The sequence below is a fragment of the Pseudomonas caspiana genome (assembly GCF_002158995.1).
GTDB lineage: Bacteria > Pseudomonadota > Gammaproteobacteria > Pseudomonadales > Pseudomonadaceae > Aquipseudomonas > Aquipseudomonas caspiana.
The window spans coordinates 1-44,744 of sequence record NZ_LOHF01000033.1 but is presented as its reverse complement, the minus strand read 5'-3'; the positions used below and the strand labels follow the sequence as shown (position 1 = coordinate 44,744).

Sequence of the window (44,744 nt, the reverse complement as noted above, 5' to 3'; positions counted from 1 at the left end):
GGTTCTCCGCGATCCAGTGGGACCGAATTCATTAGGAAGGCAGGTACGACCCCTTAGAAGTAATTCGCTCTTATCAGGCAACGAATAACTATCTGACCTGGAGTGCTTTTCTGTAGGAGCGCACGAGCACCGCGAGGCCGCGATAGCGGTGTTGCAGGCAGGGCGCCTTCGCTGCCTCGCGGAGCTCGTGAGCTCCTACAGGTCAGTGTTTGCCGCAAGACCGAGCGGTGTCAGGGACATAGGGCGATCTTCTACGGGATTAAGCTTGCGGGCATGTCCATCCCATTACAAAATCCTGCCAAGCAATTACCGCCAATGCCCCAGCAAATTCCCTCCTCCACCCCCTCCGTTTTGCTTTAAGGTTCGGCTACAGTTTTTTCGCACCGAATTATCCAGCCAAGGAAGCATCCATGCCCGTTACAACCTCTCTCAGCGCCGGTTTCATGGTGGTTCATGGCAATCGCCTGGATGACCTGCGCAGTCTGGTTGTGTCCTGGATGCGTCGTTATCCGCTCTCACCTCTGGAAAACGAAATCGCCTTGGTGCAGAGCAACGGCATCGCCCAATGGCTGAAGCTGGCCCTGGCTGAAGATGCAGAAGACGACGATCTGGGCGGCTGCGGAATTGCGGCAGCCATCGACGTCCAACTGCCTGGCAGTTTCATGTGGCAGTTGTATCGATTGGTATTGGGTAAGGATGAAATTCCGGCCGCGTCACTATTGGACAAGGCGCCGCTGACCTGGCGCCTGATGCGCCTGCTGCCTGCCTTGATCGACCAGCCACACTTCGAGCCGTTACGGCGCTTCCTGACCAACGATACTGATCTGCGCAAGCGCTATCAGCTGTCTGAACGCCTGGCCGACCTGTTCGACCAGTATCAGGTGTACCGCGCTGACTGGCTGGAAGACTGGGCTGCAGGTCGTCACCAATTACGTAACGTCAGAGGCGAAGCCAAAGCGCTCACCCCGGCAAATTGCTGGCAGGCAGAATTGTGGCGTGCATTGCTCCTGGATGTCGGCACCGAAGGCATGGCCCAAAGCCGAGCGGGTGTGCACCAACGCTTTATAGAACGCATCACCCACATGAGTGAGGCCCCGGCGGATCTACCCGCGCGGGTCATCGTCTTCGGCATTTCTTCTCTGCCCGCTCAGGCACTGGAAGCATTGGCTGGTCTGGCCAGGTTCAGCCAGGTGCTGCTCTGTGTTCACAACCCCTGTCGCCACCACTGGGCCGACATCGTCGCCGACAAGGATTTGCTGCGGCATCAGTACAAACGTCAGGCCCGTAAAACTGGAATGCCTGTCGTACTCGATCCACAGGCTTTGCACCAACACGCTCATCCGCTACTGGCTGCGTGGGGTAAGCAAGGTCGCGATTACATCAATCTGCTCGACAGCCACGATGATCCCGGTAGCTATCGTTCTGCGTTCAAAGATGGGCGCATAGATCTGTTCAGCGAGAGTGATCCGCATACCATTCTCAACCAGCTACAGGACGATATTCTTGAGCTACGGCCGCTTGATGAAACCCGGGAAGTCTGGCCCGCTGTCGACCCGCTGCAAGACCGCTCAATCCGCTTTCACGTCGCCCACAGTGCCCAGCGTGAAGTCGAGATTCTGCACGACCAATTACTTGCACGCTTCAGCAAAGACCCGGATCTACGTCCTCGCGATGTGATCGTCATGGTCCCGGACATCGACAGCTACGCGCCGCACATTCGCGCTGTATTTGGTCAGATTGATCGCGAAGACCGCCGCTTTATCCCATTCACCCTTGCTGACCAGGGGCAGCGCGGTCGCGAGCCTTTGCTGATCGCCGTCGAGCACTTGCTGAAGATTCCGGACAGTCGTTTCCCGGTCAGCGAAATCCTCGATCTGCTGGATGTTCCTGCACTGCGCGCCCGTTTCAAAATCAAGGAACGCGACCTGCCGACCCTGCATCGCTGGATCGAAGGTGCCGGTGTCCGCTGGGGGCTGAATGCCGAGCAGCGGGAAGGGCTCGGCTTGCCCGCAGCATTGGAGCAGAACAGCTGGCATTTCGGATTACGCCGTATGTTGCTCGGCTATGCGGTCGGTGCCGGATCGGCTTGTGACGGCATCGAGCCCTATGACGAAATCGGTGGTCTGGACGCGGCTTTGATCGGTCCGTTAGTGGCGTTGATCGACGCGCTGCAGGTTGCCCACAACGAGCTGTCCTCGCCTGCGGTTGCAACAGAGTGGGGCATCCGCCTGCAAGCGCTGATACAGCTATTCTTTCAGGCTGACAGCGAGCATGACGATTACCTGCTCGCTCAACTGGAGCAACTGCGCGAGACCTGGCTGGAGACGTGTGAGTCGGTTGGTCTGCAAGACGAACTGCCACTGACCGTAGTACGCGAAGCATGGCTGGCCGGACTGGACCAAGGCCGTTTGTCCCAACGTTTTCTCGCTGGCTCGGTCAACTTCTGCACCCTGATGCCCATGCGCGCCATTCCATTCAAGCTGGTTTGTCTGCTCGGCATGAACGACGGCGATTACCCCCGGGCACAGCCACCGTTGGACTTTGACTTGATGGGCAGCGATTACCGCCCAGGTGATCGTTCACGCCGAGAAGACGACCGTTATCTCTTGCTCGAAGCACTGCTTTCGGCACGAGATCAGCTGTACATCAGTTGGGTGGGCCGTAGCATTCGTGACAACAGTGAGCGACCACCTTCCGTATTGATCGGCCAACTGCGTGATCACTTGGCCGCAGGCTGGACGCTCCAAAACGCCGAAGCCCCCATGGACAGCAAAAAGCGCGATCCTGGCCAGCAGCTTCTCCACGCAATGACCCTCGAACATCCACTTCAGCCGTTCAGCGCGCAGTACTTTCACGAGAACACCGGCTTCTTCAGCTTCGCCCGTGAATGGCAGGTCCTGCACGAAACCAATGTCGCCGTGCCGATAGCAACGCCACTCTCTGCTCACGAGCAAGATGAACCCCTGAATCTGGCTCAACTTCAGGACTTCCTCCGAAACCCGGTCAAACACTTCTTCAGCCAGCGCTTGAAGATCTACTTCGAAGTGGCCGAAGCCCCTTTGGCTGACGAGGAGCCGTTTGTGCTCGACGCCCTTGAGCGCTACAGCCTGAGCGACAGCCTGCTTAACGCCGCGCTTACTGGCTCGCAAGACATTGACGAAGCGCTGCAGGCACAAGCGTTAAAACTGCAGGGCAGCGGCCTGTTACCCATGGCGGGTTTCGGCACCAGCTTGCGAGAAGAGCTGATCGAGCCACTGCCGGATTTGCTACAGCGCTATCAGAGCCTGCTGCATAAATGGCCTGAAGCGCTGAGCAGTGCGCTGCCGGTCAGCTACGCCCATCAAGGCGTGCGACTGGAAGGCTGGCTGGGTGGTTTGCATGCCAACGCTCAAGGCGAGTACTTGCTGATCACGGCTATTCCCAACTCCATTGGGTCGAAGAAAAACCGCAAATGGCATCGGTTGATTCGTCCGTGGGTTCTGCATCTGGTGGGCTGCGCTTGTGGGCTGCCGCTCAGCACTGCATTGGTGGCCAGTGATGAAACCTTGTTGCTGGATCCGCTGGACAAAACTCTCGCCGCCAACTCACTGAATGACCTGCTCACCGCTTGGCTAACCGGCATGCAGCGTCCATTGCCGGTGGCCGTTAAAACCGCTTTCGCCTGGCTCGCTCAGAGCGACGAAAGCAAAGCCGAAGCCGCAGCACGCAAAGCCTACGAAGGCGACGGACAAACTACTGATGGCGAGCGACGTGAAAGCACTGCGCTGGCTCGACAGTTTCCGGATTTCGACGCCTTGATCGACAGCGAAGAGTTCGTGGGCTGGTGCGATGCGCTCTACAAACCGATTTTCGACGCGCCTTGGCAAAGTGAAGGAGCCAGCGCATGACTGACGCCCAACAGCACACCGCATCCCTGGCCCTGCGTTTCCCGCTGCGTGGCAGCCAACTGATTGAAGCCAGCGCCGGTACCGGAAAGACCTTCACCATTTCGGCGCTTTATGTGCGTCTGGTTCTCGGCCATGGGGGTGATGTCGCCGGCTTTGGCCGTGAACTGCTGCCGCCGCAAATCCTCGTCGTGACCTTCACCGATGCCGCGACCAAAGAACTGCGCGACCGGATTCGGATCCGGCTGGCCGAAGCGGCACGCTTCTTTCGCGAAGAAATAAGCGCACCTGATGAGCTGATCAACGAGCTGCGCGAGCAATTCACGCCCGAGCAATGGCAAGCCTGCGCCAGTCGTCTGGACATCGCTGCGCAATGGATGGACGAAGCTGCTGTATCCACGATCCACAGTTGGTGCCAGCGCATGCTCCGCGAACATGCTTTCGACAGCGGCAGCCTGTTCACCCAGACCCTGGAAACGGATCACAGCGATTTGCTTGGCGAAGTGCTGCGCGATTACTGGCGCCTGTTCTGCTACCCAATGAGTGGCGACGCCCTGAACTGGGTCCGCGCCAACTGGAGTGGCCCGGCCGCCTTATTGCCTCGGGTGCGCAGCCTGTTTGGCAGCGACCGGGCAATTCCAAACCAAGACCCTGCTGAGTTGATCGCTGCATCCTTGCAACAACGTCGCGAGGCGCTCAAGGCACTTAAATCACCATGGACTAACTGGGCTGCCGAGCTGCATGCCATCTGTATCGACGGCGTGGCGTGTAAGGTTGTCGATGGGCGCAAGATGCAGGAGCGCTATTTCCGGCCATGGTTTGAAAAACTCACCGCTTGGGCGGCTGATGAGGAACTGGAAGAACTTGATCTGGGCACCGGCTTTACCCGGCTGACCCCAGACGGTATCGCCGAAGCATGGAAGAGCAATCCGCCTTCGCATCCCGCTTTCGAGGCAATGGTCGAACTCAAAGTCGCCCTTGATACCTTGCCCACGCCCGATGCGGCAGTGCTCGAACATGCCGCACATTGGGTCGGCATGCGCTTCGAAGCCGAAAAGCGCCGCCGCGCCGAAATGGGCTTTGACGACATGCTGCTCAGGCTCGACGCCGCGCTGCAAAGCTCAGGCGGCGAGCGCTTGGCAACCTTGATTCGCGAACAGTTTCCGGTCGCCTTGATCGATGAGTTCCAGGACACAGACCCGGTGCAGTACCGGATTTTCGAGAGCATTTATCGCCTTGAAGAAAACGACAGCGAAACCGGACTGTTCCTGATCGGCGATCCCAAGCAAGCGATCTACGCGTTCCGTGGCGCCGACATCTACACCTACTTGCGTGCACGTCAGGCCACGTATGGTCGCTGGCATACGCTGGACACCAACTACCGTTCCAGCCACTCCATGGTCGAAGCGGTCAACCATGTGTTCCTGCGCGCCGAGCAGCGTCCAGAAGGGCGTGGTGCCTTCCTGTTCCGCGAAGGTGACAAGAATGACGTACCGTTTGCCGGTGCGCTTTCTCAAGGCCGCAAAGACTCGCTGCAAATCGATGGCACACCGCTGGCTGCTCTGAATGTCTGGCACCTGGCGAGCGAACAGCCTGTCTCCGGCGTCGCCTATCGCCAGCAACTCGCGGCCAGTTGCGCCAGTGAAATCGTTCGACTGCTCAACGCGGGGCAACAGGGTCGCGCCGGTTTTGCGGCTGCGGATAAAGACCTGAAAGGACTATTGCCTGCCGACATCGCGATTCTGGTGCGTGACGGCAAAGAAGCCCAGGCGGTGCGCGGCGAATTGTCGGCCCGTGGCGTGCGCAGTGTTTACCTGTCCGACAAGGACTCAGTGTTCGCCGCCCAGGAAGCTCACGATGTATTGGCCTGGCTCAAGGCCTGCGCCGAGCCCGATTCCGAACGCACCCTGCGCGCTGCGTTGGCGTGCATCACGCTGGCATTGCCGCTGACAGAACTGGAGCGCCTCAATCAGGACGAATTGGCGTGGGAAGCGCGGGTCATGCAGTTCCGCGGTTATCACCTGATCTGGCGCAATCAGGGTGTGCTGCCGATGCTGCGTCGCTTGCTGCACGACTTCCATTTACCGCAGACCCTGATCACCCGCAGTGATGGTGAGCGTGTCCTGACCAACTTGCTGCACCTGTCCGAATTGCTGCAACAAGCCGCTGCCGAACTGGATGGCGAGCAGGCCTTGATCCGCCATCTGGGCGAGCATCTGGCGCTGTCTGGTCAGGCCGGTGAAGAACAGATTTTGCGTCTGGAAAGTGATGAGCAACTGGTCAAGGTCGTGACCATCCACAAGTCCAAAGGCTTGCAGTATCCGCTAGTGTTCCTGCCGTTCATTTGCTCCAGCAAACCGGTGGATGGCACACGCCTGCCCCTGCATTTCCATGATGAAAACGGTCGTGCGCAAGTCAGTCTCAAACCTACCGCTGCGCTGATCGAACAGTCTGATAACGAGCGTCTGGCCGAAGACCTGCGCTTGCTTTATGTAGCCCTGACCCGCGCCGAATATGCCTGCTGGCTGGGTGTCGCTGATCTCAAACGCGGTAATACCAGCAGCTCGATGTTGCACCGCTCGGCATTGGGTTATCTGTTGGGTGGCGGCATGCCGTTGGCCGAGTCGGCTGGCCTGGCCTCATGGCTGCGTGATCTGGGCGAAGGCTGCGACGGGATCAGCGTCGAAGACGTGCCTGCCGTGACTGCAGAAACCTTCAGCCCGCCACGCAACGAAGCCACGTTGCTCAAGCCGCGCATGCCTAAACGCCGCGCTGCCGAAAATTGGTGGATCGCCTCCTACAGCGCATTGCGCATCGGCGACACGATCACCGCGGGGAGCGACAGCGACGAATCACCGGACAGCCCACAAGCGCAAAAGCTGTTCGATGACGAACGTCTCGACCCCGAAGCGCCCCGTGAGGTGCTGGTCAGCGGCGGTGATATCCACCGTTTTCCACGCGGCCCTAATCCCGGCACCTTCCTCCATGGTTTGTTGGAATGGGCGGGCAATGAAAGTTTTGCCAAGGCTGTCAGCGACCCAAAACAGCTCAAGGATGCTGTGGCTCGGCGCTGTAACCGGCGCGGTTGGGAAGGCTGGATCGACACGCTGACCGGCTGGCTGACACAGGTTCTGAATCTACCGTTGTCGCTGGCCGGCGACAGTACGCCGATTTCTCTAGGGGCGATGGACCAGCCCAATCAGTACCGCATCGAAATGGAATTTTGGTTCGCCTGCCACAAGGTCAACGTCGCGCAGATGGACGCTCTGGTGCGTCGCTACACCCACGACAACGCGCCGCGTGCGGCAACTGAAACCGTGTCTCTCAATGGCATGTTCAAGGGTTTTATCGACCTGACGTTCGAACACGAAGGTCGCTATTACGTGGCGGATTACAAATCCAACTGGCTCGGTCCGGACGACGAAAGCTACACCCAGGACGCGATGACCAGCGCAATTCTGGACAACCGATACGACCTGCAATACGTGCTCTATTTGCTGGCTCTGCATCGTCAGCTCAAGGCGCGGCTCGCTGATTACGACTACGACCAGCACATGGGCGGCGCGCTGTATGTGTTCCTGCGCGGTGCTTTTTCGACCAGCCAAGGAGCCTGGTTTACCCGGCCGCCTCGCGAGCTGATTGAAGGGCTGGATCTACTGTTTCAAGGCAAGTCAGTGACTGAAGAGTTCGTCCTGACCGGAGAACCCGCATGAGTCGCTCATTCGCTGAACTGCTGCCCACCCCGCTGGATGCGCAAAGCCTGGCTGACCTCGCGCCGCTGTCCAACGTTCGCGATCTGCTGTTGCTACTTGAACGTTGGGTTGAGCGCGGTTGGTTGCGGGCGCTGGATAAGGCTTTCGTCGCGTTCCTCAGTGAGCTGGATCCGTCCGCCGATTCGCTGGTGCTGCTGGCCGCTGCATTGACCAGCCACCAACTCGGCCACGGCCATGTGTGCCTGGATCTGTACGAAACCCTCAAAGAACCGGACTTTGCCTTGTCATTGCCTCCTGAAGGGGATGTGCAAAGCGGCCCGATGCTGCTGCCGTCGCAGTTACTGGTGGCGCTGGATGGCGACGCATGGTGCCAGGCACTGCTGAACAGCACGCTGGTTGCCCGCGGGGATGACCACAGTGAAAGTGCGAGCAGCAAACCGTTGGTGTTGTCTGATCGGCGTTTGTACTTGCGCCGCTACTGGACGTACGAACGGCGCATCGGCGCGATATTGCGTCAGCGGCTGGCACAGCAGGAGGCCGTTTCCGACGACCTCGCCCAGCGTTTGAACGCGCTGTTCCCGCCGAGCAGTACGCCGGATGCGCTGATCGACTGGCAGAAACTGGCGTGTGCGCTGGCGACTCGTGGTGCATTCAGCATCATTACCGGCGGGCCGGGCACCGGCAAAACCACCACGGTTGTGCGCTTGCTCGCGTTGTTGCAGGCCCCGGCTGTACAGGCCGGTCAGCCGTTGCGGATTCGTCTGGCTGCACCCACCGGTAAAGCGGCGGCGCGTTTGACTGAGTCCATCAGTCAGCAAGTGCAGAGCCTGACGGTCAGTGACGACGTGCGGCAGAAAATCCCTGCTGAAGTGACCACGGTCCATCGCCTGTTGGGCAGCCGTCCGGGCACGCGGCACTTTCGTCATCACGCTGGAAATCTACTGCCACTGGATGTGTTGGTGGTGGACGAAGCGTCGATGATCGACCTGGAAATGATGGCCAATCTTTTGGAAGCCCTGCCGCCGCATGCGCGCATGGTGCTGCTGGGTGACAAGGATCAGTTGGCCTCCGTTGAGGCGGGCGCGGTGCTGGGTGATTTGTGCCGTGATGCTGAAGCCGGCTTGTACAGCCCGCAAACCCAGCGCTGGCTGGAAGCAATCAGCGGCGAAGACTTGAATCGTGCCGGTTTGCAGCAAGGCGATGAGCAACAGCATCCGCTGGCTCAGCAAGTGGCGATGTTGCGTTACTCGCGGCGCTTTGGTGAAGGCAGTGGTATCGGGCAACTGGCGCGGCTAGTCAATCAGCAGCAGTCCACCGAAGCCCGGGCTTTATTGGCCGCTCGCAGCCACGCTGATTTGCACGCATTGGCCCTCAAGAATGAGCAGGACCGTTCACTGGAACGTCTGCTGCTCGAAGGGCTCGGCCAGGGCCCGAAAGGTCCGCAGGGCTATCGGCACTATCTGGGCGTGATGGTTGCGCAGCGTCCGCCACAGGATGCCACGCTGGAAGACGAGCGTTGGGGCCATTGGGCGCGGGCGGTGCTGGATGCATTCGATGCGTTTCAGTTGTTGTGCGCTGTGCGCAAAGGGCCTTGGGGTGTTGAGGGGCTGAACCGGCGTATTACCAGCGCGCTGTACGAAGCCCGGCTGATTGAAAGCGATCAGCATTGGTACGAAGGTCGTCCGGTGTTGATGACCCGCAATGATTACGGGCTTGGCTTGATGAACGGCGACATCGGCATCGCCTTGCGCCTGCCCGAGCGCGACGGTCCGGAAGCGGGCAAACAGGTATTGCGCGTGGCCTTCCCGCGTAACGACGGTAGCGGTGGGGTGCGCTTCGTTTTGCCGAGTCGGCTTAACGACGTGGAAACGGTGTATGCCATGACCGTACACAAATCCCAAGGCTCGGAGTTCGCCCATACTGCGCTGATCCTGCCTGAAGCGTTGAACCCGGTGCTCACCAAAGAGCTGATCTACACCGGCATTACCCGCGCCAAAAACTGGTTCAGTTTGATCGAGCCCCGCAAGGGCGTGTTCGAAGAAGCATTGCGACGCAAGGTGAAGCGTCTGAGTGGGTTGATGCTGGAGCTTTAAAAAACCATAAAAACCTGGCGCAATGATGACGTGAGACCGGCTTCAGCCGGGAATAGATCCTCACAGTCACTAGATATGTGTCGTGAGAAATATCGCTTTCCCGGCTAAAGCCGGTCCCACGTCTGATATCAGTTTGCAGGCAGGGATGTATTACTCATTCAGAGCACCAATAACGCTCAAAAAAGCCAAAATGTTGCACCCAAGCTTTGCGCCTAAAGCAATGAAATGTTCTGAAATGCATAATTGTGGGAAAGGTGCTGCGCCCCTACCATCACGTCAAAGGTCAGCCACCTCGTCAGGGGGACAGACCCATTCTTTGACGAGTTGGAGAACCATGCATGACAACTGCGCACGCAGCGGCCCAGTCCCCCGCGACACCGTCGATGTCCAGGGGCAAGCTTTACAAACTGGTGATTGCTTCGTCGATTGGCAATGCTCTGGAATGGTTCGATCTGGTCGTTTATGGCTTCTTCGCCATCACCATCTCCAAACTGTTTTTCCCCGCCGCTGACGAGACGGTCTCGTTACTGTTGGCGCTCGGCACGTTTGCAATCTCCTACATGATTCGCCCCTTGGGCGCAGCGGTGTTGGGCTCCTACGCAGACCGTGTCGGACGCAAGTCGGCGATGCTCGTGTCGATCTGGCTGATGATGCTCGGTACGCTGCTGATTGCGATCATGCCGACCTACGCGGCTATCGGTATCTGGGCACCCATCGGGATATTCCTGGCGCGCCTGATTCAAGGGTTTTCTGCGGGCGGTGAGTTCGGCAGTGCTACGGCCTTGCTGGTGGAGCATGCCCCGGAGCGCAAAGGGCTGCTTTCCAGCTTCATGTTTGCCAGCCAGGGCATCAGTGGTTTGCTCGCTTCAGGCTTCGGCTTGTTGCTCACTACGACGTTGACGGTGGACCAGCTCGAATCCTGGGGCTGGCGCATTCCATTTCTGTTCGGCTTGATGATCGGTCCGGTCGGCCTGTACATCCGCCGTCACATCGAAGAGGCCGGGGAGTTCAAGGAAAGCGAGCGCAGTCATGCGCCTGTGGGCGAGCTGTTCAAGGCGCACAAGTACCGCATGCTGCTCGCCGTAGGCGCGCTGGTGCTGTCGACGTCGGCCACCTACGTGATCATTTATATGCCGACCTATGCCGTCAAACAGCTGGGCCTGAGCGCATCCATCGGTTTCGCGGGCACGCTGCTCAGCGGGCTGGTGCTGACCATCCTGACACCGTTCATTGGTCATCTGTCCGACGTGTTTGGTCGTACCCGGATCATGCTCGGCGCATCGGTGATCTTCATCCTCAGCATCTATCCGGCGTTTTCCTGGCTGGCAGCCAACCCGACGTTGCTGGTTTTGTTGGCGGTACTGTTCTGGATGAGCATTCTCAAGGCGATCTACTTCGGTGGCCTGCCTGCCTTGATGTCCGAGTTGTTTCCTACCCAGGTCCGCGCCACCGGCATGGCCCTGAGCTACAACATCGGTACCACGGTGTTCGGCAGCTTCACGCCCTTCATCATCGCGTGGCTGATCAGTGCCAGCGGCAACAACCTTGCGCCGAGTTACTACCTGCTCGTCACCGGTGTGCTCAGCCTGGTCACCCTGTTGGCAATCCGTCGACAGCTGAAACTGGCCTGATCACGGCCGCCGAGGGAGCGCACGAGCGCCGCGAGGCCACGATGGCGATGTATCAGGTAAAGCGCCATCGCAGCTTCGTAGTACTCGTGCGCTCTAGGACGACGCTTCACCCCATCTAGAAACATGCCAGACATGTTCGTGCTTTGCCCGATCTGGCGATGAACTGTGCCAGATCCATTTGTTTGACTGCCAGTCACGGCCACGAGGCCAATAACTACAGTTTTACCGGAGCGGGCTATGTTGGATTTGCGAATGAAGTGGGCAGTGGCTGCGACCGTAAGCGTCTGTGCAATCGGTACGGCGCAGGCTGATTTCGTTGATGACAGTCACCTCACGCTGGGGCTGCGCAACTTTTATGTGGATCGCGATTTCAAGCAGGAAAATGCGCCCAAGTCGCGTACTGGCAGTTGGTCACAGGGTTTTGATTTACAGTTCAAGTCTGGCTATACCGATGGCCCGGTGCAGTTCGGGCTGGATGTCGGCAGCCAATTCGCCTATCGCATCGACGGCAGTAAGGACCGTTCGCCGGACGGGGTGTTACCGGTGCAAACCGATGGTAGTCCGGTTCACGATTACAGCCGGGCGAACGCGACGGCGAAAATTCGCTACTCGAACACCGAACTGCGTATTGGCGAGCAACGTCCCAATTTACCGGTGGTTTCCTACGACCCGACGCGGCAACTGGTGACCTCTTATCAGGGGGCGCTGCTGGAGTCCAAAGAGATCAAGGATCTGACCCTCACGGCCGGACATTTCTGGAGCATTGCCGGGCGCGAATCCTCCAACACTGAAGACCTTTACCTATGGGGCGACACGCCGAATCAAAGCAGTGACGGTTTGAACTTCGCCGGTGCCAGCTATGCCTTCACGCCGAATCTGACCGGCACTTATTTCTACGCTCAGCTTGAAGACATCTACCGTCAGCATTATGTGGGCGTCGCTCACAAAATGCCGTTGGGCGACGGTTATGCACTCAAGACGGATGTGCGTTACTACAACAGCAAAGAAGAAGGGCAGGCGCTATCGGGGCGTGTCGATAACCGCACCTATGGCGCGATGTTCAGCCTGCTCAAGGGTGGGCATACCTTTGGCGCGGGTTATCAGCGCATGCTGGGGCTGGATACGTTCCCGACCTTTAACAGCTACGCGCCTGCGCCGTATCTGATCAACTGGTCGGCGCTCGGCTTCGTCAAACCGGATGAGCGTTCCTGGCAAGTGCGCTACGACTACGATTTCGCCGCAATGGGAGTGCCTGGCCTGAAGTGGATGGCGCGCTGGATGGAAGGCAACGGCATCAATCTGGGTCAGCAAAGCCACGAGACTGAGCGCACTTCGATACTCAGCTATGTCGTCCAGGACGGCCCGCTCAAAGGCTTCGGCGCGACCTGGATGAATATCGGCGTAAACGTTCGCGACACGTCGCAATACGAAGAAAACCGGATGATTCTCACGTACACCGTCAGCCTTTGGTAATGGTGCTCGCCGTCACCAACTGTTCTTCCAGAAAGCTCAGAAAGTAACGGACCAACACTGGCAGTTTGCGCCCGGCCATGATCTGCACTTGCAGGCTGCGCTGGCGTAACTGCGGGTCGCTCATAGGCACCAGCACCAGATTGTCACGAGCGGTGGAGCCACTGACGGTGACGGTGCCGCACAGCGCAATCACATCCTGTGAGTAGCGCACCACGCTATAGATCGTGCCCAACGATTGACTGGTGTAGGCGGGCACGATGTTGATGCCCTGCAAGTGACAGGCGATATCGAACAGATAGCGCAGGGTCGAGCCTGTATAGGGCAGGGCCAGTGGACAATCTCGCAGGTCCTTCACTTCAAGGGACTCACGGGCGGCGAGCGGGTGGCTGGCAGGCATGAGAGCGCTGATAGGGGAGTCGCAGCTCAAGGAGATTTCCACGCCTTGGGTCGATGTCAGGCTGAAGGTCAGGGCGATGTCCACCGAACCTTCCTTGACCAGTTGCGATGCGCGGGCTGCGTCTACCACGTGCACATCGAAACTCGCGCCAGGGTGGAAGTTACGAAACTCTGCGGTGACCCTCGGTAAAAATTCCCACGCCATCCCTTCCGGGCAGGCGAGCACAATCCGGTGCTGCTGCAAGGTGTTTACGCCGCGCATTTCGGCGATCACGTTTTTCACTTCCAGCATGTTGCGCGTGGCATAGGCCAGCAGCAGTTCACCCGGCTCGGTCAGTTGCATGCCGCGTGGCTTGCGTTCGAACAACTGCAAACCGAGGGTTTCTTCAAGGTTGCTGATCTGGCGGCTGACCGCAGACACCGCAACGTGAAGTTCTTCGGCCGCTGCCGATAACGAACCGGTCCGGGCCACACTGTGGAAATAACGCAGCGGCAGATCATGCATATCAGCTCCCCATTCCTGCCTCATCGCTGTGCAGATCTGGTTTGTTCTAAAGGCAAGGATAGCTTGCAAACTTGATAATTGTTGCAAGTCAGGCGGCAACGTTACCCTTGATTTCATTGCTGGTCGAGCTGCTTTTAGCGCGACTCAAAGGCCCCGTGAAAGGTAATCCTGATGTCTTCAACCTCCCTGCATACCCGAGAGCACGCCATTGAGCTGGCCGTTCACAACCTGAATTCCGGCGCGTTTACTCAGACCCTGAGCCGCCGCGTCGCGCAACGTACCGAGAGCCAGAACCCTGAGTGCGCGCAACCGCTGCGTGACTATTTACTGGTCGAGCTGCAACCGTTGCTGGTTCGGCTGGGTTTCACCTGCCGCTTTGTCGAAAACCCCCACAGCGGCAAACCACCGTTGATGTTCGCCCAGCGAATCGAGGACCCGGCATTGCTGACCTTGCTGACTTACGGCCATGGCGACGTCACCAGCGGCCAGGATGAGCTCTGGCAGGAAGGCACTGCCCCTTGGCAATTGAGCATCAAGGACGGGCGCATTTATGGTCGCGGTACAGCAGACAACAAGGGCCAGCACAGTATCAACCTGGCCGCGTTCGAAGCGGTGTTGCAGGCGCGCGAAGGCAAACTCGGCTACAACCTGAAAATCATTTTCGAGATGAGTGAAGAGGTCGGTTCGCCGGGTCTTGAACAAGCCTGCCGTGACAACGCAGAAGAGCTGGCCGCCGACCTGTTTCTGGCCTCCGATGGCCCGCGAATCAGGCACGATCTGCCGACGTTGTTCCTCGGCTCTCGTGGCGTCTGCCAGTTCCGCCTGACGCTGGACACCGGCAACGGCAGCCGCCATTCGGGCAATTGGGGCGGGATTATTACTAACCCGGCCATCGTGCTGGGTCATGCCTTGTCATCGCTGGTTTCTGCTCAGGGCGAACTACTCGCGCAATGCCTGCGTCCGGCACCCATGCCGGAATACGTGTCGGCGCTGATTCGTGATCTGCCAGTGGGTGGCGAAAGCTTTGACCCGCAGCTCAATCCGAACTGGGGAGAGCCGGGCCTGACCACGGGCGAAAAACTGTTCGGCTGCAACACGCTGGAAATAGTAGGTTTGTCATCCGGCAGCACGGTCAAGGTGATCGGTGCGATTCCAGGGCGGGCCGAAGCGGTGTGCCAGTTACGCTTTGTCGACGGCACTGACTGGCAATCGCTGGAAAGCAACCTGCGCCAGCATCTGAATCAGCATGGCTTTGAAGACGTGCAGATCAACGTCGAGGGCGGCTATGCCGCGACGCGTCTTGATCCGCGTCATCCGTGGGTTGGCTTTGTGCAGCAGTCGGTGAGTCAGAGTCTGGGTGAACCGGTGAGCATTTTGCCGAACCTGGGCGGGACGATTCCCAACCACTGTTTCGCTGATGTATTGGGCTTGCCGACGGTCTGGCTGCCGCACTCCTATCCATCCTGCAAACAGCACGCGCCGGATGAACATCTGCTCGAGAGTGTTGTGGAGCAAGGCTTGAAAGCCGCGACCGGGTTGTTCTGGGATCTGGGCGAGGCGCCCGCGAAGATGCTGAAGGTCTGACAGACACTCTTTATTTGCACGGGCGCACGAAGCCCTTGTGGGAGCCGGGCTTGCCCGCGATACAGGCGACGCGGTTCTGTTGTGGACCGCGTCGGCCTTATCGCGGGCAAGCCCAGCTCCCACAAGGGGGCGTGTATTAACGATCCAGCCCCATAAACTGCATCACCCGTTCCCCTGCCTGACCGGCGCGAATGGTCTGCGGTCCGGCATCGGCCTGGACCACGCCGTTCTCCATGAAAATCACCCGGTCTGAAATGGACATGGCGAAGTCCATTTCATGGGTAACGATCAGCATGGTCATGCCTTCCTTTGCCAGGTCGCTGATGACCTTCAACACATCCCCCACCAGCTCAGGGTCGAGTGCCGAAGTCGGTTCGTCGAACAGCATGATCTGCGGATCCATTGCCAGGGCGCGGGCGATGGCGACGCGCTGTTGCTGACCGCCGGACAACTGGTGCGGATACTTGTGTGCATGAGCTAGCAGGCCGACCTTGTCCAGCAATGCGTAAGCGCGCTGTTCGCTGATCACCCGGTCCCGGTCGTGATAACGCGGAGCGAGGGTGACGTTGTCGAGGATCGTCCGGTGCGGGAACAGGTTGAAGTTCTGGAACACCATACCGATGCGCTGCACCCCGCGCCGAATCTGCGGATTGTTCGGCTTGTCGCCTGCGTGAATGAAGCTCTCGCCGAACAGAATGATCTCGCCGTCATCAATGCTTTCCAGGCCGTTGACGGTGCGAATCAACGAAGTCTTGCCCGAGCCTGACGGGCCAATGATGGAAATCACCTGACCCACAGCCACGTCCAGATTGATGCCCTTGAGCACTTCATGTTTGCCGTAACTTTTATGAATCGTGTGCAGTTGCAGCGCTGGCGCAAGACCACTTTCAACAGGGGCAGCCGTTTTCGAAACGGCGGCCGGGAGACTGGCGCGCAGTTGTTGCACGCTGGCGTCGTCCAGGGTTTGCGGCTTGCGGTTGTTCAGTTCCAGATGCTGTTCCAGCCAGTGAAAAAGCCAACCGAACACGGTGACGATCATCACGTAATACACGGCCACGGCTGACAGCGTTTCCATGACCAGAAAGTTTTGCGCGTACAGGCGTTGTCCCACGGTCAGCAGTTCGGTCAGGGAAATGACCGAGATGATCGAAGTGAGTTTGACCACGGTAATGTATTCGTTGATCAGCGTTGGCAGCGAGATACGGAATGCCTGCGGAATCACGATCAAACGCTGCATGCCCAGCACACCAATACCCAGCGCGCGCCCGGCTTCCTTCTGACCTTTGGCCACGGAAATCAGCCCGCCGCGATGGATCTCCGCCATGTACGCCGCTTCCGTGACCACCAGCGCAAACAGGCCTGAATAGAACGGGTCGGAGAACAGGTCGCGAGTAAACGGCAGCATCTGCGGCAGGTTGTAGATGAACACCACCAGCACCAACAGCGGGACGCTGCGGAAGAACCAGATATAAATCGACGCCGGAATACGGATCCAGCGCGACGCCGACAGCTTGGCCGAAGCCAGCAGAAATCCCAGCAGCATGCCGATAAACCAGCCCAGAGCACTGAGCTGAATAACGGTGATGCAGGACTTCCAGAAGTCCACCATCGAGAACAGAGAAAAAAAGTAAGCCCATTCGAATTGCATGTACACCGCATCCTGATTAGCGCAGATCGCTGTGGGAGATTCTATGTTTGCCTGCAAGCTGACGTGGGACCGGCTTTAGCCGGGAAAGCGGCATTCCTGACGATGCAGATGTCTTGAATGTACTGGCCTCTCCCGGCTAAAGCCGGTCCCACGTCATCGCTCCCCCAGGGTTATGCTGTGAATTAATTACCCGGCGCTTCCAGGTTGTATTTCTTCAGCAGCGCGTCGTATTCACCGGATTTTTTGGTCTCGTCGAAGGCTTTGAGCAGCGCTTGATACAGCTCCTCGTTACCCTTCTTCACGTAGATGCCCAGGGTCTGCTGATAGATCGAATGCTCAGTGCTGACCACCACGCGGCCTTTGGTGCGTTCGGCGATCATGCCGGCTGCGCCGTCAATTTCCACTTGTGCCTGGACATTGCCCGACAGCAGCGCCTGAGTCACTTCAGGGGCCGACGGGAACTCGCTGACCGAGATCGCGCCTTTGTTGTTCGGCACGCAGTAATCCACTGACAGCTTGTTGAACTGGGCAACCCAGGTCGTGCCTTTTTCCAATCCGACTTTCAGGCCGCAGAGGTCTTCCGGCACCTTAGGTTTAACTTTGCTGTCCTTGAGGACCATGATCGCTGCGCCGGTTTTGGCATAGGCAATGGTTTGTGCCTGAGTCTGACGTTCTGGCGTGATGTACATGCCCGAGATGATCGCGTCGTAGTGACCCGAGTTCAAGCTGAGGATCAGGCTGGAGAACTTGGTGTCGACGAAGTCCGCCTTGAGGTTCATGTGCTTGGCGAGCATGTGCGCCAGCTCTGGATCGGAGCCAACGACGTTTTTCTTCTCGTCATAAGACTCGAACGGTGGATAGGTGATCTCCATCCCCACTTTGAACACGCCCGGTGTCACGGTAGTGGCGGCGTGTGCCAGCGTCGCGCCGAACACGGCGGCGGCAAGCACGGTCAAGCGGACAGCAATGTTCTTTTTATTGCGCATCGTCGAGGACTCCAAAGTAGAGAAAGGTAAGGCACGTCAGGGTTGGGAAAAGGGTATTCGGGCTAGTCAGAGCGGTTCTGACGCCTGGTTTTTCAAATGGCCAAAACTCGAAGGCTTGCGGGCTTTTTCATAAAGCTTCAGTTCGCCGTTCTCCACTTTTTTACGCAGGTACTGATAGGTTTGCAGTGCCTGGCCGAACATATGTTCGCCGATGGTGATCTCCTCGTAATCCTGTGCGCCGGCCTTGGCGAACTGCGGCAACGGTTTGATTTGCGTATGAAAATCGCAGGCGTAGAACAGTGGAAACGAATAGCGTTCTTCGCTGACGGTTCTGACCCGATGGGCCGTTGCAACGAACGTACCAGCGGTCATCACCTCCAGCATGTCGCCGATATTCACCACAAACGCATCATCCACAGGCGGCGCGTCGATCCATTGGCCCAGATCGTTCATTACTTCCAGGCCGGGTTTGTCGGCCAGCAAGATCGTGAAGCACTCATAATCGGTATGCGCACCAATACCGGGCGCGTCTTGTGCAGCGTCGTCGAAGGGGTAGTGAATCAGGCGTAGCTTGGAAGGCGGCCGAGTGACCATCGCGTCGAAGTAACCCTCTTCCAGTCCGAGTGCCAGGGCGAAGCCATCGAACAGCCGCCGACCCAAGGCGAACACGGCAGCGTAATAGGCTTGCACGGCAGGCTTGAAGCCCGGCAGGTCCGGCCATTCGTTGGCGCCGATCAGCGGGGTTTTAGCGATCACCAACGGGTCTTCATCACCCACTTCAAAGCCGATATCGAAGGCTTCTTTATGGTCCGGTTTGCCTTTGGCATAAACCTCTTCGCCTTCCGGCACGAAGCCTTTATGGCTGCGCGACGTGCCGATGTAATGCTGCATCTTGTAATCCAGCGACTGGGCGAAAAGATCCTTGGCCGCCTGACGCAAGCCATCGATCAACTGCTGATCAATGCCGTGATTCTTGATGTACAGAAAACCGACTTCCCGCGCCGCTTTGCCGAGGTCTTCGGCCACCGCCTGACGCTGGGCAATATCGGGACTGAACAGACCAGCGATGTCCACCACCGGAATGCTGTTGAAGTTGGCGATGGCTTGAGAATGTTCCGGCATGACAACAGGCTCCATTAGCGGCGGTTGGATTGGGTGAAGCGCTGGAAGTGTTCGCGTTCGGTCTGGCCCATCCAGGTGTTCAACGACCACAAATCGGCCACCGGGACATTGGTGAAGGGCAGATGATGCAAGTAGCCATCGGCACCGAACTCTGGTGTTAGCGTGGTGACTTGATAGCCGCGCTCCTGCTGCGAGCGCCAGATCGCTTCCCAGTGTTGCTGATGGAAAGCCAGTTCTTTTGCGTATTCCGGTGCGGCGGGATGCGGTACTTGCGGGCCCTGGTCGTAGCCGACCCGGGCCTGAATGTGATGGACGCGCTCAACGAAAGCGCTCAGGTCGTCTTCCGGATCATTGAGCAGACGCTCGCAGGTCACGATCCAGTGGCTGATGTCGCTGGTAAAACGCAGGTCCGGCAACTGCCGAATCAGTTCAAGAGTTACCCACGGATTGAACAGCGAGCGCGAACGATGAGTTTCGAAGGTGCATAACTGGCCGTGCTTGCGCGCCAGTTCCATGGCCTGACCGAAGAACTCCACTTGTTGCGGCAACTGCCAGCGGTCATTACCGGCCAGTACGTTAACGAAGCGCGGCGACAGCTCACTGGCCCAGCCCAGTTTTTTGTCCAGATCCGTAAGGTGTTCGGTGACCGTGGCTGACTGTTCCGGCAGCACGTCGTAAGCGGTAAAGACCGTGCTGATATAACCCACCTGATTGGCCCGCAAGAAGGCCGCGAACTCAGCGCGTTCTGCCGCGCTCAAGGGCAGGCGAGCTTCCATGCCGTCGAACCCGGCTTCAAGCAGTTCTTCCAGAGCCTGGGTTTTGCTCGCGGTATAGCCCCAGAGGGTGCGGAATATTTCCAGCTTCATCGATCGACCTCAAAAGATTGCTCAAGCAAGTGGCGCGGCCTGATCTTAGGTGGGCGTGATGAGCGAGAAGAATAGGAAAGCTCAAATCGATAGTTCAGAGATTTGTGAAGTATCAGCGGCTCCCACAGGAATCACTGACGTGGGCGAGCATAGAATCTCTTACAGGATTCACTGATGACGTGGGACCGGCTTCAGCCGGGAAGAGGCCGGTACATTCAGTACATCTTCATCGTCAGAAATACCGCCTTCCCGGCTAAAGCCGGTCCCACGTCAGCTTGCGAATCGCCCACAAGCGATCACATTCAGGCCGGTTATCTTGAAATGCATGGAATCAGGCACGAACCCCGGAGTTCTAGGCATGTCGTCCTGTGCCAGCACAAGCGTACTATTCGCGCACGACCGTATTGCTGACGATCCTCGTCAAGGTATTGCGCAAATCACGCCGAAGAGCGTCTGCCATACCACCTTCTCTATTTTTTGTTTCTGCCAACCGGATTAATCGCTCCGGGATTGTCATAGGCACGCTACTTTTAAATCACTCGGCAACGTTCCGGGTGATCACAGAAAAAACGTACACAACCGAAACCGCTGTGGACCAGCGTCGCCAACCCGACGCATCAGCGGTTAACCGTGATGAATGCCAGGGGTTTTACGATGCAAACACTACTGATCAATGGCCAGGAGCATGAGCTGGATGTCGCTGAAGACATGCCACTGCTCTGGGTCCTGCGCGATGTGCTGGGCCTGACGGGTACCAAATATGGCTGCGGCATTGCCCAGTGTGGTGTGTGCACCGTGCATCTGGACGGTCAGGCGGTGCGCTCCTGCGTATTGCCGGTCAGCGCTGTGGCCGGTCGCAAAATCACCACCATTGAAGGTGTCGACCAATTGCCGGTCGGTCAGGAAGTACAAAAAGCCTGGCTCGCCCATGAAGTCGTGCAGTGCGGTTACTGCCAGCCGGGGCAGATCATGTCTGCCGTGGCGCTGCTGCAGGCGCATCCGGACGCCAACGAGGAGCAGATTACCGAGGCCATGGCCGGGAATCTGTGCCGTTGCGCGACCTACACTCGGATTCGTGCCGCCATCAAAAGCGTCAGTCAGGCCTGAAGGAAGACACCATGTCAGAAGTAAAAGGATCTGCTGCGACGGTGTCACGTCGCGGGCTGCTCAAGGGTGGCGCGCTTTCGCTGGGAGGGCTGGTCATCGGCACCTGGCTGCCACCGATGGCCACACGCAGCATGGCGGCCGAAGCGGTCAGCGCTGCCCGTCTGGGTGACAAAGCCTCGCCGGGTTTTGGTGCCTTTGTGCGCGTAGCCCTCGACGGTCAAGTCACCTTGATCTCGCCGAAAATCGAAATGGGTCAGGGTGTTCAGACCGGTATCGCGATGATGGTTGCCGAAGAGCTGGAAGTCCCGCTCAGCTCGGTCAGGATCGAAGAGTCGCCGCCCGACGCGGCGCTCTACACCGACAACATTCTGCAATTCCAGGCCACCGGCGGTTCGTCATCGACCCGTTACACCTGGGAGCCTCTGCGCAAAGCTGGCGCGACCGCGCGTGTTTTGCTGATCGAAGCCGCAGCCATTCGCTGGAACGTGGCGCCAAGCCTGTGCCGTGCCGAAAACGGCAAGGTACTGGGCCCGAACGGCAAGACGCTGGCCTATGGCGAACTGGTAGAAGCTGCCGCTGCGCTCCCGGTTCCCAAGGACGTGCCGCTCAAGGCTATCGCCGACTTCAAATTGCTGGGCACCTCGGCGCAGCGTCTGGACACGCCGCACAAGGTCAACGGTTCGGCGCAGTTCACCATCGACGTGAAAATCCCCGACATGCTGATCGCTTCGTCGCTGACTTGCCCGGTCCATGGCGGAAAGCTGCGCAGCGTGAAAGACGACGCTGCGCGCAAAGTCCCCGGTGTTCGCGACGTGATCCGTCTGGAGAATGCCGTCGCCGTCACTGCGACCAATTTCTGGTCTTGCCAGCAAGCGCTCAAGGCGCTGGAAATCGAATGGGACTTCGGTCCGCATGCCTCGATTGACTCTGCGCAACTGGACAAAGACCTGCTGGATGCCAGTTCCAAAGACGGCGTGTTCGCCAAGCAGACCGGTGATATCGGCGCGGCGCTGAAAAACGCTTCAAGTCAGTTCGAAGCCGTGTACCAGCAGCCGTTCCTGTCTCACTCGCCGCTGGAACCCATGACCTGTGTTGCCCATGTTCGCCCTGATATGTGCGAGCTTTGGGTGGGTTGTCAGGCCCCTGGCTTTGCGCAAATGGGCGCGGCCAAGGTCGCCGGTCTGCCTGTGGATAAAGTCGTTATACACAACCAGCTCATCGGCGGCGGCTTCGGTCGTCGTCTGGAGTCGGACTTTATCTTCCAGGCCGTGGACATCGCCCGGCAGCTCAGCTACCCGATCAAGTTGATCTGGAGCCGTGAAGAAGACATGACCCACGACAAGTACCGACCGCATTACGTGGACCGCATGAATGCGGCGCTGGGTAAGGATGGCAAGCCTGTCGGTTGGGAACATCGAATCGCAGGCGCTTCAGTGATGGCTGCCTACGTCGGCAAGTTGCCGGAAAGCGGGGTGGATGCTGACGCCGTCGAAGTGGCCATCGATCCGGTCTACAAACTCGACAGCCTGCAAGTGCGCTATATCCGCCAGGACCCGGACGTGATTCCGGTTTCGTGGTGGCGTGGCGTGGGCCCGTTGCGCAGCACTTACGCCGTTGAAAGCTTCATCGACGAGCTGGCGCACAACGCCAAAATTGATCCGGTTGAATACCGCCTGAGCCTGATGCAGGAGCAACCCCGCGCCCAGGCAGTGCTGAAGAAAGCTGCAGAGATCGCCGACTGGAAAACGCCGTTGCCCGCCGGCCACGGTCGTGGCGTTGCGGTCAGCGCGGTGTTTGGCAGCTTCGTGGCGACCATCGTCGAGCTGGAAGTGCAGGCTAACAAAGGCCTGCGGATCAAGCGTTTGATCACAGTCGTGGATTGCGGCTTTGCCACCAACCCACGGTCTGTCGAATCGCAGATGGAAGGCGGCACATTGTTCGGCCTGTCGGCTGCGCTGTTCAACGAAATCCTCATCGAGAAAGGCCAGGTGGTTCAGACCAACTTCCACGCCTATCGGCAGATCCGCATGAGTGATGCACCGCCTGTGGAGGTGCATGTGACCAAGAGTGAAGAAAGCCCCGGTGGTGTCGGTGAGACCGGCGCAGTGCCTGCTGCTGCAGCGCTGGTCAACGCTGTGTTCGCTGCGTCGAAAGTACGCGAGCGTCGTCTGCCACTGAGCCGCTTTGGCTATTTCACTCTTTGAGGAGCGCTGTTATGAAAACGTTGAATTATGCGCTCGCGGTGTTGGGTACAAGCTTTGCGCTGACGGCTCAGGCTGCTGATCAAAGCCTTATCAGCAAAGGCGAGTACCTGACTCGTGCGGCGGATTGCGTGGCGTGTCACGTCACCCCGGGCGGCAAACCCTATGCGGGCGGTCTGGAATTCAAGCTGCCGTTTGGCACGCTGTATTCGCCGAACATCACCCCCGATAAAGAAACCGGGATTGGTAACTGGACCGACGACGAGTTTGTCAGCGCTTTGCAAAAGGGTGTTGGCAAGGACGGCAAGCATTACTACCCGGCCTTCCCGTACACCTCTTACACGCTGATGCCGCGCGAGGACATTCTGGCGATCAAGGCTTATCTGTTCAGTCTTGAACCGATCAGCCAGAAGCCGAAGGAGAATGACCTCGCATTCCCGTTCAACCAGCGTTGGGGCATGTTCTTCTGGAACGCGATCTTCGCCGGTAACGAACGTTTTGTGCCGGACAGCAAACAGTCTGCCGAATGGAACCGTGGCGCGTATCTGGTGCAAGGCCCGGGGCACTGTGGCGAATGCCATACTCCGCGCAATATCTTCCAAGCCATGAGCAGCGGCAAATCCCTGGCCGGTGGTGAAATTGGCAACTGGCGTGCTTACAACATCAGCTCTGACCCGACACACGGGATCGGTGCCTGGCCGCAGGAAGCCTTGGTCAGCTATCTGTCCAAAGGTTATGCGCCGGGTTACGGCGGTGCTGGCGGGCCGATGGCGGATGCAGTCGAGCACAGCCTGCGCTACCTGACGCCGGAAGACGTCAACGCGATTGCTGTTTACCTCAAGTCCACGCCTGCTCGCAGCCAAGGTGTGCCGCGACCGGCTGTTGCGGTCAACGACAAAGCTGAGAAAGGCTTGGGCAGCAAGGTGTTTACCGATTCATGCGTGGGTTGCCACCGTCTGGACGGTACGGGTAATCAGTCGGCAATCGCGACCTTGATTGGCCTCAAAACAGTCAACGACCCGGCAGGCACTAACCTGATGGCAACGTTGCTGGAAGGCCACACCCAAGGCACGCTCCGCGCCGATCAACGCATGCCGGACTTCGCCCGCGCCTACAACGACACCGAGCTGGCAGCAGTCAGCACCTTCGTACTGCGTCGTTTTGGGCAGAGTAATGGGGAAGTGAAGGCAGAGGATGTAGCGAAATCGAGAGAGGCTTCGTTGCACTGATTGGCGGCGCTTATCGTTTAAATTGAAATGCTCTCCTCTGTGGGAGCTGGGCTTGCCCGCGATAAGGCTGGACGCGATCTAAAGAGAATCGCGCCAGCCTTATCGCGGGCAAGCCCAGCTCCCACAGAAATCTGCGCTTTTCCGTAGGACCGGCGTTAGCCGGGAGGGCGTCGGGACATTCACCAAATACTTTTCACCAGAAATACCGCTCTCCCGGCTAAAGCCGGTCCTACATGTTGAAGGCCGTTGATACGTGCATCAGCCTTCCAACATCCACCGCAACGTCTCTTTCAACGGCGGTGTCTGCCACTCTGGCACTAGCCCGCGCAGGCGTGAGTTATCCCCGCACAACGTCTTCACTTCGTTCTCCCGGACAAACGCCGGGTTCACTTCGGTGATGATTGGATGGCCGGTGATTTCGCTGCACATGTCGATGACTTCGCGAAGCGAGTGAGTGACGCCTGAGCTGACGTTGATGGTCTGCCCGATAGGGCGAGCCTCGAGCAAACCCCGATAAGCACTGACCACCGCGCGTACATCGCTGAAATCTCGCCATACATCAAGATTGCCCAGCTCGATGCGCTCGGCTTTGCGCAGAAAGTGAGAAACGATTTTGGGTAGCAGGAAGTTTTCGTCCTGACCAACGCCTGTGTAGTTGAACGGGCGAGTGATCACAATGGGTAATCGAGATTGCCAAAGATGCGCCATGTGTTCCATGGCCAGCTTGCTGACCGCGTAATCATTGGCGGGGGCGGCGGGGGTCTTTTCGTCCAGTAACCCTTCGGAGGCATTGCCGTAAACATTGGCGCTGCTGGCGATCAGTACGCATTCCGGCGTTTTCCCGCAAGCATCAATGGCTTGCAGCAGGTTGCGAGTGCCGATCAGGTTGACCTGATAAAACGCATCCGCCACGCCATGCCCGACGAATGCCACTGCGGCAAGGTGCACCACAATGTCGGGCTGGATTTCGGTCAGGCGCTTTTGCAGTTCTGTGGTGTTGGCCAGATCAACCTGGAGGTAACCGGCTTCGCTTGAAGGCTGGCGACCTATGCCGACGACTTCGCAGCCCTGGGCCGCCAGTTCGGCCGCCATGAAGCGCCCGGTGAACCCATGGATGCCCGTGATCAAAACGCGCTTGCCGGCAATACTCATCAGAAGCTGATGCCTCTTTCATTACGTAGCAGATCCGCTTCAACCATCATTCGGCATAGCTCCTCAAGCGTGGTTTTGGATTCCCAGCCGAGGATTTTCTTGGCTTTGGCCGGGTCACCGATGAGCAGTTCGACCTCGTTCGGGCGATAAAATTTCGGGTTGACCGTCACCAGCACCTTGCCCGTTGCGGTGTCGACTGCGTGTTCATCTTCGCCCGTTCCTTTCCACTCGATGTTCATGCCCACCGCCTTGAACGTCATGGTGACAAAGTCGCGCACGGTCTCCACGCGGTTGGTGGCGAGAATAAACGTGTCCGGTTCGTCAGCCTGAAGCATGCGCCACATGCCCTCGACGTATTCCTTGGAGTAACCCCAGTCACGCTTGGCGTCCATGTTGCCCAGAGAAAATGCGTCCAGCTGGCCGAGTTTGATCTTGGCCACAGAGTCGGTGATCTTGCGCGTCACAAACTCCAGCCCGCGCAGCGGCGACTCATGGTTGAACAGGATGCCGCTGGTGCCAAAAATACCGTACGACTCACGGTAGTTGATGGTCATCCAGTGCGCATAAAGCTTGGCGACGCCGTACGGGCTGCGCGGGTAAAACGGCGTGCTTTCAATCTGCGGGATTGCCTGCACCTTACCGAACATCTCGGAAGTGGAAGCCTGGTAGAAGCGAATCTTCGGGTTAACGATTCGAATGGCTTCAAGCAGATTGACCACGCCCACGCCGGTAATTTCTGCGGTGGTCAGTGGTTGCTCGAAGGACACCCCGACAAAGCTTTGTGCCGCCAGGTTATAGATCTCCGTGGCTTCGGTTTTCTGCAACAGGCGGATACTGGCCGACAGGTCGGTCAGGTCATATTCGATCAAGTGGAGATTGGGATGATTCTGGATTCCCAGCTCGTTTATGCGCCAGAAATTGACTGAGCTGGTGCGGCGGTAGGTGCCATAGACGGTGTAACCCTTTTCGAGCAACAACTCGCTCAGGTAAGCGCCATCCTGACCTGTGATGCCGGTAACGATTGCTTTCATACGGTGGCTTTCAACTCCGTTCAAGAGGATAGAGCGGTCGCCGGTTGGGATCCTCATGACCGCAACGCTATGGCTGGACCATCCTTGATACTGCGGGGGAGATGTTGCGCGAGACCCTTCACATGCTAGACGACACAACGGTCAAGTAAAGGGCGCGCGCAACATCTTGTAAAAAACACGCACACGAACAGAAAGTCTGCTTTATTCATTCATATGGGAGTAGGTCGCCGGCGTGAAGAGGACCCACTTCATGCATTTGGCGGTGCGTAGCGCAGTGCGTGAAATCTGACCAAGGGTCATTAAGCCCTTTTCACCACTTGCCGATAACCGAAATACTCAACACATCGATCGGTGGCGCAATGTTCAATACTCGCTTGAAAAAGGAATTACAGGCGCAACAAGCCGAGTTGGAAATGTACAGGCAGATGGAAGTCGGCATGAATGCGCAGATGCTTTCCATCACCCTTGATCCCAACTATCGAGTTACCCATATCAACGCCAACTTCCTCAAGTCGCTGGGTTACAGCGTTGAGCAGGTGCGTGGGCGCTCCATGGATGAACTTGTTCCTGCCTACGTTAAACAGCTCGATTGTTACCGCAATCTTAGAGCTGCCGTGGACGCCGGCGAATCGGTCATCGATAACTATCGTTTCCTCAAGGTGGATGGCAGCCTGGCCTGGGTCAGGGCGATCTGGTATCCGATCATGGGCGATGACGGCAAGCTGTCGCAGATCCGCTGTTTTGGTTCCGACATCACCGAAGCGATTGAGCAGGCCACTGAAAACGCCGGGTTTATCCAGGCGCTGCTGCGCTCTACGGCTGTCATCGAGTTTGATCTGGGTGGGCACGTGATTACCGCCAACGATCAGTTTTTGCGGGGCATGGGTTACAGCCTTTCGCAGATCAAGGGCAAGCATCACAGTATGTTTTGCGAGCCTGAGGAAACCTCTTCTTCCAAGTACAAGGAATTCTGGGCGACCTTGAATCGTGGCGAGTTTGTCGCCAGCCGGTTCAAACGGATTGATGCCAGTGGCCGTGTGGTATGGCTGGAAGCGACCTACAACCCGGTGCATGACGCTCAGGGCAAGCTCTACAAAGTGGTCAAGTTTGCCACGGTAATCACTGAGCAGGTTGAGCGCGAGGAGGAAGTCAGCGAGGCGGCGGGTATTGCTTTCGAGATTTCCCAGCGCACCGATTTGAGTGCTCAGCGCGGCGCGACGGTGGTTCAGGACACCGTGGACACCATGCGCAAAATTTCGGAAGAGATGCTGTCGGCGTCTGAGGGGATTGAAGCGCTGGGCAAGCAATCATTGCTGATCAGCTCCATTGTTCAGACCATTGGCGGCATCGCGCAGCAAACCAACCTTCTGGCCCTCAACGCGGCTATTGAGGCGGCACGGGCCGGCGAGCAGGGTCGGGGTTTTGCGGTGGTGGCGGACGAGGTCAGGCAGTTGGCGGGTCGCACCAGCACCGCCACCGAGGAAATCGTCAGCGTGGTGCAACAAAACCAGAACCTGGTGGATGCTGCCGTGCGCGGAATGGCCAACAGCCGGGGTCAGGCGGAGCAGGGGTTGGGGCTGGCGAACGATGCAGGCTCAGTGATCGTCGAAATCCAGGAAGGCGCCCGACAGGTGGTAGGCGCGGTGAGCCGGTTCGCCAATCAGTTGAAGTGAAACCTTCCGGCAATACGTCCCTGTAGGAGCTGCCGAAGGCTGCGATTAGCGGTGTGTCATGTAGGCCGCAATCGGCGCCGTCGTAACCTCCGACAACTCCTACAGGTTTCGCCCGGCTCACGCATTGAGTACCCTTGCGGCCCACACTGCTCCAAGGGAGCCCCGGTGCTCATGAACCTTTCTTTCACGCAATGGCGCAAAGGCCTGTGCTGGGCCGTGCCGTTGGCCATTCTGCTCGCCGGTTGCGATGGCGGAGACAAACAGCCAGCCCCGCCACCAGAACCACCGCCACCGCCGCATACCACTTATAACCAGGCGACCTGGGATGCCCTGCCTGCTGTGTCCGATGCAGACTTGCAAGCCGGTTTCGCCTCGTGGCGCAGCGCTTGTGTGCGACTCAAGGCCGATGCAGTCTGGGGCGCGACCTGTGCCGCGGCGGCTGCAATTCCGGCCAATGCAGCCGCGCCGCAGATTCGCAGCTTCCTGCAGGAAAACCTGCAGGTCTACAGCATGCGCTCGGCTACCGGCAGCGCTGACGGGTTGATCACCGGCTACTACGAACCGGTTTATCCCGGCAGCCTGACCAAGACGGCCAAAGCGTCAGTACCGATCTATGGCGTGCCCGACGACCTGATCATCGTCAACCTGGAAAGCATCTATCCGGAGCTCAAGGGCAAGCGCTTGCGCGGACGTCTCGAAGGCCGTGTGCTCAAGCCCTACGATGATGCTGCGACGATCAACGCCCAAGGCCTGAACGCGCCTGTTGTTGCCTGGCTGACCGACCCGATGGATCTGCAGTTCCTGCAAATCCAGGGTTCTGGCCGGGTTCGGCTGGAGAACGGCAAGCAGTTGCGTATCGCTTACGCCGACCAGAACGGCCGACCTTACCGCGCCATTGGCCGCTGGCTGGTTGAGCAAGGGGCGATCCCGAAGGAGGAGGTCACCATGGGCAGTATTGCTGCATGGGCCAAGGCTAATCCAACGCGTATCCCCGAGTTATTGGGCAGCAACCCCAGTTATGTGTTTTTCACACGTAATCCGGATAGCAATGAAGGGCCTCGTGGCTCGCTGAATGTGCCATTGACGGCCGGTTACAGCGTTGCGATCGACCGCAAAGTGATCCCGCTGGGCAGTTTGCTCTGGCTGTCCACGACCCGGCCGGACGGTACCGCGCTGGTGCGCCCGGTGGCGGCTCAGGACACGGGTGGCGCCATTGCCGGTGAAGTGCGGGCTGATTTGTTCTGGGGCACCGGCGACGATGCGGGGCATCTGGCTGGCGACATGAAACAGAAAGGCAATATCTGGCTGCTATGGCCCAAAGGCATGGCCTTGCCTGAGGGCTGATCACCAATCGCTCGACAGATCATGGCGCTAAAAGCGCCCTGGTCTGCGACTATCTCAAGGCAGCAGATGCGAGGCCTGCAGCGATTTCTACCAGCCGCTGCAATGGTTTGTAACGTTTTTTTATCGCCAAAAAAATGCCATCTTCTGACCGTTCGTCTGCTTATATAAAGCCCCTTTTCAAATTATTGACAGTGTCACTTTGATGGCACATCATGCGCGCCTCGACGGGCTGACTTTTCACCGCCATGGCTGGTTTGTTGGATGAATCAGATCGCGCGGTGGGGATGACTCGCATCATTAAAGTGCTCTGAGCACTCAGGCGACCGCGTATCAACGCGACGTCTTCGAGAGCCTTTCCCCCACAGTTTTGTTGTTGAAAGTTTTGGTAGTTCTGCACTGCTCAGCCGTTCAGGTCTGAGGGTTGCCTATGCATTCGGATTGATGGGGTAGAAAGTTGGGTCATGTCACGTTAGCCATCCGGCAGTTGCAGGATGAGAACATGTTGCTGCGCCAGGGTGGTTTGTATTGGATCGCCCTGGACCTGGCATCAGATGCGGACATGCTGGCTCGGCAGTTCTTGTCCAGCTTGACCGAACAGCACCTCGCCACCCTGGTGAGCACTGTGGGTGATCCTCAAGCCGTCATCGAGCCCATGGAGGCAGACTGCGGACCTTCGGCATTGCGTCTGTTCGCTGTTCCCGGCCAGGCCCTCGGGTACAAATTTCTAACTTCGCTGACGTCCGACCTGCACCGCGTCAACCTGGCTCGCGACAGCTATCTGGTATTGATGTTGTCCGCTGCCAGCCTTGCGCAGTTCACCGATCTGGCGGACCTGCAACGCTGGTGTGAGAGCACCCGTCAATGGCTGGTCAAGCGCAACTGTACGTTGCTGGTGCTGTGCAGTGATCAGGCGCCCCAGTTGCATGAAAAGTTACTGAGCCTCAATGAGCAGATTTCCGGTCTGGCGCAGTTATTCCGTCAGGATGGAGGTGTGCGTTATCAGCTGAATTTCTGGCACAGCGAGCTGGGTGTCTGTGCCGCGCAAGCATTCGACCTGAACGTGGCCGACGGAGCTTTTGCCTTGAGCAAGTCACAGCTGTCCGGCCCGGGGCAAGTGCGCACGGATGACCAGCGTATTTACCTCACGCAGCGTGTGGTCCTTGAGGGGGCTGCACCGTTGTCCGAGCAGTGGCGTCTGTTTGAAAAGCGCAGTGACTTGCTCGAACAGGCCGCTCACGCTCGTGCAGCCAGCGTCATTCTGGCGCTGGAAAGCAACAACGAAGTAGAGCCACTCGCACGCCAGTTGCATCAACTGCGTGAGCATTGCGGTGTGGCTCTCAAAATCATCGTCCGCGAGATGGAGCCTTGCCTGCGCTACCGGGACGAGCGTTTGCTGCTGGCGTGTGGTGCCAACCTGATTGTGCCCGCCAACACGCAACTGGCGAGCTTCATCAGCATGGTGGACAGTGTGCAGGGGCAGCTCTGGCAGTACCGCCAGGCGCCTGACTTTCAGTCGCTGTTCGAACGTCTGCGTCCTCCAGCCCAACGTGGGCTTCTGCCGCCGCGTGAATTCATCGCCTTGCTCGATCAAGTCTACAACGGCGCCTCCGGCGAGCTCGTACACCAGTTGCTGAGCTTGCGACCTCGGGGCGATTTAAAAATCGAGCAATACCTGAACCAGATCAGCTTGCGGCGTTTCGGCGATGTGGCTTGTGTGGTTAACGGAGTTTTCTACTTGTTCCTGTTCGCCTGCCGAGGTGACGGTCTGGAGCCGGCACTGGGGAACATTTGCCGCTTGCCCTGGCGAGACCTGTTCAGTGACTGCAAGACACTTTCAGCGGCAGACATGCTGCCACGTCAGGATTTTATCGACGCATCAGAGCTTCTGGAAACTTCGCGACTGGCGACTGAGCAGGTGACGGCAGACCTGAATCAGGCAATCACCCAGGTTGGCTTTACACCGCAACGCGTCAGACTGACCCTGTCGGAGCACTGCTCATGAACTTTACCGAGCTGCTGCAGGTAATTGCCGTCAGTTGCCTGTTGACCGTGGCGTTCATGCTGGCGCTGCACCGTTTCCAACAGAGCCTCAAGCTGTGGTTCCAGCGCTACTTGCCGCCACGCTATCTGAAGCCTCGTGGCGTACGTCGACGCGTGCCTGCTCCGGCCTCTGCGAGTGACGCTCATGACCCATCCTGAAAGCGTCAACGGCGCATCTGCGCACCCCCGTGATGTCTGGGTCTGGCCTGGGCTGGGTCTGTGGAACCTGTATTTCATCATCAAGCTGGCCTTGCTGTGGGGCGGTTATCTGAACTTGCAGATCCTGCCGAATCTGGTGTTCGCGGCGGTACTGCTGGTGCCGTTGCGTCACCGATATCTGGCGCTGCTGCGCACCTTGATCGCGATACCGCTGGGCGTGGCGTTGTTCTATCAGGATACGTGGCTGCCGCCTTTCAGCCGTTTGCTGGATCAACCGGGTGTCTTGAATTTCACCGGCGATTACCTGCTTGAGCTGGCTGGACGTTTCATTGACTGGAACCTGTGCGGCGCTTTGCTGGTGTTGGTTGTGGGGTATTTCTTTGTACGCCAATGGCTGCGCCTGACCACCCTGACGCTGGCCGGGTTTGCCTGGCTGGGTGGTTCGGGTCTGTTGGCGATGCATGCCCCCGTTCAGCAGCCAGTCAATCAGGTGGCCGGTGTTACGAGTACGACCAGCGCTGGCGAACCGGATAGCTCGACGCTGGATGCTTATCTGCAAAAGTTCTATAGCACCGAGGCAGGGCGTCAGGTTGCTTTTCTGCCCTCAGAGTCGGCAGCTCAACCCTTCGATCTGCTGCTGATCAATATCTGTTCGATGGCCTGGGATGATCTGGACGCCGTCGGCATGCGCGACAACAAATTGTTGCAGCAGATGGACGTGGTGTTCGACAACTTCAACTCGGCTACTTCCTACAGTGGCCCCGCCGCAATTCGACTACTGCGTGCCAGCTGCGGTCAGCAACCGCACAACAAATTGTATGGCGTGGCGCCCGAGCAATGCCTGTTGATGGATGACCTGCGCAAGCTGGGTTTCGACAGTGAAGTCATGCTCAATCACACCGGACAGTTCGAAGGTTTTATCGACGAGGTTCGCGCCCAGGGATCCTTGCCTGGTCCGGCCGTCAGTACCACCGGTTTGCAGCGTTCGCTGGTCGCCTTCGACGGTTCGCCGATCTGGCGTGACCGCGACGTACTGGATAAATGGTGGCAGCACCGTGAAGGGCAAAAAGACGCCCGCGTGGCGCTGTTTTACAACACCACGACACTGCATGACGGCAACCGGGCCCTGACTGCCGATGGCGGGACTAAAAGCGCCGAGTATAAGCCGCGTGCGCAGAACCTGGTCGATGACCTCAGCGCATTCCTCAAAGCGCTGGAAAAGAGCGGGCGGCGTGTTGCTGTCGTGATCGTGCCTGAGCACGGTGCAGCCCTGCACGGCGATCGTATGCAGATCGATGGAATGCGGGAAATCCCGAGCCCGTCGATTACCCATGTACCGGTGGGCATCAAGCTGATCGGTATGGGCAAAAACCCACGCTCGGAGCCGTTGCACATCGCCGAGCCGAGCAGCTATCTGGCGGTCTCGGAAATTATCTCGCGCTTGTATGCCGCCCCGCCTCAAGGGGACGGCCTGGCACCTGACTGGCAGGTCTTGCTGGCCAATTTGCCACAGACCCCAATGGTCTCGGAAAACTCTGGAACCGTGGTTCTCGACTACGCCGGCAAGCCTTACGTTCGGATCAAGGAGAAGGGCGCATGGCTGCCATACCCGCAAAGGTTCAAGTGAGAAATCAGGCGCTGTCGCGCAATGAACGTGCGGATGACATCGCTCGACTCAAAGTCGAGCTGAGTCTGCCGAGCCTTGAGTACATTGATATCTCGGCACAGCTGGAGCTGAGCCGCGCCCTGCAGCGTTGGCCATTGCTGGTTGATCTGGCGGCGGGCAGCGAGCTGTCGCAGGGCTTGCCGGTGAACCAGCCGATGCGCAAAAACAGGTTCGGAGCGCAATCGTGACAACGCTGAGCTTGCGCGGCGTGCGTGGCGGCGTGGGCGTCAGCTCGTTGCTGGCGGCCGTGGGCTACGCGCTGGAAAGTCTCGGCGAGCGGGTATTGATGATCGATATGTGCCCGGAAAACATGCTGCGCCTGCATTTCAATCTGCCTGCCGCAGAGTCCGCTGGCTGGGCTCGGGCCATGCTGGATGGCGAGGATTGGTCCGCGCAGGCCTGGAGCGTGACACCCTCCCTGCAGCTCTTGCCTTACGGGCAACTGACCCAAGACGAAAGCATGCTCATTGAGGCGCAACTGAGCGACGACCCGCTTATCTGGAGTCGACGTCAGGCGAGTCTGTCGGCGCATTACGACTGGCTTCTGTTCGATGTTCCGCAACGCCTGAGTGGGCACGCGACAATTGGCCCGTGCCTGTTCCCGATCCGGGTGGCTCAGGCGGATGCCGCCTGCCATGTACTGCTGCTCCAGCCATCTGCCGATACGACGCCAGTGCTGGTCAATCGCTACGATCCCGGCAGCCAGTTGCAGCGTGATTTGCTGTTGATCTGGCGTAAGCATCACGCGTCGCGTCTATTGCCGCTGACGGTGCATGCCGATGAAGCACTGAGCGAGTCGTTGGCGTGCAAGCAGCCCGTCGGCCAATACGCCCCTGACAGTCTTGCCGCGCAGGACGCGCTGAGCCTGGCGACCTGGTGTCTGACTCGCCGTGGTGAGCTGGAATGATCGCTCGTTACTTCCCCTACATGCGGCTGCGTCGCCAATACGACTGTTATCCCCCGACGGCGATGTTGCTGGCGTCGCTGATCTGTCTGGGCTGGCTTTTTTTGCGTCTGGAATCTCCGGTCTGGCAGCGGCTGCTGGAGCAGCGCCAACGCTGGTATCCGCATCTGGCTGGCCAGCCGCCGCGTGCCGGAGATCCTTTGCGTATTGCCTTGCAAAGCATCTGGCTGCTGGTGTTTCGACCCTGGCCGAGCTATCGCCGCCGAGCGGTGCCGCAATGGCTGCGCACCGGCGTACAGATCAACCGGAGCGTCTGGACACGTCTCGGGATGCTGTTTGATAGCTTGCCTGTCCGGCTGACGCAGAGTCGGTCTGTGCATGACAGTGCCAAATGGTGGCAAACCCTGAGTCCCCGGCAGCAGCGCTATTTGAGTTATATCTGCGCCTCCGTCGCCCTGCTTCTGGTGGTGGTGTGCATCACCGAACCCTTCAGCTACTTCTCGCAGATGTTGTTCGTGATTCTGCTGTGGGCGGTGGCAATGCTGATTCGACGCGTGCCGGGGCGTTTTCCGACCCTGCTGTTGATCATGCTGTCGATCATCGTTTCGTGCCGTTACCTGTGGTGGCGTTATACCGCGACTTTGAACTGGGACAGCCCGCTGGACCTGGCTTGCGGGATCATGTTGCTGATCGCCGAAACTTACTCCTGGCTGGTCCTGTTGCTCGGTTACATTCAGACCTGCTGGCCATTGCAACGACCTCCGGCGCAATTGCCCCGGGACACGCGCCTGTGGCCTACCGTGGATCTATTGATCCCGACCTACAACGAAGATTTGTCCATCGTGCGCGGCACGGTATATGCCGCGCTGGGCATCGACTGGCCGCACGACAAACTGCGCATCTCGATTCTCGATGATGGCAAGCGCGAAGCCTTTCGACTGTTTGCCGAGCAGGCCGGGGTCAACTACATCACCCGCTCCGACAACAAGCACGCCAAGGCCGGTAACCTGAACCATGCGTTGCAGCAACTCGATGGCGAGTTGGTGGCGATTTTCGACTGCGACCACGTGCCGGTGCGCTCATTCCTGCAGTTGACCGTGGGCTGGTTCCTGCGCGATCCGAAGCTGGCGCTGGTGCAGACACCGCATCACTTCCTGTCCCCGGACCCTTTTGAGCGCAACCTCGACACCTTCCGGCAGCGTCCCAACGAAGGCGAGTTGTTCTACGGTCTGGTACAGGACGGTAACGACATGTGGAACGCCGCGTTCTTTTGCGGCTCATGCGCCGTGCTGCGTCGCTCTGCGCTTGATGACATCGGCGGCTTCGCCGTAGAAACCGTGACCGAGGATGCGCACACCGCATTGCGTCTGCATCGTCGTGGCTGGAATTCTGCCTACGTGCGGATCCCCCAGGCCGCGGGGTTGGCCACTGAAAGCCTGTCGGCGCACATCGGGCAACGGATTCGCTGGGCGCGAGGTATGGCGCAGATTTTCCGTACCGATAACCCGCTGCTCGGCAAAGGCCTGACGATCTTTCAACGCATCTGCTACGCCAACGCGATGCTGCACTTTCTGGCTGGCCTGCCGCGTCTGGTGTTTCTCACTGCACCTTTGGCTTTTCTGCTGCTGCACGCCTACATCATCTATGCACCGGCACTGATGATTGTCCTGTACGTGATTCCGCACATGGTTCACGCCAGCCTGACCAACTCCAGAATGCAGGGCGAGCATCGCCTGACGTTCTGGGGCGAGGTCTATGAAACGGTCCTCGCCTGGTACATCGCCCGACCCACCACCGTGGCGTTGTTCAATCCAAAGAAAGGCAAGTTCAACGTCACCGCCAAGGGCGGCCTTATGAGCGAGAACCAGTTCGACTGGGCAATCGCCAGACCCTATCTGGTACTGGCCGCACTCAACGTCCTGGGGTTGGGGTTTGCGGTATGGCGGCTGTTCAGCGGCCCCACCAACGAAATCGGCACCATTCTGGTCAGCATGCTGTGGGTGTCTTACAACCTGCTGATTGTGGGGGCCGCGGTGGCGATTGCTGCCGAGGTTCGTCAGGTGCGTGAAACCCATCGTGTCCAGGCCCGCTTGCCTGCCGCTGTGCGTCTGCCGAACGGGCGTTTCTACCCCGGCATGCTGGTGGACTACTCAGATGGTGGCGCAGGTATCGAACTGGATGCGCACTTGAGTTTGCCAATGGGCGAACGGATCAGCCTGTTGATGCAGCGTGGTGAACGCGAGTTTCTGTTTTCCGGAATTGTCAGCCGTAGCCACAAGAACTTCGTCGGTATCTCGCTGAACGAACTGTCTGCGCAACAGAAAATCGACTACGTGCAATGCACCTTCGCCCGTGCCGATGCCTGGTTGAACTGGAGCGAGGATTTCGTCCCGGATCGCCCACTGCACAGTTTCATTGACGTGCTCGGGCTGGGCTTGCGCGGCTATTACCGCCTTTACCAGTACTTGCCTGCCTGGCTGCGGACCTTGGCTCGGCCCTTTGTACGCGTGTGTGCCTGGCTGCTCGGCTATGTGCCGCGCTTCGCCAAACCTGAACCTTATTCCTCATCCTCCCGATCGGTATGTGCCCCATGAGTCGCTCATTTAACTTAACCCTGGCGAGTCTGCTGTTGGTGGCCATGACCTGTGCTCGCGCCCAGACAGCGGTGGTTGCCGCCCCTGAAGCCACGGTTTCTGGCATTACGCCAAGCTGGAATGTCACCCGTAATTTTTCGCAATTGGGTCGGCCTTCAGACAGTCTGTTACTGGGTACGCACAATACCGATCAGTTTGAGTTCACCATGCGCCGCGACCGCATCGCCAGTGATGCCACGCTGCAACTGGAATACACCCCTTCACCAGCGTTACTGCCGACGCTCTCGCACCTGCGGGTTTACCTCAACGAAGTGTTGATGAGCGTCATCCCGATTGAAAAGGATCAGTTGGGCAAGAAAGTCGTCCGCCCGGTGCAGCTTGATCCTCGTTTGATCAGCGACTTCAACCGGGTACGGCTGGAGTTTGTCGGGCATTACACCGACATCTGCGAAGAGCCATCCAATAGCGCGTTGTGGGTCAATATCGGCCGCACCAGCCAGATTGCGCTGAAAGAGCAGGCGTTGATCATCAAGAACGACCTCGCGTTTTTCCCGATGCCTTTCTTCGATGCTCGCGGTTATGACAAGCCGGTGCTCAACATGGTGTTTGCAGCCTCGCCGACACTGGGCGAGCAGCAGGCCGCCGGGATTCTGGCCTCGTACTTCGGCAGCCTCGCGGCCTGGCGCGCCATGACCTTCCCGGTGCTGTTCGATCAGTTGCCTGCGGCAGCGACCGATCAGGTCACGTCATCCGTTGTCTTTGCCACCAATGCCCATCGCCCGGCGTTCCTGGCGGATATGCAACGCTACCCCGCAGTCGATGCGCCAGTGGTGCAGATCATTGATAACCCTAACGACCGTTTCAGCAAGGTGCTGCTGGTGCTGGGGCGTGATGAGACCGACCTGGTCACTGCCGCTCAGGCCCTGGCATTGGGCGGGGATCTGTTTCGTGGTGACCGAGTCGTCATCGACAAACTGCAGCAGATCCAGCCGCGCAAGCCCTACGATGCGCCGAACTGGATGCGCACTGATCGTCCGGTGCGCTTCGCCGAGCTGATCAAGTACCCGGAGCAGTTGCGTGTCAGCGGTCTGCAGCCACTGCCGATCAGCCTGGACATCAATCTGCCGCCGGACCTGTTTGTCTGGCGCAACCAGGGCATTCCGCTGCAAACCAAATACCGCTACACGCCGCCCGCGTACAACGATGGTTCGCGTCTCAACATCAGCCTCAACAACCAGTTCATTACCAGCCTGCCATTGCAGGTCAACAGTAATGACCGGCTTGAAGAGTTGCGCCTTGCGGTGACGTCCAGCGAGTCAGCTAACGTCAACGAAAACCTGTCGGTCCCGGCGCTGAAAATTGGTGACCGTAACAACCTGCGCTTCAATTTCAGTTTCGCCACGACCAACAGCGGATCACAGCGTGATCGCTGCCAGACGTCATTGCCGGTAGACACGCAAGCAGTGATCGATGACCAATCGAGTATTGATATGTCGGGCTATCACCACTATATGGCCATGCCTGATCTGGCAGCCTTCGCGCGCAGCGGTTTCCCGTACAGCCGCATGGCAGACCTCTCCGAAAGCGTCGTGTTGTTGCCATCTCAAGCCAGTGCCGTGCAACTGAGCACTTACCTTGAGGCCGTCGCGGGCATCTCGGCCCGCTCCGGATTACCGGCGATGAACCTCAAGGTCAGCGATAACTGGGCCGAGGCGTCCAAATACGACGCGGACCTGCTGGTGCTCGGTGCTTTCGCCCCAGGCATGCGCGATAACCGCGACATGAACCTACTCCTGGATCGCTCCCGCAACTGGCTACTCAAAGCCAACCAGCAAGGGCCGGGCTACGCCTCGGTCATCAAGGGTGAAGGCAGCCCGGGGGGTAGCCGTGTCGAGGTTTCGGCCCAAGGCCCGATTGCTGCGATCGTTGGCTTGCAGTCGCCCAACCATGATCAGCGCAGCGTCGTCGCGCTGCTGGCGACCACCGACGCCGACTACGGCTTGCTACGTGAGACGCTCGGCGACAGCGGCAAGATGGATGCGGTCGCCGGTTCGGTCGCGTTGATCCGCAGCAGCGGCGTCAGTAGCCAAGTGGTCGGCGATCATTACTTTGTCGGCGAACTGCCGTGGTGGCTGATGCTCTGGTTCAAGCTTTCCAATCATCCTGTCCTGCTGGCATTCATGGCGGTCGGCGGGGTGTTGCTCAGTGCGTTTCTGATCTGGCGCTTGTTGCAGTGGGCGGCTCGTCGCCGTCTGGCTTATGAAGAGTAAGTCGTCGGTGAACATCCTGGGGTTATCGCTGTTCACCGTTGCCTTGTCGTTTCTGACACAGCAAGCGCAGGGTGCGCCTGCGTGTAACTGGCCTGCATGGGAAAGTTACAAGCAGCATATGGTCAGCCCTGAAGGGCGGGTTATCGACCGCTCCACCCAGCAGCAGATCACCACGTCTGAAGGGCAGAGCTACGGCTTGTTTTTTGCGCTGGTGGCCAACGACCGGGACAGCTTCGATCGCTTACTGAACTGGACCCGCGATAACCTCGCCGGCGGCGACCTCGCGAGTCGCTTGCCTGCCTGGCAATGGGGGCTGGATAAGACTGGCCAGTGGCAGGTGCTCGATCCCAACAATGCCAGTGATGCTGATCTGTGGATCGCCTACAGCCTGCTGGAGGCGGGGCGTCTCTGGCGCAGGCCGGATTACTTGCAGCTGGGTAATCAGTTACTTTGGCGCAGTGCCGCTCAGACCTTGCGCAAACTGCCGGGGCTGGGCCTGATGTTGTTGCCTGGAGACGTAGGGTTCGAGTCCGCTCAGGGCTGGCGTTTGAACCCCAGCTATGTGCCGCCGCAACTGTTTGCCCGCTTTGCTTTGATCGCCCCGATATGGTCCGAAGTGGCGAAAAACTCCCGTCGTCTGTTGATCGATGGTTCTCCCAAAGGCTTCGCCCCGGACTGGCTGATATGGCAGGCCGGGCAGGGCGGGATCATTGAAAGGCAAAACGCCAAAGGCAGCTACGACGCCATTCGCGTCTATCTCTGGTCAGGCATGTTGGCGCCCGATGCGCCAGAGCGAGCCTCGCTGCTGGCGCACCTCAAACCCATGGCCGAAGCAACGGCGAGGCTGGGCTTCGTGCCCGAACAGGTAGCCACCGCAACCGGCGAGCAAACCGGCACCGGCCCCGTGGGGTTCTCGGCGGCGCTCTTGCCGCTGCTGGCCAACGACACCGCTGCGTTGCCTACCCAGCGCGAGCGTCTGCGTCTGAACCCGCCCTTGGCTGATGCTTATTACAATCAGTCACTGCTGATGTTCGGACAGGGCTGGGATGAACAGCGCTATCAATTCGACAAGGATGGGCGCTTGCAACCGAACTGGGCAGCGTCATGCAAAAAGTGAGTCCTCTACCCACTTCGGCTTGCCGGCGCTTACCCAACGCAACACTCAAGGCTTTGGCGCTGTGCAGTGCTTTGTCCCTGTCCGGCTTGAGCGGTGCGGCATTCAGTGCCAACGCGCCGGTTACGCCTCAGGACCAACAACAGTGGCTGCTGCAACAGGCACGCGTGGGCGAGGCGTTGTATCGCGAAGATCTGGTCAGCGATGCCATGGCGCGACTGGAGCTGATTGCGCCCAATCACCCTCAAGTGCTGGTGGGGAAAATCCGCCAGGCGCTGGCCGACAAAAGCGCGCCACTCAACACCGCCTGGATCGAGCAACTCATGGCTCGTCTGCGTCAGCAGGGGCCAGACACTGCGGCATTGCGTCAGGCTACGGCGCTGATCCGGCTTAACAGCCCGGAAGGTCTGCGACAGCTGCAACAGGCGCGTTTACTGGCTGCCGCCGGACGTTTCGATCAGGCGAGCGAGGCCTTCGAGCAGTTGTTTGGCAACGAACCGCCGGACCTGCCTTCAGCGCTGGAATATTGGAGTGCGCGCAGTCGCATCAGCGGTCAACGGCCTGTGGTGATCGAGCATCTGCAGAGCCTTGATCGCGACTATCCGGGCAATGCCAGCGTGCGCCAGATGTTGGTTGGCCTGCTGTTTGCGGAGGGGCGTAATGACCAGGCGCTGGCGGTGCTGCATCAGTTGGCGGCCGATCCGCAGGCGAGCAACAACGCGGCCGAGCGCGAGTTCATCTACCTGAGCACTTTGCCGGTAAGCACTGAAACGGTTGGCAGGTGGCAGACCTTTCTCGGTTATTACCCGTTTTCCACGTTCAAGAAGGATGCTGCCCAGCGGCTGGCTGAACAGCAACGTCTGCTCGCCGATCCTGCGTGGCAGGCGGGTGCTCAGGGCAAGCGTCTGCTCGAGCGCGACAACCCCGCCGACAATCCTCAGGCGGAAGCGCTATTGCGCCGCGCAGTTAAAGCCTATCCGCAGGACTCAAGCTTCTATGGCGCTTTGGGTACCGCTTTGATGCGGCAGGATAAATACCCGGCAGCCCTTGAAGCGTTTTCTGTTGCGCTGACCAAGGAGCAAGACACTTACTACATCAGTAAGTGGCAAGACCTGCAGCAGCTGACCCGCAATTGGTTGATCCTCCAACAGGGCGACGAAGCCTTGCAGCGCAAGGATTACGCCAAGGCGCGCAAGGCGTATCAGCAGGCCCGAACCCTCAATCCAAATGCTGCCGCGCCATTGATCGGTCTATCCGGTGTGGCCCTTGGCGAAGCTGATGACATCGGCGCCGAAGCGCTGCTATTGCAAGCGCGCAAGGTTGAGCCGAACAACACTAGCGTGCTGCGTGCCTTGGTGCGCTTGTACCGCGGGCAGTCCAGTGCCAAGGCCGAAGCCTTTCTTGATAGTTTGCCAGCCAGTAACCAGGCTGAATTTGCAGCCTTGCGTCAGAGCTTCGAGCTGGAGCGTTTGAACCTGCAAGCCGACTTGCTCAGCGAGCGCTCTGACTGGGTGCAACTGGTGCCGCTGCTGAAAAAGATCCGGCAGTTGGACCCGGATAATCCTTGGCTGACGTATCGTCTGGCCGCTGCCGAGATAGCGCTGGGTAAACCTGCGCAAGCCGATGACGCATTTAGCCAACTGTTGGCGCGTCAAGGTAATAATCCCGAAGCGCGTTACGCACATGGCCTGTACCTGGCCAACGTCAATCGTGATCCCGATGTGTTGAGCAGTCTTGGTCAAATTCCGTCCAGCGCATGGACGGACAACATGCGCGAATTGGCAGCACGGATCAAACGCAGGCAATTGCTGGCCCAGGCCCAACAGTTGCGTGATGCCGGGCGTGAACCGCAGGCGATAGCCTTGCTGCGGGCAAATAATCCGACACCGGACGATTTCGCCACGCTGGCCGATTGGGCCATGCAACGGGCTGATTACCCCGAGGCCGAGAACGAGTACCGCAAGGTGCTCAGAGAGGATCCGCAGAACGCCGAAGCTCAGTTGGGTCTGATCGAAGTGCAGATTGCGACAGGACGTATGCCTCAGGCGCATGCGGCACTGAAGAACATGGTCGTGGCGCCTTCCGCTCCGGTGGGCTGGCAGCGACGTCTGGCCAATGCCTGGTCGGCGGTGGGTGAAAAGGACAAGGCCAATGCGATCTTTGCCCAGTTGCTGAAAACCCCGCAGACCGACCCATTGTTGTACCGCGATGCCGCGCGTCTTATGGCCAGGGAACACCCGCAGCAGGCGCTGGATAACTACGCCCTGAGCATGGCCTCGGCCGGGTTGATCTCCAGTGCTCAGGCCAGCCCTCGGGATAACGTCGCCATGACCGAGGCCAGCCGTGCCAAGGACGGCGACGACTGGCTACCGCGTAGCCTGCGCAGCGATGTCGATGAGCTGTACAAAAGCCAGAATCCGACAGTCAATCTGTACCGCGATTTTGCCTGGCGCACGGACAACACCGCGCCGGGGATTTCCGACCTCAACACCCAGACCACTATTTTGCGTATCGACGCGCCGTTTGCCGAGGGGCAGGGGTTTGTGCAGGCCGAACAGGTCGACCTTGACGCGAGTGCCTTCGACACCGACGCCGACGGTCTGCATCGGGAAACATTCGGCACCTGTGCCGTCCAGTTCCGTGACCGAACCACGGGGGCACTGGCTGCCAACGGCTGTCGCAGTACTTCGCAAAGCACTTCCGGGCCTGGCCTGGCCGTGGGCTGGAAAAACGCCCAGTGGGCTGTGGACCTGGGCCATACACCGCAAGGTTTTGAAGTCGGCAACTGGTTGGGCGGTATCGCCTACAGCAGTGACTGGCGATCCATCGGCTGGACGCTGACGGCTTCGCGCCGCCCGGTGAGCAACTCGGTGGTGTCCTATGCGGGCGCTGTTGATCCTGTAACCGGCACCCGTTGGGGCGGCGTGACCAGTAACGGCCTGACGTTGAGTCTGAGTCATGACGAGGGCGGCGTGGATGGCGTATGGGCCAGCTTTGGCAGCCATTGGTTGCGTGGCACAAACGTGGTCGACAATCAGCGGCTCTCTGCCATGACCGGCTATTACTATCGGCTGATGGACCGCGCCAACGAGCGCATGCGTACCGGTCTGACGCTGATGTACTGGGGCTACGACAAGGACCTCAGTGAGTACACGCTGGGGCAAGGCGGTTACTACAGCCCGCAACAGTACTATTCGATTGGCGTACCGTTCAGCTATGCCTGGCGCAACGCTGACTGGTCGGTCCAGCTGGACAGTTCAGTGGGCTGGTCTTTCTCCAAGACCGACAGCAGCGATCTGTATCCTCTGGACGGACCTGCTGGCAAGTTCTTCAGCCAGGCGGCAGCCGCCGGGCTGGATATCGATGGCAGCACCACCCTGACCAAAGACGCGAGCAGCAGCACTGGCGCAAGTGTACGTTTGCAAGCTTCTCTGGAGCGACGCCTGAGCGATCATCTGGTGCTCGGCTCGGGTATCGCCCTGCAACATAGCGAAGGCTACGCGCCGAGTCGCGCGATGCTTTATCTGCGCTACACGTTTGATGAGTGGCAAGGCAATCTGCCGATGCCGATCGAAGCGGTAACGCCTTATGCGGACATGCGTTAAGGCCGAATGGGGAGGGCAGGGCGAGACGGCTGTCCAAGCGGTCAGCTTTTCGCCCGTCGGTCGCTTAAAACCGGGCTTTATACGTGGGTATGATTTCACGATCGCTCTGGGCTGGTTACCGTGCAGGCCATGAGTGCGCAGATCATCGGCACTTTTACTCATTGGTATCGAAGGTAACTGGTTTTGGCTAAATCCCCGGTGATCGCGGTCGTCGACGACGACACAGCAGTCCGCACTGGCATCGACAGTCTTGTTCGCTCTCTGGGGTTCGTCGCCTGCCTGTTCGCTTCGGCCGAGGAGTTCCTGATATCGCCCTTTCTGCAAAAGGCTGATTGCCTCATCACCGACGTGCAAATGCCTGGCATGAGTGGCGTTGAATTGCATGAGCATCTGAGCCGTCAGGGTCTGCAGATCCCGACCATCTTCATTACCGCCTTCCCTGAAGAATCCGTGCGCAAACGCGCAATGACCGGCAGCGCCGTGGGCTTTCTGAGCAAACCCTTCAATGCCCAGGTGCTGATCGATTGCATCGAATCGGCTTTCCCGGTGGTTTGAGTCTCGCTGTAAACGAATTGCAGCAGTGAGACCGTGCAGTCGTACAGCAAACGCGGGTCATGTAGGAGTGAGCTTGCTCGCGATTCGGTCTATTGGTCGACGAATGTATCGCCTGAACCGACACTATCAAGAACTCCGCTTTCGCGACCCCCGTTAGCGCCTATCAAATAAAATGCAATCCCGGATTGAATTCTGTCCT

Annotated in this window: 28 protein-coding genes and 1 pseudogene; 22 read left to right on the top strand and 7 right to left on the bottom strand. The window is 58.8% G+C overall.

Going from position 1 to position 44,744, the window contains the following annotated elements:
* The first annotated feature begins 410 nt into the window (after positions 1-410).
* The 5 genes from recC (at position 411) to AUC60_RS25360 (ending at position 12,794) form a co-directional block, all read left to right on the top strand.
* A complete protein-coding gene (gene recC / locus AUC60_RS25380) occupies positions 411-3,887 on the top strand; it encodes an exodeoxyribonuclease V subunit gamma (RefSeq protein WP_087274038.1) in 3,477 nt (1,158 codons plus the stop codon).
* A complete protein-coding gene (gene recB / locus AUC60_RS25375; RefSeq protein ID WP_087274036.1) occupies positions 3,884-7,597 on the top strand; it encodes an exodeoxyribonuclease V subunit beta in 3,714 nt (1,237 codons plus the stop codon). The genes recC and recB overlap by 4 nt, the downstream gene beginning before the upstream one ends.
* Positions 7,594-9,690, top strand: coding sequence for an exodeoxyribonuclease V subunit alpha (gene recD, locus AUC60_RS25370; protein ID WP_087274034.1), 2,097 nt, complete (start codon positions 7,594-7,596; stop codon positions 9,688-9,690). The genes recB and recD overlap by 4 nt, the downstream gene beginning before the upstream one ends.
* 338 nt (positions 9,691-10,028) lie before the next feature.
* The gene (locus AUC60_RS25365) at positions 10,029-11,321 is read left to right on the top strand and encodes an MFS transporter (protein ID WP_087274032.1); all 1,293 of its coding nucleotides are present in this window, start codon (positions 10,029-10,031) and stop codon (positions 11,319-11,321) included.
* Positions 11,322-11,558: 237 nt separating this feature from the next.
* Positions 11,559-12,794: an OprD family porin gene (locus AUC60_RS25360; protein ID WP_238599640.1), complete on the top strand. Its 1,236-nt coding sequence runs from the start codon at positions 11,559-11,561 to the stop codon at positions 12,792-12,794.
* On the opposite strand, the gene AUC60_RS25355 is transcribed toward AUC60_RS25360, so the two are convergent.
* Entirely contained in the window at positions 12,781-13,695 is a 915-nt protein-coding gene (locus AUC60_RS25355; RefSeq protein ID WP_087274029.1) for a LysR family transcriptional regulator, read from the bottom strand. The genes AUC60_RS25360 and AUC60_RS25355 overlap by 14 nt on opposite strands.
* Before the next feature lie 171 nt (positions 13,696-13,866).
* Between AUC60_RS25355 and AUC60_RS25350 the strand changes: the two genes are divergently transcribed.
* Positions 13,867-15,279 (top strand): M20 family metallopeptidase, encoded by a 1,413-nt coding sequence (locus tag AUC60_RS25350; RefSeq protein WP_087274026.1) that lies wholly within the window; start codon positions 13,867-13,869, stop codon positions 15,277-15,279.
* Between the two features lie 136 nt (positions 15,280-15,415).
* Here AUC60_RS25350 and AUC60_RS25345 read toward each other — a convergent pair whose 3' ends face one another.
* The 4 genes from AUC60_RS25345 to AUC60_RS25330 all read right to left on the bottom strand — a co-directional run bounded on the left by AUC60_RS25345 (position 15,416) and on the right by AUC60_RS25330 (position 19,901).
* Positions 15,416-16,927, bottom strand: coding sequence for an amino acid ABC transporter permease/ATP-binding protein (locus tag AUC60_RS25345; RefSeq protein WP_087274023.1), 1,512 nt, complete (start codon positions 16,925-16,927; stop codon positions 15,416-15,418).
* A 182-nt stretch (positions 16,928-17,109) separates the two neighbouring features.
* Positions 17,110-17,913, bottom strand: coding sequence for an ABC transporter substrate-binding protein (locus AUC60_RS25340; protein ID WP_087274021.1), 804 nt, complete (start codon positions 17,911-17,913; stop codon positions 17,110-17,112).
* A 66-nt stretch (positions 17,914-17,979) separates the two neighbouring features.
* Positions 17,980-19,035, bottom strand: a complete 1,056-nt coding sequence (locus AUC60_RS25335; RefSeq protein ID WP_087274019.1) for an isopenicillin N synthase family dioxygenase — start codon at positions 19,033-19,035, stop codon at positions 17,980-17,982.
* 14 nt (positions 19,036-19,049) lie between these two features.
* Complete coding sequence (locus AUC60_RS25330; RefSeq protein ID WP_087274017.1) at positions 19,050-19,901, bottom strand: sugar phosphate isomerase/epimerase family protein; 852 nt, start codon at positions 19,899-19,901, stop codon at positions 19,050-19,052.
* 654 nt (positions 19,902-20,555) lie between these two features.
* On the opposite strand from AUC60_RS25330, the gene AUC60_RS25325 reads away from it, so the two are divergent.
* Genes AUC60_RS25325 through AUC60_RS25315 form a run of 3 tightly spaced genes read left to right on the top strand, consistent with a single transcriptional unit; the run spans position 20,556 to position 24,438 of the window.
* Entirely contained in the window at positions 20,556-21,008 is a 453-nt protein-coding gene (locus AUC60_RS25325; RefSeq protein ID WP_087274015.1) for a (2Fe-2S)-binding protein, read from the top strand.
* 11 nt (positions 21,009-21,019) lie between these two features.
* Positions 21,020-23,212 carry a xanthine dehydrogenase family protein molybdopterin-binding subunit gene (locus tag AUC60_RS25320; RefSeq protein ID WP_087274013.1) on the top strand — a complete coding sequence of 731 codons (2,193 nt, stop codon included), beginning with the start codon at positions 21,020-21,022 and terminating at the stop codon, positions 23,210-23,212.
* Between the two features lie 11 nt (positions 23,213-23,223).
* Positions 23,224-24,438 (top strand): cytochrome c, encoded by a 1,215-nt coding sequence (locus tag AUC60_RS25315; RefSeq protein ID WP_087274012.1) that lies wholly within the window; start codon positions 23,224-23,226, stop codon positions 24,436-24,438.
* Between the two features lie 258 nt (positions 24,439-24,696).
* Here AUC60_RS25315 and AUC60_RS25310 read toward each other — a convergent pair whose 3' ends face one another.
* Together AUC60_RS25310 and gmd are read right to left on the bottom strand one after the other, a co-directional pair.
* Positions 24,697-25,590 (bottom strand): GDP-mannose 4,6-dehydratase, encoded by an 894-nt coding sequence (locus tag AUC60_RS25310; RefSeq protein WP_087274010.1) that lies wholly within the window; start codon positions 25,588-25,590, stop codon positions 24,697-24,699.
* Positions 25,590-26,621 carry a GDP-mannose 4,6-dehydratase gene (gene gmd / locus AUC60_RS25305; RefSeq protein ID WP_087274008.1) on the bottom strand — a complete coding sequence of 344 codons (1,032 nt, stop codon included), beginning with the start codon at positions 26,619-26,621 and terminating at the stop codon, positions 25,590-25,592. Before gmd ends, AUC60_RS25310 begins: the two co-directional genes overlap by 1 nt.
* Before the next feature lie 359 nt (positions 26,622-26,980).
* Here gmd and AUC60_RS28665 point away from each other — a divergent pair.
* The 13 genes and pseudogenes from AUC60_RS28665 to AUC60_RS25245 form a co-directional block, all read left to right on the top strand.
* Positions 26,981-27,757: pseudogene (locus AUC60_RS28665) on the top strand (PAS domain-containing protein); the annotation flags it as partial.
* A gap of 84 nt (positions 27,758-27,841) precedes the next feature.
* Complete coding sequence (locus AUC60_RS28660; protein WP_420800760.1) at positions 27,842-28,294, top strand: methyl-accepting chemotaxis protein; 453 nt, start codon at positions 27,842-27,844, stop codon at positions 28,292-28,294.
* Positions 28,295-28,465: 171 nt separating this feature from the next.
* On the top strand, positions 28,466-29,638 hold the full coding sequence (mltA, locus tag AUC60_RS25295) for a murein transglycosylase A (protein WP_087274005.1): 1,173 nt from the start codon (positions 28,466-28,468) through the stop codon (positions 29,636-29,638).
* Between the two features lie 454 nt (positions 29,639-30,092).
* Positions 30,093-31,640, top strand: a complete 1,548-nt coding sequence (bcsE, locus tag AUC60_RS25290) for a cellulose biosynthesis protein BcsE (protein WP_087274003.1) — start codon at positions 30,093-30,095, stop codon at positions 31,638-31,640.
* The gene (gene bcsF / locus AUC60_RS25285; RefSeq protein WP_087274001.1) at positions 31,637-31,837 is read left to right on the top strand and encodes a cellulose biosynthesis protein BcsF; all 201 of its coding nucleotides are present in this window, start codon (positions 31,637-31,639) and stop codon (positions 31,835-31,837) included. Before bcsE ends, bcsF begins: the two co-directional genes overlap by 4 nt.
* Entirely contained in the window at positions 31,824-33,464 is a 1,641-nt protein-coding gene (gene bcsG / locus AUC60_RS25280) for a cellulose biosynthesis protein BcsG (protein WP_087273999.1), read from the top strand. Before bcsF ends, bcsG begins: the two co-directional genes overlap by 14 nt.
* Complete coding sequence (bcsR, locus tag AUC60_RS25275) at positions 33,434-33,691, top strand: cellulose biosynthesis protein BcsR (RefSeq protein WP_087273997.1); 258 nt, start codon at positions 33,434-33,436, stop codon at positions 33,689-33,691. The genes bcsG and bcsR overlap by 31 nt, the downstream gene beginning before the upstream one ends.
* Entirely contained in the window at positions 33,688-34,410 is a 723-nt protein-coding gene (gene bcsQ, locus AUC60_RS25270) for a cellulose biosynthesis protein BcsQ (RefSeq protein WP_087273995.1), read from the top strand. Before bcsR ends, bcsQ begins: the two co-directional genes overlap by 4 nt.
* Positions 34,407-37,001: a UDP-forming cellulose synthase catalytic subunit gene (gene bcsA / locus AUC60_RS25265; protein WP_087273993.1), complete on the top strand. Its 2,595-nt coding sequence runs from the start codon at positions 34,407-34,409 to the stop codon at positions 36,999-37,001. Before bcsQ ends, bcsA begins: the two co-directional genes overlap by 4 nt.
* Positions 36,998-39,271, top strand: coding sequence for a cellulose biosynthesis cyclic di-GMP-binding regulatory protein BcsB (gene bcsB, locus AUC60_RS25260; RefSeq protein WP_238599638.1), 2,274 nt, complete (start codon positions 36,998-37,000; stop codon positions 39,269-39,271). The genes bcsA and bcsB overlap by 4 nt, the downstream gene beginning before the upstream one ends.
* Positions 39,261-40,388, top strand: a complete 1,128-nt coding sequence (bcsZ, locus tag AUC60_RS25255; protein ID WP_087273989.1) for a cellulose synthase complex periplasmic endoglucanase BcsZ — start codon at positions 39,261-39,263, stop codon at positions 40,386-40,388. The genes bcsB and bcsZ overlap by 11 nt, the downstream gene beginning before the upstream one ends.
* Positions 40,376-43,990, top strand: coding sequence for a cellulose synthase complex outer membrane protein BcsC (gene bcsC / locus AUC60_RS25250; protein ID WP_087273987.1), 3,615 nt, complete (start codon positions 40,376-40,378; stop codon positions 43,988-43,990). Before bcsZ ends, bcsC begins: the two co-directional genes overlap by 13 nt.
* Positions 43,991-44,173: 183 nt before the next feature.
* Positions 44,174-44,545 (top strand): response regulator transcription factor, encoded by a 372-nt coding sequence (locus tag AUC60_RS25245; RefSeq protein WP_087273986.1) that lies wholly within the window; start codon positions 44,174-44,176, stop codon positions 44,543-44,545.
* Positions 44,546-44,744: the final 199 nt, after the last annotated feature.

What these genes read in the sequence shown, in the direction of transcription:
- recC (WP_087274038.1), top strand. Translation starts at nt 411, where the DNA reads ATGCCCGTTACAACCTCTCTCAGCGCCGGTTTCATGGTGGTTCATGGC.
- recB (WP_087274036.1), top strand. Translation starts at nt 3,884, where the DNA reads ATGACTGACGCCCAACAGCACACCGCATCCCTGGCCCTGCGTTTCCCG.
- recD (WP_087274034.1), top strand. Translation starts at nt 7,594, where the DNA reads ATGAGTCGCTCATTCGCTGAACTGCTGCCCACCCCGCTGGATGCGCAA.
- AUC60_RS25365 (WP_087274032.1), top strand. Translation starts at nt 10,029, where the DNA reads ATGACAACTGCGCACGCAGCGGCCCAGTCCCCCGCGACACCGTCGATG.
- AUC60_RS25360 (WP_238599640.1), top strand. Translation starts at nt 11,559, where the DNA reads ATGTTGGATTTGCGAATGAAGTGGGCAGTGGCTGCGACCGTAAGCGTC.
- AUC60_RS25355 (WP_087274029.1), bottom strand. Translation starts at nt 13,695, where the DNA reads ATGCATGATCTGCCGCTGCGTTATTTCCACAGTGTGGCCCGGACCGGT.
- AUC60_RS25350 (WP_087274026.1), top strand. Translation starts at nt 13,867, where the DNA reads ATGTCTTCAACCTCCCTGCATACCCGAGAGCACGCCATTGAGCTGGCC.
- AUC60_RS25345 (WP_087274023.1), bottom strand. Translation starts at nt 16,927, where the DNA reads ATGCAATTCGAATGGGCTTACTTTTTTTCTCTGTTCTCGATGGTGGAC.
- AUC60_RS25340 (WP_087274021.1), bottom strand. Translation starts at nt 17,913, where the DNA reads ATGCGCAATAAAAAGAACATTGCTGTCCGCTTGACCGTGCTTGCCGCC.
- AUC60_RS25335 (WP_087274019.1), bottom strand. Translation starts at nt 19,035, where the DNA reads ATGCCGGAACATTCTCAAGCCATCGCCAACTTCAACAGCATTCCGGTG.
- AUC60_RS25330 (WP_087274017.1), bottom strand. Translation starts at nt 19,901, where the DNA reads ATGAAGCTGGAAATATTCCGCACCCTCTGGGGCTATACCGCGAGCAAA.
- AUC60_RS25325 (WP_087274015.1), top strand. Translation starts at nt 20,556, where the DNA reads ATGCAAACACTACTGATCAATGGCCAGGAGCATGAGCTGGATGTCGCT.
- AUC60_RS25320 (WP_087274013.1), top strand. Translation starts at nt 21,020, where the DNA reads ATGTCAGAAGTAAAAGGATCTGCTGCGACGGTGTCACGTCGCGGGCTG.
- AUC60_RS25315 (WP_087274012.1), top strand. Translation starts at nt 23,224, where the DNA reads ATGAAAACGTTGAATTATGCGCTCGCGGTGTTGGGTACAAGCTTTGCG.
- AUC60_RS25310 (WP_087274010.1), bottom strand. Translation starts at nt 25,590, where the DNA reads ATGAGTATTGCCGGCAAGCGCGTTTTGATCACGGGCATCCATGGGTTC.
- gmd (WP_087274008.1), bottom strand. Translation starts at nt 26,621, where the DNA reads ATGAAAGCAATCGTTACCGGCATCACAGGTCAGGATGGCGCTTACCTG.
- mltA (WP_087274005.1), top strand. Translation starts at nt 28,466, where the DNA reads ATGAACCTTTCTTTCACGCAATGGCGCAAAGGCCTGTGCTGGGCCGTG.
- bcsF (WP_087274001.1), top strand. Translation starts at nt 31,637, where the DNA reads ATGAACTTTACCGAGCTGCTGCAGGTAATTGCCGTCAGTTGCCTGTTG.
- bcsG (WP_087273999.1), top strand. Translation starts at nt 31,824, where the DNA reads ATGACCCATCCTGAAAGCGTCAACGGCGCATCTGCGCACCCCCGTGAT.
- bcsR (WP_087273997.1), top strand. Translation starts at nt 33,434, where the DNA reads ATGGCTGCCATACCCGCAAAGGTTCAAGTGAGAAATCAGGCGCTGTCG.
- bcsA (WP_087273993.1), top strand. Translation starts at nt 34,407, where the DNA reads ATGATCGCTCGTTACTTCCCCTACATGCGGCTGCGTCGCCAATACGAC.
- bcsB (WP_238599638.1), top strand. Translation starts at nt 36,998, where the DNA reads ATGAGTCGCTCATTTAACTTAACCCTGGCGAGTCTGCTGTTGGTGGCC.
- bcsZ (WP_087273989.1), top strand. Translation starts at nt 39,261, where the DNA reads ATGAAGAGTAAGTCGTCGGTGAACATCCTGGGGTTATCGCTGTTCACC.
- bcsC (WP_087273987.1), top strand. Translation starts at nt 40,376, where the DNA reads ATGCAAAAAGTGAGTCCTCTACCCACTTCGGCTTGCCGGCGCTTACCC.